This window comes from Coleofasciculus sp. (assembly GCF_046565525.1).
Lineage (GTDB): Bacteria > Cyanobacteriota > Cyanobacteriia > Cyanobacteriales > Coleofasciculaceae > Coleofasciculus.
Map to the genome: position 1 here is coordinate 1 of NZ_JBKHUP010000029.1, position 57,671 is coordinate 57,671.

Genomic DNA, 57,671 nt, shown 5'->3' on the forward strand with positions numbered 1-57,671 from the left:
CGATTACAGATAGTGGCGCTTTGAGTGTAGCTGGTGGCACCACCTTAAATGCCAATGGCAACAATATCACCTTAGATGATGCCAATAACTTCAGCACAGTAGCCGTCACCAGTGGCGCAAATGTTACCCTAAACGACAGCAATGCTATTGATTTAGGCGCTTCTACTATTACCGGCACATTAGGTGTTACTGCTGTGGGTGCGATTACAGATAGTGGCGCTTTGAGTGTAGCTGGTGGCACCACCTTAAATGCCAATGGCAACAATATCACCTTAGATAATGCCAATAATTTTAACACCGTAGCTGTAAGTAGTGGCAGAGATGTTACCTTAAACGACATCAATGGGATTGATTTAGGAACTTCGACTATTACTGGCACTTTAGGCGTGAGTGCTAATGGCGCGATTACGGATAGTGGTAATTTGAGTGTAGCCAATGGCACGGCAACATTAAATGCTAATAACAATGACATTACACTCAACAATGCCAATAACTTCAATACAGTAGCCATTAGCAGTGCCAGAAACGTTATCCTCAACGATACCAATGCAATCCGATTGTCACCTTTGACGATTAACGGCGGATTAGAGGTAAATTCAAGTAACACTAACGTTATCGGAAACATCACCACAGGAAACAACCTTATCTTTAATAGTCCAGTCACTCTAGACAACGATGTGACCTTGGATGCTGGACTAACTACTCTGTCTTTTGCCTTCGACTTAAATGCTAATGGTCACTCCTTAACCCTAAAAGCCGGTGAAATTAATAGTTTAGGTTCAGTCACGAATGGCAACAGACTCACCCTACAACCCGCCACATCCAACCAAGCCATTACCATTGGTGCAACCGATAACACCAGCGCCGCTTTAGATTTGACAACGAGTGAATTAAATGCATTCCAATCTAACTTTAATACCCTAACCATCGGACAAGGTAACACAAACCCCGTCACCATAAACCCAATTGAATTTAACAAACCTGTCACCATTCAGGGGGGAACCATTGATGTCAACGGAACCATCATCGGCTCAGGGAATGCCTCCATTACCCTCAACAGTGCAACCACAAACCTGAACGCCAATATCGCTACCGCAAACCAGACCATTACAATTACAGGTAACACCAATCTGGGGAATTCCGTCGTCCTTAATACCAACAGTGGCGCAGGTGATATCAATCTTAACGGTGCAATTAATGGAACTCAGAGACTTACCCTCGATGCAGGGACGGGTAATATTAACGTTAGGGGAAATATTGGTAACATCACTTCCTTAAATAGCCTAACAATCAACCGTGCCAACAACGTTAACACCCAAAATATTACAGCAACCAACGTTACTATTACCGCAAATCAAACCATTAATACCGCCAACATCAATACTAATTCAACCATCAATCCGGGTGGAGACATTACCCTAACCAGCAATAATGGAGTTATCACCACCAACAACCTGACAAGTTCCGGAACCAGTGGCGGTGATATTCTCATCCAAGCCTTAAACTCGATGACTCTGGGTGAAATTAATAGCAGCGGTAGTTCTGGCGATGGCGGTGATGTCACCCTTGACCCCATTGGTGATATTCAAGTCAGTTTTATTAACGCTGAAGGGGGTAACAATGGCAAAGGCGGTAACGTAGATATCACCGCAGGTCAATTTTTCCGCGCCACGGATACCTTTACAGACGCTAACGGTGAAGCCGTAAGCATATCCAGCGCTGGCGGGGATGATAATGGTAATATTACTATCCGCCATGGTGGTAACGGCGAGACTCCTTTTATTATTGGTGATGCCACAACCAATGGCACAGTGAGTGCAATTACCGATGGTGATATTACCATCCGTCCAACACAATCCTTGCTCTTTACCAAGATAGACGGCGACATCGAAATTATTAGTGTTGATGCACCGACGATTCCTGAAGAAGAACCTGTCGATGATTCACCTGTGACCCCTGTGGATGAACCCTTAATTAATCCCGTTGATGTTATCCAACCAAATGAAGTTAGTAAACTTCCGGAAAAAGATAATAATCAATTAGCCGAAGAAGAAGACACCACCGAATCCTCCGAGTCAGCATCCGTCCCCACCACAACTCAAGCTGCTGAAACGGAAGTGGCTCAACAAGAAGGCAACTTTACTAATGCTTATGAAAATTATCTAGGGGTTAGAAATACCCGCGCCGTTACACCTCAAGAAACCAAAGTCACACTCAATCAAATTGAACAAATTACTGGCATAAAACCTGCCCTAATTTACGCCTTCTTTAAACCCCAAACCCCCACTCCCGAAAAACCCAATCCCAAAGACCAAAACGAAATCCTCTGGCAGTTTAATGCTTCCACACCTCAACAGCAACAACTTTCAACTAACCCCAATCCTCAACCCACTGACCAACTGGAACTCATCCTAGTTACCGCCTCTGGAGACGTAATTCGTCGTCCCGTACCGGGCGCAACACGAGAGAAAGTTCTGCAACAAGTGCAACAATTACGTCGCGCTGTCACCGATGTTCGTATTCCTCGTCCTTATAAACAGTCTGCACAACAACTTTATGATTGGTTAATTTCCCCCATCGCAGAAGAATTACAAGCCCAACAAATTAATAATCTTAGCTTCGTTATGGATAGTGGCTTGCGTTCCCTCCCCATCGCTACACTCTATGACGGAAACCAATTTATTATCGAGAACTACAGCGTGGGGTTAATGCCCAGTTTTAGCCTCACCGATACCCGGTATGTGGATATCCGCGACGCTAATATCTTAGCCATGGGTGCTTCGGAATTTACCGAACAAGACCCTTTACCTGCTGTCCCCAAAGAGTTATCCCTGATTACCAATCAGTTGTGGTCAGGTACGTCCTTTCTTAACCAAACCTTTACCCTAGAAAATCTCAAACAAGCCCGCGCTAATCAACCGTTTGGTATTCTCCATCTCGCCACCCATGGAGAATTTAAACCGGGAAAACCTAGTAACTCCTATATTCAGTTTTGGAATACTCGATTAACCCTAGATAAGTTGCGAGAGTTGCAATTAGATAATCCCCCAGTCGAACTGATGGTATTAAGTGCTTGTCGTTCAGCCTTAGGGGATGAACAAGCGGAGTTAGGATTTACCGGATTAGCGGTACAAGCTGGGGTAAAATCGGCATTGGGTAGTCTCTGGTATGTCAGTGATACTGGGACATTAGGACTGATGACCACATTTTATCAACAGTTAAAACAAGCCCCCATTAAAGCTGAAGCCTTGCGACAAGCACAACTGGCAATGATGCGGGGGGAAGTTAAATTAGACGGAGATGAATTAGTGACACCATCGGCTAGGATTTCTTTACCAGAGGAATTACTCAACCAGGGGAATATTAATCTGACTCATCCTTATTATTGGAGTGCGTTTACCCTGGTGGGAAATCCTTGGTAGTAGCTACCAGCCCTGTTGAAAAGAAAATCGCAGCTACACAAACTTTCGTCCGCCTGCGCGAACTAACAGAGCTACATCAAACCCACGTAGAGCGACTGAAAAATTGCGTGTAGAGACGTTGCATGCAACGTCTCTACCACTGTTCAGAAAGTCCTAATCGATGTGTCTACTGCTATATCAACAGGCTTCTTGGGCTTCCGGTTCACAAATTGGCACTGAATTGTCCCCTGTGGGTTTAGGTGAGGGTTGAACGGGTTGTTGTGTGTCCGGTTTAGGGTTTTGGGGATTGGACTGTTCTGATGACGGCGGGGTTTGCTGATTCGTATCCCCTTGATTTTTACGCTGGGTAGCTTGGCGAACTAATCCATTTAACTTTTCTCGCCAATAGCGTTGTTCCGGAAAATCGCTGTCTGCGGCATAAATGATCACATCAACATAGCGACCTTCATTGTAGGCTTGCTCAATCTTATCGAATTTGGTTTTCGCTTCCCCCCATTCCTTTTGCCAAGTCTCGATGTTCTTTTGAGCATCCTCAAACGCCGGACTACTGGGGAGAACCGATTGAGCCGCCGCGATCGCTCGATCTAAGTTACCTTTTTGATACTCTTGGGCTGCTTCTGTCAAGACCTTTGCCCCATTATCGGGTTTGGGTTGATTGGGGGATTTTTGCGGGGTTGGAGTTGGTTCTGGACTGGGACTAGGTTTTGCCTCAACTGGAGTCGGACTCGGTTGAGTTTCTTCTGGGGTAGGGCTAGCAGGTTGTTCAGCAATGGTATCCACAGAGGCACAATCGATATACTGCCCAAAAACCCACCCAGCTTGCGGTGAACGAATTTCCACCCAATCCCCTTGCTTGGTGCCAGTTAGGGATAAGTTTGTGCCTTTATTAACCGTGCCAACAACCGCTGCGTTGGGGTTTGACCGCACGTTCAAGCTTTGAGCGGTCACCGTACAATTCCCTCGTGCCACTCCTTGACCGGATAAACCCTGACGAATGCCATACGCCATGCCTGCGGCTGCCATAGCCACGACTAAACCAATACCAATGACTAATGGGGCGCGGTTCGGTTCAGATGGGGGTGTGGGTTCAGGAGGGCGAGGAGGGGGAGGAGGGGCAGGTTGTCGAGGTGGTGCTGCTGGGGAAACTGCCAGAGTGCCTTGTTCCGATAGGGGTGTGGGTTGTGGGGTTGGTCTAGGAGGCGGAATCTGCTGACTGTAAGGAGTAGAAGGGGAAGCTGTGAGCGATCGCACCGCTTGTAAGGCTTCTGTGGCTGACTGGTAGCGGTCTTTGAAATGATAGCGCACCATCCGGGTCAGGATATTCTTCAACCCTGGACTCACGGGTGCAAGATGCTGCCAGATCAGTTCGCCCGTATTTAAATCTTCCTGCAATTCGGCAGGCATACGACCCGTAATTGCCTGGATACCAATAATTCCCAAGGCGTAAATATCGCTGGTGGGACGCGGTTGACCCAAAGCCTGTTCGCTGGACATATAACCCGGAGTCCCCACAGCAACCGTATTGCTCATCTGCATCTGAGAAGTCGCCAGTTGAGTCCGGATTTGCTTAACCGCCCCAAAGTCCAATAAGACTAACTTTTTATCTAAATTACGCCGAATTAAGTTATCTGGCTTAAGATCCCGGTGAATCACGCCACGATTATGAACAAACTCTAAAACCTCTGAGAGTTCTTGCAGCAGGGCAATAACTCGCGTCTCGTCCCACGGTTGACCCGGTATCAACTCTTTGCTGAGGGGATGCCCTTCAATATATTCCTGAACCAGATAAAATTCTTGGTCTTCTTCAAAGTAGGCAAGCAGACGCGGGATCTGGTCGTGATTGCCCAGCACTTCTAGGGTTTCCGCTTCGCTGTTGAACAGGCGTCGGGCGGTTTCTAAGAAATTGGGGTCACGATTAGCCGGCTGAAGGTGTTTGACCACACAAATCGGGCTACCGGGACGCCGGGTATCTTGTGCCAGGTACGTGCGACCAAATCCTCCTGCACCGAGGACTTGGTTGACTTGGTAACGACCATCCAATAACTTGCCTAACATAGGAGTGATGCGCCTCAACGTTCACATGTTAATAGTTACATACACCGACAGGATAGGTGTGCCAGGATTGTGCCAATTTAGTTTTTGTTCTGCTCTATGCATTGAATACATAATCCTTAGCTTCCGATGAGTTGAAGATACCTATCATAGAACAATAGCCGCTTATCGATGGGGGAGAGGGAATTATATTGGCAGTTTTCGCCCCTGGAGTCTTGTACGATAACTAGAAAATATAATGAACACTGTCGATTATCTCCGGATTAGCCTCATTGACCGCTGTAACTTCCGCTGTCACTACTGTATGCCGGACGGGTCAGAACTTGACTATATCCTGCAACAGGAACTCCTCACCCATGAGGAGCTGCTGACGCTATTGAAAGAGGTGTTTATCCCGGTGGGGTTTAGAAAGTTTCGCCTGACGGGTGGAGAACCGCTACTGCGTCCAGGGGTGGTAGAGTTGGTCAGAGAAATTGCTGCACTGGATCAAACCGAAGATTTAGCGATGACGACGAATGCCTTTTTACTCGCAGGCATGGCACAAGACTTGTATGATGCGGGATTGCGGCGGATTAATATTAGCTTGGACTCTCTCAATCCTGATACCTTTGACAAAATTATCGGGAATCGGGGGCGATCGCGCTGGCGGCAAACTTGGGACGGAATTCAGGCGGCACATCGGGTTGGGTTTGATCCGCTGAAATTGAATATCGTCGTTATTCCAGGGGTGAATGACTCAGAAGTCCTGGATTTAGCCGCACTTACCCTTGAGCGCCATTGGCACATTCGGTTTATTGAGTTTATGCCGATTGGCAATCCTGAATTATTTAACGATCGCGCCTGGATTCCCTCTGAGGAACTACGCCAGCAAATCCGCGATCGCTGGGGCTTAGTTGAGTCGAATGTGCGCGGGAATGGACCGGCTGATGTATTCCAGATTCCTAATGCCTTGGGGACTCTCGGCTTTATCAGTCAGATGTCCGAATGTTTTTGCGATCGCTGTAACCGGATGCGCCTCTCCGCTGATGGGTGGTTGCGCCCCTGTTTACTCAATGAAACGGGTCAGATTGACTTAAAAACCGCTCTGCGTAGCGGCGTTGATCTCGCCCAATTAAGAGCGCGAGTGCAGCAGTTACTAGCGATTAAACCAGATATCAACTTTAAACAGCGAGACTCTGGCACTGATGGTTACTACACTCGCACCATGTCACAAATTGGTGGATAGTCATCGTCATTCGTCATTTGTCCTTTGTTTTTTCCTGGTACCAATGACCAATGACCAATGACCAATCTACGCTTTCCGTGAATAGAACTCAACCACCAGCAGTTCGTTAATTTGCAGAGCGACCCACTCACGCTCAATCACACCATTGACCTTACCCGTGAATGTTTTCTTGTCAAACTCTAAATGGCTCGGTAGATTTGCCAATCCGGGGTATTCCAGATTTTTTTCCACCAAACCCCGAGATCGCTCATTATCTTTAACCATAATCACATCACCGGGACGGCATTGGTAGCTAGCGATATTCACTTCCCTACCATTGACCATCACATGACCGTGATTCACAAGCTGACGCGCACCTGGAATAGTACCTGCCATTCCTAAACGAAATACGGTGTTATCCAGTCGCATTTCTAGCAGTTCTAGCAACGCTTGACCCGTGGAACCCGTTGCCCTACGTGCTTTACGAACATAGCGAAGCAATTGCTTTTCCGTGACTCCGTAGTTGTAGCGGAGTTTCTGTTTTTCTTCCAATCGAATCGCATATTCTGACCGCTTCCGGCGAGCTTGACCATGTTGACCGGGTGGGTATGAACGACGGGGGGATTTGCGAGTCAAACCGGGCAGATCGCCCAGACGACGGACAATCCGCAGGCGCGGACCTCGATATCGCGACATAGAACTTCCTTGTGTACCTGACTAATTTTTACCCAAATACTTTATATTACAACATTAAGGGAGTAAGTTTTGAGTTTTGAGTTTTGAGTTTTGAGTTTTGAAGACCCTCGATGGCATGGCGCGTGACCCTTGAAGACCGTTACATAAGACCGAATCAAAGCTAATCAACCGTAGTCAAACTTAGCTTGATGCTTACTTCCTGCTTCACTCTGGCGGTGTCGGCACTCAACCAGTCCGCAGGCTCTCCCCCACCTAACTGGCGGCTTGCTCTAAATTGAGCGATGCGTTCAAGTCTCTGTCGCACTCAAACCCGCAGTTGTCACACTGGAAAACTCGCTCAGATAAGGGCATTGAGTCTTTGACAGTATGGCACTGGGAACAGGTCTTGGTTGAAGGATACCACTGGTCTACTGCAACCAAGGTTGACCCATACAACTGGCACTTGTACTCTAACTGGCGCTTGAACTCATGGAAGCCCATATCCTGAATAGCTTTAGCTAGTTTGTGGTTAGCCATCATCCCGGATACATTCAGGTTTTCTATTCCTATCCGGCTGTGGTTTTGGGCTAAATAGGAGGTGAGTTTATGCAGCGTGTCTTTACGGATATTGGCTATTTTCCGGTGTAAACGGGCTATTTTGATTTGGGCTTTTTTCCAATTAGATGAACCGATTTGTTTATGACGGTTTAACCATTGCATACGCGAGAGCTTTTTCTCGTACTAAGGAAAAACTAAAAGCAATCCCTGACTGGCAAGAGCGACTCAGGGAGTTTGTTGATCAACTTACATCATCCCTACTTAAAGATGGGTAGGGATGAGTAGAGCTGAGTAGGAATTAGGTTACAGTTGCTGACCCTCGATGGCAGAGTAAGGACAAATGACAAATGACAAAAGACGAAGGACAAAGGACTATCCCCATACTCGATGCCTTACAAGCCTGTGCTGGACGCCCTCACGCGCCGTTTTACGCCCCAGGTCATAAGCGGGGAAAAGGTATATCTGATCGGCTGGTGAACATCTGGGGAAAATCAGTCTTTGAGAGTGATCTACCTGAATTGCCCGATTTTGATAACTTATTTGCCCCTTCAGGAGTGATTCAGGAGGCGCAAGAGTTAGCGGCGGCGGCGTTTGGTGCAGATAAAACGTGGTTTCTGGTTAATGGCTCAACCTGTGGGGTAATTGCGGCAATTTTAGCCACTTGCGGTACAGGAGATAAGCTAATTTTACCTCGCAATAGTCATCAATCCGCGATCGCAGGTTTGGTTTTGTCTGGTGCGAGTCCGATTTTTATTACCCCAGAGTATGATCCTTCAGGGGATTTGGCACACAGTATTACTCCAGACGCCGTTACCCAAGCCCTAAAGCACCATCCGGATGCCAAAGCGGTGATGCTGCTTTATCCGACCTATCATGGCGTGTGCGGGGATATCCACGCGATCGCACAACGGGTGCATCACTACAATATTCCTTTGCTGGTTGATGAGGCGCACGGGGCGCACCTGACTTTTCACCCTGATTTGCCTCCGAGTGCAATCTCAGCCGGGGCTGATTTAACCATACAATCCACCCATAAGGTTTTGGCAGCTATGACCCAAGCCTCAATGCTGCACATTAAAGGTGATCGCATTGATCCTGAACGATTGAGTCAAGCCCTACAGCTTGTCCAGTCTACCAGTCCCAGCGCCCTCCTCTTAGCCTCTCTAGACGCCGCACGACAACAAATGGTGCTGTATGGGGAAAAGCTGCTTAGCCGCACTCTAGGGCTGGCTGAGGTGGCGAGAGAACAGATTCAACAAATTCCTGGATTATCGGTTTTAGACGCCACAAACACTCCGGGTTGTTTTACCCTAGATCCTACCCGGCTGACGGTGAAGGTTACAGCGTTGGGGCTCAGTGGGTTTGAAGCCGATGAAATTTTTTGTGAGCAGTTGGGTGTAACCGCCGAGTTACCGACATTCCAACATCTGACGTTTATCATGAGTTTAGGAAACACCACTGATGATATTCAGCAGTTAGTCCAAGCCTTTGCCCACTTAAGCCAGCGCTATTGTCGTCCCGATTCTCGCCCTAGGCAGAACTTATACCAACCGGGAATGGTTTCAGGGTTAATCCTGGAACCGTCGATGTCCCCTCGCGACGCCTTTTTTGCCCCGAAAGAACGGTTACCTCTAGAACAAAGCGTAGGTAAAATTAGTGCTGAATGGGTTTGTCCCTATCCCCCTGGTATTCCCGTTTTAATTCCAGGATTTGCGATCGCGTCAGCTACGGTGGACTATCTGCGACAGGTTCAGCATTTTGGCGGCTATATTACTGGGTGTAGTGACCCTAGCTTAAACAGCGTCAACGTTGTTATACAGTAAGGACTAATGACCAAGGATCAACAGAATGTCTTCTCCCCTGTGGAACTATACCACTCCTGGTATTCCCGATGATTTATTCGAGCGCTTGCCCGGTATTCCCCTGACTAAGCGAGAAGCACGCTTACTGATTATTTCCGCATTGCGCCTAGAATCCCATTCCTTGCTCTGGGATATCGGTGCAGGTACAGGTACGATTGCTGTGGAAACCGGATTACTTTGTCCTCACGGTAAAATTGTGGCGGTAGAACGGGATGAAGATGTGGCGAACCTGATTCGACGCAACTGTTCCCGCTTCGGCATTGAGAATGTTGACGTTATCGAAGGATCGGCGCCGGAATGTCTCCCCAATCTACCGGGAAAACCCCATAGAGCCTGCATTGAGGGAGGACGCCCGATTAAAGAAATTCTTAAGGAAGTCTGGTATTACTTAGAACCCCAAGGTCGGATTGTTGCCACAGCTAGTAATCTAGAGAGTCTTTATACCCTCTCAGAAGGTTTGGCTGAGTTACAAGCTCGTAATATCGAGGTCGTACAATCCTCAATCAATCGCTTGGAAACTCGAGGCACTCATCAAATCTTTGCCGCTGTTAATCCCATGTTTATCCTCAGTGGGGAGAAGTTGGATTCGTAACCTTCCACACGCTGATGTGCATCTAAATAAACAAGAGTGAAGTCCTTGTCAGGGGTATGGGGTGTAAGGGTATGCACAATAAATGTGTAACAGCTTACCATAAACATTTCCAAGTTGATAACTCGCACCTACCCATCCTCAAATTGACTAACTGCGAGTGCTGCCAGATTGTTAATCTTAATGTAATAGTTTCATCTAGACAGTTAATTGGGACTGTCTTGTGTCAACCAAAGTTCTATGCCCTGGTCTCGAATTTTTAGTGGAATTGTAGCGATTACCCTAGCGATGGGGATGATTGTAGCGGGAGGATGGTATTTTACCCTCGGCCTGTGTGTCATCGTCTATTTGGGTCAATTGGAATATTTTCAACTGGTTCAGGCAAAAGGAATTGCGCCTGCGGCTAAAACGACGTTAGTTGTGAGTCAGCTTTTATTGGTGACAGCCGCCCTTAACTCTAATCTTACGGATGCCGCCTTTCCCATCGCCGGAACCTTGATTTGTTTTTACCTGCTCTTTCAACCCAAAATGGCGACGATTGCGGATATTGCCGCTTCGATTTTGGGATTACTCTATGCCGGTTATCTGCCTAGCTACTGGATACGATTGCGTGTTGGCTTAGATGGAGGGGTTTCATTGCCACTGAATGCTACAGCTAGCATCAATAGTTTTTCCTTCAATGGCTCTTGGCTTCACCCTTGGACTAACCTAACGGTTCTGTCCCAAGGTTTAACTGTTACTCTACTCGCCTTTGGCTGTATTTGGGCAGCCGATATTGGTGCGTATAGTTTTGGCAAGTTTTTTGGTCGAACTCCCCTTTCGAGTATTAGTCCCAAAAAGACAGTGGAAGGCGCAATTTTCGGGCTTTGCGCTAGTGGAGCAGTGGCTATGGCTGGGGCTTGGTATCTGCAATGGTCGAATTGGCAACTCAGCGGATTTGTTTTCGGCACCTTAATTGGGGTGGCTAGCCTCTTGGGAGACTTAACCGAATCAATGATGAAACGAGATGCAGGTGTCAAGGATTCAGGACAATTAATTCCTGGTCACGGTGGTATTTTAGACCGTACAGACAGCTATGTTTTTACGGCTCCCTTAGTGTACTATTTCATTACCCTCTTGCAGCCTCTGTTGCCGCCTTTTAGTTAAGGCGAAAAGCCAAATCTGTGATTTGACCTGGAGCCTGGTTTTGACGCTTGGGCGGGTTTTCTTGCTCAGTGATCACTGAACAACTGTGCCAGAGTGTCTCCCGCCCACCTCTACCATAAGACAAATGAACCCGGTAATTAATGATCCTCAGGAGGGTTGTCCAGTTGCGTGAGAGTATAATGGGCAATAGCTAAACTTAAGCGCACCTGCTCAATGGGCGATAATTCAGACCATTTGACTGAGCCAACAGTGCCAAAGTCTTGATTGCCTCGCATGGCGTAAGCCCACGGACGGGCAAAAATTAATAGATCATCTTCACTCCAGTTCGGCAATAACGGTTTAACGCATAAAACAAGCTTATCTGCGAATGACTGGTTCATGGACAACGCCTGTTGAGCTTGGTCGGCGATCGCGTCCAACCAAGACGCCGGAACGCCGGAAAACCGTTGAGCCAATGACCGCTTCACAGATGCTGAACCTGAAGAATCTGAGGGCGTCAGAGATGTCCAGCACTGGTGCAAGCGATTGAATAGGGTTTGTGAGCCTGAGGTAATTTCCGCCGCTGTTTGACAAGCATCCAGAGAAAATCCCGCTTCCAGATCTGCCAAATAGTCTTGGGCTTCAGGTTCAGCGGGATTCCAGGGATAACAATTGTCGTCGGGTTGCCAAAGTACTTCTATGAGTTCTCCTTGGGCTTGACTCAAAGCATCTTGATAATTTCGGTATGGTTTATTTTGACTGGTCATAATACCCCTTCTGTGATCTTTGGTGTAGATGAAAATTGATAGGAATAGCTACATCAGCACTCTCGAATGTTCCGTAATCATTCAGAAAATTAAGGTTGGTGCCGATAATTGGCGCAATTGTGGGAACGGTTGAATTTACCGATGTGACCCTCGGCTTGAATCCCTGTGATTCTAAGATTTGTTAAGTTTTTGGATTAAATGTTTTCAATAATAAACTCCAGGGTTTGACTTTGAGTACTGCCAAATTTTAGCTGGCTACCCGACTCCAATGGCACTTCCTGATGGTGGATTCTCTGCCACCCATCTGCTCGTAAAATATGAGTGCCGTTGCGAGAAAAATCACGCAGGAAGTAAGTCGGGATTTGTTCTGGATGGGTGAAGGTATCGCGACAGAGAATTTCTGCATGTTTATAGCTAACCCACATTTCCTCATCCAAAACCAAATCATTCTCCTGTCCGCGTCCCACACGCATCAGCCCACCGCGAATTCGCCAAACTTTACCCGTTGAGTTCAAGGCACGTAAGCAAGCTGTGGGGGTTTGTACGCCATTCCAGTGGCTGGGCATAGGGGGAAGCTCAGTAATCCCTTCTTCTAAGGAAGCAATCAACTGTCCTGGGAACTCCGGATGCATGTAAAGCACAGGTAACGTCCAAGCCGGTTGGTTGAACTTGTAGAGCGTGAGTAATTGTTGTCTAGCAACAGCGACAGCTTGATCAATAGGCATCCGGGCAGCTAGGGCTTGGGCAAGACTTTGGATAAAACTCAAGGCTTCGTGATCGGCAATGGAGTCGCGCATACCCAAAACGGCGGGTACACCATGGTGAATTAACACCTCAGCTAAGCTACTCCGGGGAATCGTTTGACCTCCCACCTGATCCGGTTGAGCGCCCCAACAGGTATTGAATACCGCCAAGGTCACTTGATTACGAACCAAGACTTGAGCCAATTCTGTGCCATTGATGGTGGCGTCTGGACTTAAAAATAATAAACCCCCATCGGGAGCCGGTTCACCATGACCGGCATAAAAAAGAATATTATAACCTCCTGTGTCCAAGGCAGCAATTAAATCAGCAGGTGTTGGCTGTATGAGCTTTTCGACAAAGCAGGGAACGGCTGTGGGGTTGAACTTTTGACAGGATTGGAAAACATTCTCTAAAACCCCTGCCTCTTGTTCAAGCTGGAGGCTGGCAGCTGAATGGTTACCACTGGAGCGGTGGACATCTTGTCCAAAGACGAGCAGGATATTCAGAGCTTGATCGTGGCGGATTAGTGGTTTGAGAGAGTCAACATTACTCGTCGTGCGGCTAAAGAGCAGTTGAGTAGACAGAGAAATAGCGGGTTTACCTGCCATTTCCTGCATAATTTCCCAGGGGAGGGGAATAAGCTCAGGATGTCGAATTTCCAAACGCACGCGCAGGGATGTATTTTGTCCCCGAGCAATCCCGCGACTTTCAGCCAATGTTGTTTGAATTGAACCCGCAAATAGCCAATTCCACAAATCTATTCCCAACTGCTGCATCAGCCGTCCGCCGTAGCTAATCGTCTGCATCGGGGCGTTTTCGCTCTGGGGCGATAATGTTGGTGTAGGTGTCAAGGGATGAGGCAGGGGCAATAGGGGAGGCAAATTCCCTGTAGAAAACATTTGTTGCCACGCCAACCACGTTTGAGTCAGAGTGGGAGACCAAATTGAGTCATGATGAACATAACCCCCAGGATAAGGAGCTTCAATCACCCACACAGCAAAGTTATCTGCCCCAGCCGTAGACAGACGTGCGATCGCTAAACTGAGGCAAGGAATTTCGATATCAGACATTCAACGCCCAAATGTAGAGCAACATTTTTCTTATTAGTCTACCCAGTCTTGGCTAGGGTTTGTGTATCCAGTCTACTTCTTCAAGAGTGCTAAGTGTCGTTACTAGACCGACGCTCTAAGGGGATTTAGGAGAACTTAGGGCAGGAGTTGAAGCCTCAGAGGGAGGTTCACTTGTACACACACCCAATTGTTCGGATGTTGGGTTAAAATTTAATTCAAAATTTGAGCGAATATTGACAACTTTTATCCAACCTCTATCCCCTGGCTGAACCTGGGGATAAATATTGCCGCGCTCTTTTGCATCCGATAGAGTCGGGGATTCTGGGGTAGAGTTGGCAGACTGTTCAATTGCTGTCTGTACCGATTGTGTGTCGGCGCTTCGCGTCCCCGCCGAACAAACTCTCAATTTGAGCCAATCATCTTCCCCAGAATCGGACGATTGCCGAATAACTTGCAAGACACTCCCTCTAGGAACTAACCGAATCGGTGAGAGATTTTCCTCCGGAGGCTTTAGTCGCAGTAGTAACGGAACATCTTGTCCTTCTGAATTGATAATAGTTGAGCGAGTCACTTGCATCAGTGTCAAGTTCTCCAAGGACGAAACCGTTTCAGGCGTTGGCGTTGAACGAGCCGTTGGAGATGGAGTCACTGACACGGATACTGGAGGATCAGAATTAGAACTCTGGCTGACAAACCCTTGTATCCAACGCCGAGGTAATAATAGGTAAGCCATTCCTGCACCCACCACTAACAGTACAACAATTGCTAATAGCAGTCCCCAAGGACGCCGCTTCGGTCTGATCAATTGTTGAGTTTTCTGCTGGGACGGTACAATGGCAGCTACCGTGGGCATTTGTGATGTTATCGGCAAAGGCAACGATTCCGGCTGAGGCGGCGCCAGTTCTGTTGGTTTTGTGTCCCCTGATGCCGTTACCTGACAGTAGATCAATGCCAGGGTAACATTATCATGACCATTTTGCCGATTAGCAATCTCGATGAGATGCTCGGCGGCGGTTGGTACATCAACCTGTCCGTCCAGAATGGGCAGAATTTCGGTTTGCCAATATTGTTCCACTCGGTCATGGTCACTCAGACCATCGGAACAGAGGAGAAATACACTATCTTCATCGAGGATAAACCGCTGGGTGGTTGGATGTAATGTGGTAGACGATGCCATGCCCAAAGCCTGGATCAATGAACCGGAGCTGGGCTGTCGCACAGCATAGCGGTAAAAGGTGTAACCCAATCGCACTTCACGGGAGGCTAGATCATCATCTTGGGTAATTTGATGACAACCTTGGCGCGTCACCCAGTAGACGCGACTGTCTCCGACATGAGTGATGTATATTTCATGGGCGCTGGTTTGAGCCATGACCAAGGTTGTACCCATCCGCTGTCGCTCAGAGCGATATTCGCTATCATTTTGCTGGCTAATGGCGTCATTAGCGGCGCAGGCAGCTTGTTCGAGTTGCAGGGTCAGGTGGGTTGGGTTCCAGTGGTCACGATCAAAATTGAGGCGTTCCACTTGCTCTCGCAAAATGTTAATCGCTAACCCCGAAGCAATTTCACCGCCCTCATGTCCGCCAATCCCGTCACAGACGATGGCTAAGGCATTTTCATCCGTTGAGGGACTCTGTAGTTGTCCAATCGGTGGGTAACAAGCATCTTCATTGTGGTGGCGAACTGGACCCGAATCTGTACTGGTAAAAATCTGATAACGACGAGATTGCCATTGTCCACAGTCTTTGATTGCCTGATCAAGTAGTCCCACCAGTTGTTCGGCGGTGCGAATTTTTCCTTGGATCAGTTGATCACAGAGTTGGTCTAAAAACTGCGTCGCGGGCGAGGATGCTTCTGGAATGAATTGAGACCAGCACTGACCGAGTTGTTTGAGCGTCGGTGCCGCATCCCGCCTTAGTTCCAATAGATGCAGGATAGAGCCTTCTGGACGCAGCCAATTGGGATTGAGCAAACTTGTCGCCACCCCTTCATGGCTTAAGGGTTGCCACAGATTGGCGATTTGCCACAACCAGTTGAGTTGACGTATGGCTGGTGCCTCTTTCCAGACTCGACTCAGGGGAGGAAATAGTTGTCCTTGAGATCCAGCCGCATCGGTTTCCTGAATTGGCGCCTCTTCCAATAGCCAGATCTGTGAACCTGGGTGTTCTCCACTGCCTGTCAGCCGCCCGTATACTTGGGGAATATGTAAGCCATAGGGAGATAGTCTCAAATAGGGCAACAACTCCGGCGGAATTTCTTGAGGGGTATCCGGTGGCGTTGCTGGTTTGGTATCGAGTAAAATCCGCTCATTGACCAACACATAACGGTTGGCGATTACTGATTCGAGCTGATATGCTTCTAAGCCCGATCCCAGCGCCCACAGATAACGCCGTTTCAGGGGCGTGCGACAGTTCTGACAGAACTTGTTGACAGGGGGATTGGCAGCCTGACAGCGGTAGTTAGGGCAGTGAAGGGTTGCTGCAGGATTGTCCATGGAAACACTCTTGGCTACGTCTAGCTAGTAATAAGTTGGCGATTGAAGTCACACTGCCGCGATCGCGATGCATCTCTATTCTAGGATTACCGAAATAAGCCTACTGATTACAAATTCTAGCGTCTGATTCAAGAAGCCGTTTACTTATCTGAGGTATAAATGGTTTCAGAAGGCTCTGACTCTTGATCGGGTTGGCGATTCATCAACTCTAGGCTACTGAGTCGCAATAGACGGGGCCACAGCCATAAAAAGTAAAACCACCAAACCAAAATGGGGGTAGTCACGATCAGAGTTATCCAGAGCGTTTTGGCTAGAACCCAACTCCCCGTGATGATTACGACTCCGGTCAGGAGAATTGACCAAGGCTGACACCACCACGGTTTATAATTCCAAGGATTCAGGGGATCTTTGACAGACAACAGTTGCCTCTATTGGAAAAAATAACTTTATTTATAATACTTTTTTGCGACTTAGAGGAGTCGGTTCGGAAAATTCCCACTCCAGGAAGCGGTTGACTTCAGTTTCTGAGTATTGCTGATCAGCTTAACACAGTGCCAACAGACATGCCCAAGCCCGATGATGACACCTCCGATGACCACTCCTTTGAGGAGCTCAACTCCCCTGCGAGTGTTGAAATTAAACAGCTTATGGAGCAAATTGAGAACTCCCATGACCTGTTGTACAAAATGATTAACCTGGAAATGTGGGCATTAGCCGAAACGATGGATGAGTTTATTCCAGGTTTTTGGAGTCGTTTTTTGGAAAATCGGCGTTTAACCCTCAAACAATTTCTACAGAACAATTCTCACTCTAGAAAGAGGTAAATCTCCCCCTAGAGTTTTTATGATCACACTAGACAGGCAAAGTACGAGGATCTTATGAATAAGCCAGAACGCCCAGATACCAATGATACGCTCAATCCTGGCGATAAAGTCTCGCCAGAGGAGCAAACCCTAGAGCAAAAAGCACAGAAAGTCGCTGTTGATGCTCCTGATATTACCGGTGATCACATTGAAGTCCCCACTTACTTCACCGTAAAAGACGAAGACGGGGAAGAAAAAGCTCTACACCATATTCAGGATGCAGAAGAAATTTCTGATGTGATTCGCCAAGCACGCACCGATGAACAAGGCAATCGCACTTGGCGTTAGGGTTGAATTTACGACTCCTGAGACACAACCTGCGGCAATCCCATGCTATAGTTCATTGCCCGACACTCCAGGTTGTAGCTAATCTCACCCTTTTGCAGGAGCGATCGCATGTAATGCTCTAAATCGGAGCCGATACGGCGAAGATTGTATTCGGTCAAATCTTCTCCGCTATAGGCTTCGACAAATTCATCAAACTTACGATAGATTTTTTGCAGGGCATCTTCACTCCAATTAAATTCATTATCGGGGTCAACGTCTAGTGTTAAAACGTTGTTACTCTCGACTAATTGGCTGTTTTGCACCTCGGCAGTGTAGATGCGAATGTGACGAGTTGTCGATTTGAGCAGCATGAAAACCCTCCGAGCTTAGATAATATTTTCCTTTACTAATTGTAAACCTTTGTAAATACACTACCCAAATTATCTTCCGGCGAGAAAGAACCAAGCTAAGCTACCCCAGATCGGCTTAGTCCCTTGGTCTGAGTCCCGCCCCATTCCCAATGACGCGGTTAAGTCAGTGGGATATCTTGTTTCTGAGGAAGTCGGAGTTTGACATCCTCACCGCCCTATAAGGACGGTGATTCCCTACCAGTCAAACAGCTAATCGCTGAATGTACTTTCGTTGGGTTGACGGCTCATCACACACGGCCTCATTGGAGGTCTTACACGCGCTCCCCGTCCGTTTATAGTCGTGGGTATGCCCTACCCCGACTCGCTCTATATTTGCTGATGCGTTATCATCGCGATCGTGTTCTACGCCGCAACTAATACAGACAATCGTCCTCACCGACAGGTCTATTTTGCCCCATCGATAGCCGCATTCAGAACAGACTTGACTGGTGGGTTCCCATCGGCTGATAATCCGAAAATCCCGGTTGTGATTGCAGGCTTTCCCCTCACACAATGACCGGAACTCATACCAGCCAGCCTGAGATATTGCCCGTGATAGCTTGCGGTTCTTCAGCATCCCGCTAACGTTTAAATCTTCCAAAGCGATGATTTGATTTTCATCTACCACTTTGGTGGACAGTTTATGCAAAAAATCCTTTCGCTTATCCCGTATCTGGGCGTTGAGTTTAGCAACCCGAAGCCGCATCCGCTCACGCCGTTTACTTCCTCGTTCCCGTTTAGCCAGCCGCCGCCCTTCACGTTTCAGCTTACGGTAAAGGCGAGAATAATCAGGACTATCGATCTTTTCCCCATTGCTACAACAGGCAAACGTCTTTAACCCCAAATCAATCCCAATGGATGGGTTGAATGGCGGTTTAATTTCCGGCTCTACCTCAACCACAAAGCTGAGGAAATATCTCCCCGCGCAATCCTTAATCACCGTGACCGAACTGGGTTCAGACGGCAGGGGGCGCGACCACTTAATCTTGATTTCCCCAATCTTGGCTAGATAGACCTTCTGGGATTTGACCTTAAACCCACCCCTAGTAAACTTTGCGGTTTGGCGATTGGTTTTTCGCTTAAACCGTGGCGGGTTCACTTTTTTGCCCAAGCGCATGCCAGAGCGGGATTGGAAGAAATTCTTGAAGGCTACCCCTAAATCGGCAACCGATTGTTGGAGGGGAATAGCGGATACCTGCCCTAACCATTCCCTGGCTTCAGTTTTCTTAGGCTGAGTAATGCACAGCTTCTGGAGTTCACTATTTTTAGGTAGTTTGTCCAACTGTTTGCATGTATGCAAGGCATCATTCCAGACTACCCGAACACACCCGAACAGCCGCGCCAATGATTGACGCTGACCCGGGGTGGGATAGATTCGGAATTGATATCGACTTTTCATGATAATATGATATCATAATGATATCGTTTTTAGCAAGATGAGACAAGTATTGATTCGATGCTCCGATGCTGAGGCTCAAAGGCTTAAGCAGTATTGCGCTCAAACTGAAAGGTCGCAAAATGATGTATTAAGGGAACTGATCCGAAAACTGAAGATTAAAAACAAAAAGTCGCCCTTTTAGGGCGAGGCTTTAGACCCTATTTTCCGGTAAATTATCTAGTTGTGGGGGAAAGGGGGAGCAATAAGACCCACGCCATAATTTTTAATTTGGCGCTGGCATACACTGGACTTCCCCAACCTCATTGTTGTAAATTGACATGGACTTCGATATAGATGCTCACAAAGCTAGTTGAAATTGCTGCACCATGAGTTGATTCTCGAATTCGATCATCAACAACCAACGCAAATCAAACGAACTAGTACCGCGGGGCTCGCGGGAATGGAAACTGCCTGTGCAGACGGTCTACCGGGGACTCAAATGTACTCGTCTGAGTCTAGGTAAGTGTCGAAATCCCGCCAGGGAAAAACCAGGAAATCCAAGTTGTGAAGCTTGGAAGCCCACACCAGAATCTTGGATTTGGTGTGGGAGGATGTCACAACAGTCAGCCATAGCTACCAATCCATAGCTTAACCAAATATGCACGATTCGATGGATGATATCGCCAAACAAGCTCATCAGGGCAGCGTGGCGGCGATAATTCAAATTCTGAATCAACAGTTAGCCGACGCTCGCGTCAGAACTCGAGCGGTTTTTGCAGATGGCGTGTTACACCTGTTGTGTGAAGCACCTGTAGTCGAACCCCTTGAGCGCTCCGTACTCGTTAAGAAAATTCAACAACTCCTGGAAGACATTGCACCGCGTAGCATTCGTCGGGTAAACATTAACAGCCGCATTGTGCAGGAGCAACAATTGCTATGGTTAGAAGAAATTAGCCGTAACCCCGACCATCTGTTGTGGTCTCAAGACATCGTGCTGAGTAAGCCTAACTTGCTTCAGCAAGGGCTAAAGGCACTTCGCACTCCTAAAGCTGAACCGAGGAAGAAAACTCAGCTTCCCAAGGTGTCCTCCCGCAAACCGAAGGAAAACCATCGTTTCCGGGGCCGTCTTGTTGGTGGTATTAGCGTCAGCCTATTCTTACTCTTAGCCGGTTGGTTGGTTTATGATCGCCTAATTCCCACACTAAACGCCAGTACCACTACTAAAGAACCAACCCCTCCCCCCCAACCTGCCTCAACTTCAGCAGCAGCGACACCCTCTGATCCATTTACTGAAGCTGTGCGACTAGCCATCCAAGCCGATGCGGCGGGGACAACGGCGAATACAGCGGCTCAGTGGTTAGATATAGCAGCAGCGTGGGAAAAAGCATCGACTCTGATGAGTACCGTTAAGCCCGATCATCCCCGTTATCAAATAGCTCAAGATCGGGTTATCCTTTATCGCCAAAACAGCCAACTGGCTCAACAGCAAGCAAAACAAAGACAATCTGAGTAAGTTGTCATTTGTCATTTGTCCTTCGCTCCTTGGCGTGAATGAAGATAGTCATAAACCTGTCAAATCAGGGGACAACATTTTGAGGAAAGTAGAGATACGGTTGGGTCTTAACCCGATGAAGTAGGGTATGTAGGTAAGTCGTAAGCATAACGCAGCTCATTTTGCCATAAAACCTTACAGTATTAAGGAGGAGAACGATCGTTTCTCGCTCCTGTTTCCTCATTCATTACATGCAAAAGGCAGAATGCTGACCCAGGCTACGCCCAAGCCACCCCGTTGGCAACGACGCAATTATTCGCCCCTCGCTCGCCAGATTGACATTTTTCAGTCGGCGGCGAAGTTTATGTTCTATTTGTGGTGGGACAAAACCATTGCCAATGATACGCCCAATCACCGAAATCGCCGCGCCCAATGGCTGGTGGGGGCGTTGCTAGATTTAGGTCCAACGTTTATTAAAATTGGGCAAGCCCTCTCGACTCGTGCTGATTTACTGCCCTTAGAATACATAGAGGCATTGGGGCATTTACAGGATCGGGTTCCGGCATTTAGTGGGGCGGAAGCGATCGCGGTGATTGAAGCCGAACTGGGTCAGTCTATTCATGCATTATATCGGGAGTTTGACCCTTTTCCCCTGGCAGCGGCTAGTTTGGGTCAAGTTCACAAAGCACGGCTGCATACTGGGGAAGATGTGGTGGTTAAGGTGCAGCGTCCGGGGATTGAACGACTTTTTAATTTAGATTTTAAAATAATACACGAATTGGTGCGATTTGCTAATCGGTATTTACCTTGGGTAAGAAAGTATAAACTTGAAGCCATTTATCGTGAATTTTTTGATTTACTCTATCAAGAAGTAGACTATATCCAAGAAGGTAAAAATGCCGATCGGTTTCGGGAAAATTTTAATAATTATCCGGGAATTCTGGTGCCGACGGTTTATTGGCGCTACACGACGAGGAAGATACTCACATTAGAATATATGCCCGGTATCAAGATTGATGATCGCCAAACCCTAGAAGCCTGCGAAATCAATACTAATGAGATTATTCAACGGGGAATTAGTTGTTATCTAAAACAGTTATTAGAAGACGGTTTTTTCCAGACTGATCCGCATCCAGGGAATATGGCAGTGTCTCAGGACGGCAGTATTATTTTCTATGATTTTGGCACGATGGCAGAGGTAAAATCGATTGCCAGAGACCAAATGATTAAGACCTTTTTTGCTGTTCTCCGGAAAGATACGGATGAGGTGGTGGATACTCTGACATATATGGGGTTAATTGAACGACAACCGGATATGACCCCGGTTAAACGCTTAGTCGCCTTTATTTTAGAACGGTTTCGGGAAAAGCCAATCGATGTGCGAGAATTTGAGGCATTGGGTAATGAATTGTATTTGATGTTTGAGCAGCAACCCTTTCGCTTGCCCGCACAAATGACGTTTATTTTAAAATCGTTAACCACACTGGATGGGATTGCTCGTGCCTTAAATCCCGAATATAATTTATTAGCCGCTAGTCAACCTTTTGTGAAAAACCTAACGGTTGCTAAAGGGCGGGGAGACGTGGTTAAAGAACTGGCAAGACAAGCCAGGGATTTTATTAAATATCGGTTAAATAAGCCCAGTTCTACGGAACTGTTAATTCGCCGCCTAGAAGCCCGAATCGAGCAAGGGGAACTACAAGTGAGGGTGCGTTCCCTGGAGAGCGATCGCGCCTTACAACGAATTCATTTGGCGATTAAGAGTTTGATTTATGCCTGTTTGACTGGGTTTGCATTATTGGCGGGGACGGTTTTGTTATTGGTGCCGCATACGGGTTGGGCAATTGCCGCGTTTACATTGTCGGGGTTTTGGTTGATCATTTTGTTGTATTCTTTAGTTCAGTTAGCGGTGACGGAAAAATTAGAGAAAATGACCCGCAGGTAGGTAATATATTCTCCAGTTTTTGTTTGATGATTTATACTAAAATATTTGTAGGGTTATAATTGCTGCTTGAGCAATTGGTTTCCTCATGGGTAAACTCAAACTTTTAACCCATTTTCCTGAATCGTTGACGGATAAGATTGAGTTTGTAGTAAGGGCTTTAGCCTAAATTCCGTTGGGTTTCCTTGCGTTTTCCCAACCTACAACCTATTCCACCATTTTAGCCGTGTCATGCCACCAAGTCGGGGCGGGTTTAGTCGCATCTGGGTAAACCCGAAATGATAATAGTGAAAAGAACCCCTACAGACGAACCATTATAATATTCCATTTAGTCAATCTGTTCTGGTTGGGTATAGTTAAACTCTAAAATGGACTTAAATCCTATCCAGTCGTCTTTAGGCGACTTAAGCTTTCAGCCTTGGGTTTAAACCCAAGGCTGAGTAATGCGACAAGTGTCAGATCTGAGTCAAAATTCTTTCTAGTTCGATTGTTGGAGAACCTCACTAGCCGATATTCCCTCACCCTGAGAACCAAAATACCAAAGGGTGGCGGCGGCTTCCGCTTGCGTGACTGGCTTTTTCGGTTGCAAAAGAGTAGTGTACCCAAAAACGCGACGGATAATCGATTGTTCCCCATTTTGAAAATCTGCCAAAACTGCCCGCAACGCCTTCGGGTCAATCTTGCTAGCATCTTGGAATCCCCAGGTTTGCTGCACTGCATCCAGAGATGCTGACGGTAACCCCTGACGAATATCTAACGGGACTTTCCATAAAATTAGATTTTCTCGCGTTAAGGGTGCATCAGGGCGGAAAAGAACTTCTGTAGAATTACCACTCAAAGGACTAGGAATTAACCCCGCTTCCGCTAATCCCTGAATGGCGCCAAAATCAGGGTCACTGGCTGGCACATCTTGGAATGCAGGTTGAGTTGTTTCTGATGCTAAACGGATTTGTTTTCCCGGACTATTCGCATAAATCCGATTATTGGTATTAATGAGCCAACGGGCATACTGACGGCGGGTAATGATTTTGTTGGCTGCAAATGATGTACCACTATCCTCTGATTTATTGTTAGCACTAGAAGGGTCAGACGTGAGAACACCTAAGGCGGCTAAGTCTTCTACATACTGACGCAATCCTGAGGGAACGTTATCGAAATCAGTGAAGTTCTGGTTTTCACCAGATACCGAGTCAACGGATTGAGGCGTCTCTGTTACTTTCTCTGAAGATTCTGAAGCCTCTGAGGATGCTGCGGCTGTCTCGGTACTGCGGCGGATGTACTGAATCTCAAATTCTGTGGTATTTTGGTCAGTCTCTGCCTCGGTTGGGGTTTCTTGCGTATCGTTAATGGCAGTATCCGGAGGAATAGAAATCCTGACTTGTAAATCATTCCGACGCACAACAAAGGAATTCGTCCCTTCCTGATTCGGTTCAGAAATGACCTGCCAACTGTCTGATTCAAATGCCCTGCGGTAAAATGCCTGAATCTCATTACTAGGGTCAGTGGATGACCAGATGGTAAGTTGACCTTGGGCATCTGAACGAGTTAGGGGTTCAACGTTCTGTAATTGTGCATCGGGATAGCGGGGAATTACGGTAGGGAAATCTTCTGGCAGTTGCGCCGAAGAGGTTTGCCCATTAGTCTGACTGCCCAAAATTGAGGCATTATCCTCTAGGTTGGGGTCTACGGCTAAGGAACGTTCTAAGGATTGACCTGTGGGACTATTGGCGCAGGCGGTCAAGACACCCACTAGGCAAGCTACGAAACCTGTAAATAGAATAGGACGTTTATCTAGCAGCACAGGGAACAGAACCAATAGATGTTTCTCTTCTCACGCTAGCGCAAAAATTTATTCTTATGTTATTTGTCCTTTCTGGATTCCCCTACCGTCCCACTTCAGATTCCCCTACCGTCCCCTTTTTAGATCCCCCTCTTCCTTTAAAAAGGGGGAATCCATTAGTCGGTTTTAACCGACTTAAGCTATTAGCTGAGAACTTGAGTTCTTGGCTGGTTGCTACCAATGATGCAATTACGACAATGGCAGCTATTATCGTAATTGGCGAGTTTTTTTATTAAATAAAAATTTTGATAAATACAAAAGCACAAAATTATCCTGATTTACTAGTAAATTTTCAGATTACAATGTAGAGTTAGTTGAAATTCAAATAAACTATAAAGTCCAGTTTAAACCAGCGAATGGTTTTGAGGAAAGACGGCACGAGAGGGGAGTGTTTTGTTCCTTGGAAGCCAAGGAAGCAGGTAGAATGTCTGGACTACACTATCATTAAAAAAATGAGAGGCTTCTGCACGAGAGTGTCCATTAGGGTAGCTGACGAGGTTCAAGAACGCGATCGCCTCGTGAAGGCTACCCGAATCAGTACCCCCATCGCTCAAAGACCTAGAGAGCGTGTTATCTTGACTGAAAGCCAAAAGTTTTGTGGCGGCTGGTAAGAAGTGACAGCCAGCGATTTTGAGTACAAACCTGTATGACTTTAAACAAAACGGTAAAAAATCAGTCTGCTAAGGGAGGGATTTCAAAACCTGTGGATAAACCAAATCAGTCAACGGTAGCAGCGCAATCAACCCAATCTATATCGCCGAGATCAAAGTTTTGGCAACAAGTCCGGGAAAATCTACAAATTATTGCGATCGCACTCGCCCTAGCGCTGTTGATTCGAGTATTTATTGCCGAACCGCGCTACATTCCCTCAGACTCGATGATACCGACATTGACCATCGGCGATCGCGTGGTTGTGGAAAAAATCTCCTACCACTTCAAACCCCCAGTAAGCGGAGACATCATTGTCTTTGATCCACCACCTCAACTGCAAATGCAGGGGTATACAAAAGACCAAGCCTTTATTAAACGGATCGTTGCTACACCTGGTCAAATCGTACAAATTCAAGATGGCAAGGTCTATATTAATAGGAAGCCACTAGAAGAAGTTTACATTGCCGAACCACCGAACTATCAGATGGCACCCGTGCGAGTTCCGGAAGGTCAGTTATTTGTCATGGGAGATAATCGCAATAATAGCAACGATTCTCACGTTTGGGGATTCTTGCCTCAACCTAATATTATTGGTCACGCTTGCTTCCGTTTCTGGCCCCTCAGCCGATTCGGTTTAATTTGATGTCTGTAACTCCAGTTGGAGCAAATGGCTCAGAAAATAGATGACAATCGAAATCTACGTCAGCACAGATATTGAATCCGATGGTCCCATTCCCGGACTTCATTCTATGCTCAGCATTGCCTCGGCAGCTTACAGCGCAGACAAACAATTGATCGCAACTTTTACAGCCAACCTGGAAACCTTGCCAGGGGCAAAAGGTCATCCCAAAACCATGAAATGGTGGTCACAACAACCAACCGCTTGGGAAGCCAGCAGAGTTAACCCACAACCCCCCGAACAGGTGATGCAGAACTATCACGCTTGGCTAGAAGCATTACCGGGTGAACCGATCTTTGTTGGCTATCCTGCTGCCTTCGACTTTATGTTTGTCTACTGGTATTTGATTAAGTTTGTCGGCGATAGTCCTTTTAACTATTCGGCACTCGACATCCGATCCTATGCGATGGCATTCCTCAAACAAGATTATCGTGAGTCAGGGAAGAAAAACCTACCCCCTGAGTGGTTGGAGGAAATGCCCCTGACTCATGTTGCTCTCGATGATGCAATACAACAGGGAAAATTATTTTGCAATCTTCTGCAAAACAACTTACAACGATAGGCGGTCGTTCAAATTAAGCGTGGAGACCGTCGATGTAGGATTTAATTGTCGGTAGTGCCATCATCTTTTCGTAGAAGAAATTATTGACAATTTGCATCACCTCTGCTCGTGCTGCCTCAACTTGGGGACTAAGTGGAACACCTTCTTGCTGACGACTAATGCAGCGGGATAAACGCAGGAGATGACGGGTAATTTCTAATTCCTCTTCCCCTTCCAAAACCTTAATCACTGACAGAATCAGTTCATCCGTCTGATCAAGAATATGATCAATATCAAACACAGTGCCTTGATCGATGGCGTCTTGAACCGTTCGCACCAAGGCGTGAACTTGATACAGTAATGCGGCAGGTTCATCAAACAGTTCACGTAGGAAGGCAGCTTCCTCATATTTTCCATTCAGCCGGAAGATGTTGTACAGCCGTTTAGCCGCTTTGCCATAGTTGGGATTATCCGGCTTAAAATATTTTTTAACTTCTTTTTCCAACTGCGTCACATAATCATCCATGACATCAGTCGAAACCTGTTTCACCAGTTTAGAAAAGATGGGAGCCGATTCAGCATCGAGGTAAATCTCTTGGAAATAGCCGTCTAGATAGCCGTCTAAGGGCGTGATTGTACCATCGGGAGCTTCCCAGGTTACATCCAACATATTGCTGGCGTTAGCCAATTGGCGGCGCACCGGATCAGCAATCACCCAGTCCAGCTTACACCAACCGGGATCGTCGGCGACCGAATCCCAAGTGATGGTCATCGGATTTCCTTGCAAGTCGCTGACTTCAATTTGCCCAGCTACAACGTCATCAGGGGACCAAGAGATAGGTGAGCCTTTGTGATAGGAATGTTCATCGCGGATCACATCTTGGGGATAGCTACCAAATTTCAGTTCAACTAATTGAAAATTATCACCTGAGCGGCTGTTGATGGTTTTCTCACGCATAATTCGGGAGAGAATCTGGCAGGCTTCAGCCCGGGTCGGGGCAATAATATTCACCCGCTCAAAATAGTCACAGTCCCCTGGGTGAGTTTGAACCTTAGATTGAGCCGCTGAACCTGATAGCGCCAAAGCGGTTTCTACAACACCAGGAATATCGTCAAATTCTACAATTCTGCCGATGGTGCGAAAACGCTCTAGATCTTTGGGGTCAAAATCCAACATACTGACCTTGTGACCAAAAACCCCCGTATTTTGATCAACGGTAATATCGCTGTCTCCTGTGGCTTCGGTGATGGAGTTCATCCATCTTTTCAATTCTTGTTCATTGAGTTCAACCCCTAATCGACGGGCAGATTCAATCACGCGGTTGCGTGCCTCTGCCGTTTGATCTGGTGTTGTAGTCATGTCGGATCTCCTCCAAATAAATAATTGATCAAGGATTTGATGGGTCAAGAAACCTCAAGCTCTTTGATGCCTTCTGCTTTTTGCTGTAGTCTATCAACCCAAAAATGCGGATTATATCATTTTGTCATAGTTTAACCCCAATGTCTCACACGTTTGACAATTTTATTCCTCAAAACCTTTGCCTACATCGGGTTTCTACCATTTTTAGACTACCCCAGAATTTTGACAGAGTGTTGCCAGCCTTTTTCTACGGTCAATCCAGGTTGTATAAACCTTTGGGCAATTGGGGTGAGAGATCCGGGGTTATTGCCAAGTTAGGAAAAACAACAAATATTAATCCCTAAAACTGCTCCTATGAAAACCTATTTTTCTTACTTAATATGAAAAAAGTCTTTTTTATTGCCCTGCTTCCTCCTCAAACCATTCAAGACTCGATTATGGAGATTAAGCAACATTGTGCTGACGTTTACCAGAGTAAAGCCGCCCTCAAATCGCCACCCCATATTACGCTGCAACCCCCTTTTGCATGGGAAACCGATGCCGTACCTGTTCTCGAAGAATCTCTAAAAACCTTTGCTAAAACTAGGATACCTGTCTCCATTATCCTGCAAGGGTTTGGGGCGTTTAAACCTCGTGTTATTTACGTCAACGTTCTGAAAACGCCAGAACTGATCGCGATTCAAAAGGATTTAATGGAATATCTAGAAGAATCCCTCGGTATCGTTCATGAGCGTTCTAAAAATCGTCCCTTCTCGCCTCATGTCACTGTTGCTTTTCGTGATTTGAAGCGGCAGAATTTCCGCAAGGCGTGGATTGAATTTGAGAACCAACCGTTACAATTTGAGTTTTTGGCATCTCATCTTACGTTATTACTTCACGATGGTCGGCGATGGAATGTAAGTGTAGAGTTTCCCTTTTTAATATAAGCATATTACATCTTTTGACTGATGAAAAAAGTAGAGACATTGCCAGCAACGTCCCTACTGGCGTGGCACACCTAAACAAGATGGATTAGCATTGTAGGGATACCATCCTTGCGCCCGAAACACCTGTAATATCATGTCCGCTAGTATCGGACTTGTATGAGCCTGTTCATCGTCAGGTAAATCAAGCATTTTAAGGCGAATGGTACTGAAAATTTGCATTTTTGGAGCGCCGAACCTTTGATAGATCGTAGGGTGGGCAATGCCCACCAGCCTCATCTGAGAGTGCTATTCATTTTAAGGCACTAAAGTGCTTACTACAAACAAATGACGATCAAGGATTCAAATAACGGGATGCCATTTGCATCGCATCAGCAATATCCACATCGCCATCACCATCTGTATCGAGGAATGAGTTCAGCACAGGGTTCGATCCTTCTGGATTTTGAGTGCTTGTGCCAGTTTTGAGTAAATTCAGCACCAAGGGAACTAGCATGGGTAACAGGGATTGAATGGTTGCAGCATTGAGTCCTGTCCGTTGTTCGGCTTCCTTTACTAACTGTTGGATTTGCGGTGTACTAAAGAGTAAATTGACCGCTTGATTGCTAGCACCTGTACCACTGAATTGGTTGATAAAAGATTGCGTCCCCTGTTCTCCTTCAGCTTCTCGCTTTTGTTGCAACGCTGGACGGGCATATTTGCCAACTATGGATAAAACTGATTGAATTGTGGAGGGGTCAGCATTGGCACTTTGGCTGAGGTTTTGCACGGTACTGAGAATGCCCGCTAATTGACCGGAACTGGCTTCCTGAGAGGGGTTATTAATCGCACCGAGAATTTGATTGAATAAACTCATCGTTTTTTGGCTGTAAAGAATGTCTCTATAGATAATAGTTTTACACCATCTGTAGGGGGACGACATGTCATGCCTCTACTCTAGGCTTGAGTTCTTCGTCGTAGATAACTGAGGCTTACTTACATTTTCCGGCGCAAGACGAGGCGCCCCTACAGTTTCTGGGTGTAAGCATCATCCATTAAGTATAGTTCGTTGCTCTTGCTCAGCACAGGGTAATTTGAGATTTATGATCAAGTACTGCCAGATCTCACTTATCTTGCACTTTTATAAGTAAGCCCTGACACCCACCAAGAACTCAAGTCCTTCGCTAAAAGCTTAAGTCGAATAGAACTGACTTAAGGCTGGTGGGCATTGCCCACCCTACGATATATCTTTTGTAAGTAAGCCCACACCCACAAAGAACTCAAGTCCTTCGCTAAAAGCTTAAGTCTATTAAAATGGACTAAAACTAGGGATGCAGTCCTATGTGAGAAGAATGCAAGCTTTTGGTTCCTTGGGTTGCAACCCAAGGCGGTTTAACTTCTCCTTGGCATCCTAGCTATTTTTATTCTGCCATCTGCCTTCTGACAAACCCTCTGCCTTCCTAAAACATTATGCCCCTACCCCGCCTACTGACGCTCATTATCGGTCTCAGTATTATTCTGGGGCTAATCCTGTGGTTGATTGATTCGATTAATCGACTCTATTGGTCGTTAAATTCGCCTCTACTGGCAAATTTGCTGGTTTTATTGCTGATTATTCTACTTGTTCTGTTAATTGCCACGTTTGTCTACTACGTCTGGACATTCAGCCGCCCCAAATCGTCATCCCGCAGGCGTCGCCCTACGCCAAAAGTACCGCAGGAGAAAACGGAAGCGGCTTCTGAAACGCTAAAAGCAGTGCGACAGCAGGTGCAGAAAATTCAAGATGAGGTAGCCCAGCAAGCCCTGTTGAGTCGATCTCGTGAGATTGAAGCGACGTTAGCCCGTGGGGAACTGTTGGTTGTTATCTTTGGCACGGGTTCATCGGGGAAAACGTCCCTGGTTAATGCTCTCATTGGGCAGATGGTGGGTCAAGTGGGGGCACCGATGGGAACCACGGATCAGGGGCAGACTTATACTCTAGAGTTGAAGGGATTAGAACGGCAGATTTTGATTACCGATACACCGGGTATTTTAGAAGCGGGTGTGGTGGGTACCCAACGGGAACAACTGGCGCGACAGCTTGCCACGGAAGCCGATTTATTATTATTTGTGGTGGATAATGATTTGCGACAGTCGGAATATGAACCGTTACGTCGTCTAGCTGATATTGGTAAGCGATCGCTGTTGGTTCTGAATAAAGTGGATCTCTATACTGATACTGATAAAGAAACGATTCTGGCACGGTTACGCCATCAGGTGCGCGGGTTTATTGCCGCTTCAGATGTGGTAGCCATTGCTGCCAATCCCCAACCTGTACGATTAGAAAATGGGGAAGACTTCCAACCTGACCCTGATATCATACCCTTAATCCGCCGTCTGGCTGCGGTACTAAGGGCTGAAGGACAAGATTTGATTGCGGATAATATTTTACTCCAGTCTCAGCGTTTAGGCGAAGACGCCCGTCGTCTAATCGATCACCAACGGCGGCGACAGGCGGAGAAAGTGGTGGAACGGTTTCAGTGGATTGGCGCTGGAGTGATTGCGGTTACGCCGTTACCTGTGGTTGATTTATTAGCAACGGCGGCGGTTAACGCTCAGATGGTGGTCGAAATTGGTAGAATTTACGGCTGTGATTTGAATATGGAACGGGGGAGAGAATTGGCGCTGTCTCTGGGGAAAACCTTAGCCAGTTTGGGAATTGTTCAAGGGGCAATACAAATTTTGTCAAGGGCGCTACAATTTCACATCGCTACTTATTTAGTTGGGAAAGCCATTCAAGGGGTAACGGCGGCGTATTTAATCCGAATTGCTGGGAAGAGTTTTATTGAATACTTTCGTCATGATCAAGACTGGGGTGATGGGGGGATGACAGAAGTTGTGCAGCAGCAATTTCAGCTTAACCGTCGGGATGAATTTATTAAAGCATTTATTCAAGACGCGATCGCACGAGTGGTTATCCCCCTGAAAGATACCTCAAAAGTGGACTCTAATCCCGATGATTGGGGTTCGTAGGGACACTGTCTTCGCCATAAAATATACCCGAAGGCACATCTTACATTAGAGTCGTCATTTGTCATTTGTCATTTGTCATTCGTCATTTGTCAGAGAACATGAAATTGGAAACAGAAAATTCATAATTTTTAATTCATAATTCATCACCTGAACGCCCTGTGGTAACTGACTTACCGGGGCGGGAATCATTTCGCCGCGAAAGTCCAAAAGCTGAACCAAAAGAAGGTATGCCAGTGCCAGAAGTATGGAAATGGCTCCAGTAATAATTGCCACAATTTTTGAACGATTCATTGATAAATGGGGAAGAGGTGATTGGGGAAGAGGGAAAAACAGGAAGCCGGAAACGTTGTGGGTGACACCATCTGGCATTTACTCTAAGAGAATATGCCGTCGCTATTCTAGTTCAATTGTTCCACCAAATGCTTTATTCTACAGCATAAGAGTTGGTCAAGTCGAACCGTTGCTGAATGCAATTTTCAAGTGCCGCCAACGCCCATTGTCTTATAGTTGCCCCATCCGTTCGGAGGTTATAATGGCTCAGGACTACTCCGGTCAAAACCTGCAAGGTCGCTCGTTTCGAGGTAGAACTGACTTAGCCGGTGCTAACTTCAGCCATGCCGACATCCGAGGCACAGACTTTACCAATGCTATCCTGACGGGGGCAAATTTTAGCTATTGCCAAGCGGGATTGCAGCAACATTGGGCAACAATTCTCTTGCTGGTGGCTTTATTTCTATCGACGCTATCTGGTTTTATTTCCGCCTTGGCGGGTGTGATCACTGGCGCTGCGCTGATTAGTCAGAACCTAATCGAAATCTTAGCCGGTGTGTTTATTCTCATCGCTTTGGGTGTTTTTGTGAGCATGACGATTCGCCAAGGGTTGATTATGGCGTTAGGGGTTTGGGTTGTGGCAATTGTGGTGGCGGCAATGGTGGCAGTTCTAACCGGAGCTACAGCGGTTGCCGTAACCGTAGTAGCTGCCAGTGCTGGAGCAGTCGCGGCGGCTATGGCGATGGCAGTCGTGGCAGCAGGAGCAGCAGCCGGTGCTGTCGCCGCTGCTAGCGCTGTGGCAGTCGTCGCGGCTGGAGCGGGTGTTGTCGCCGCCGCCGGTTCTGTAGTCGTGGTTACGGCTGGGGCACCTGTGGCAGCAGCAACCAGCGCCGCAACGGTGGCGGTGATTGTGGCGGTAGGCGTGGCTGGACTTTCTGCCTATGTAAGCTGGCGAGCCTTAATTGGGGATAAAAACTATGCTTTCATTCGTCGGATTGCAGTTGCCTTTGCCGCGATTGGGGGGACAAATTTTCAGGGTGCCGATTTAACGGAAGCGGATTTCACCCAAGCGCTGCTCAAAAGCACAAATTTTAGACAAGCGAAGGTGACGCGCACCTGCTGGTTTCAAGCCAAAAAACTCGAACTCTCCCGCGTGGGAACAACCTATTTGGAACACCCGAAAATCCGGCAATTAGTCGTTACAGGTGAAGGACAGGAAAAAAACTTCGACAATCTTTGCTTGCCCGAAACGAATCTGCGGGGGGCTAATTTAGTGGCGGCGAGTTTCGTCAATAGCGATCTCAGCTATGCCAATTTGCAGTCGGCTAACTTAAAGGGGGCGAAGCTGAAAAACACAAATTTAGATGGGACGGATTTAATTGGGGCTTGTCTGGTGGGCGCTTATATTGAAGAATGGAAGATCACAAGGAAAACCAAATTTGATCGGGTGCAGCGTCAGTATATCGTTCGACGATTGGGTCTGAAAAAACGACCAAAACGCTAACCCCCATCCAGAAACGGTTCGGGAAAATTTCCCACGGGATCAATCCATCCAACTAACAGTCAAACCGGGCAATGCCATCGTGTTCTGTGATCTTCACCCAGATCTAAGATAGATGTGCGTCAGCAGGAGGTTCTATGAGAAAAAGACGCGAGATTTTCGCCCCCCACAGCCGTTCAAGGCAAAAACAACGAAGACGACAAATCGCTCTAGTCGCTGGAGTCGGACTCGTTGCTCTCATCTGGGGAGGAACGCTTATAGGAGGTGAGTATACCAGGGGTCTTGGTCAATTGACCATCTGGCTGCCTTTTGTGGAGCATAACTCCTTTAGCCCAGAAAAACAGAGTAACACAGCGGTTTTGCGACTCGCGTCCTGGAGTGCGAACCAGCGCCGAGGTAAACTCGAAGCGATCGCACAAGGAAATCGTTCCATCGATAGGTCTCGTGCGCGTTATCTTTTGGCAGGGGATTTAATTGAGCAAGGCAAGGGCAAGGAGGCGCTGCGTTGGTTAGAGGGCTTGGAGTTGGACTATCCTGTACTCGGCGGCTATATTGCAGTTAAACGCGCCCAAGCTTACGAACTGATGGGCGAGAAAATCAAAGCCTTAACCGAATGGCAAAACCTGCTGCAACGCTATGCGGATCAGCCCGTTGCGGCTTATGCTCTTTATGCTCTTTTCTCCCAAGATTCAACCTATCAGGACGACGAGATTAAATCTTTGTCCGCCAATCTGGGTTGGCTGGAGAAAATCCAGCAGATTTATGAACCACCCGCCGACGATCCCAAATACTGGGACAAGGCAATCGCTAACTATCCGTCTCATCCGCTGATTCTAGAATTAGCACAGCAGCGTCTCCAAGACAATCCAGATCAGCCTGAGTTGATGCTGCTTTTGGCTCGCTATGCCTTTGACACCCCAGAGGTCACTTCAGATATCACGCCTATCCTAGACCAATTGGTGGGAAACTACAGTAGAGCAGTTGACTCCGATGATCAACCCCTAATTAAACCCGATGACTGGCAAATGATCGCGGTGGGCTACTGGCGAGACCGGAAATATGGGCAAGCCAGTGCGGCTTATGCCAAAGCTGCCAAGACTTCCCAAAATGCCTATTTAGTAGCCAGAGCCCTCAAATTCGCCCAGAAGTACGCGGAAGCGAAACAGGCATACAAACAGATGGTGCGTGATTTTCCCGACGCCAAGGAAACACCCGCCGCCCTGATTGAACTGGCGCAACTGGAACCGGATATTGAGGCAGTTCCCTATCTGGACGAAGTCGTTGAGCGCTTCCCCGAACGCGCAGGTGAAGCCCTTTTGGTTAAAGCTGAAACCCTGGAACGCCTAGGTAGTTATAAAGCCGCCGAGCAAGCCCGAAAACAATTGATCGATGACCATGGCGATTCCGACGCCGCCGCCGCCTACCGCTGGCAAGTCGCGCGGTTGCACGCTAAATCTGGCAATGTAGAGGCAGCTTGGGAATGGGCAAAACCAATTACCACGGAAAATCCTCATCGCTTCCTGGCACGTCAGGCTGGCTTTTGGGTGGGCAAATGGGCAAGGGAATTGGGACGCCGACAGGATGCCCAAACCGCATTCGAGCAGGTGATTACCAATCACCCCCAGTCTTACTATGCGTGGCGCTCTGCTGTACAGCTAGGTTGGGATGTGGGCGACTTTAAAACAGTCCGTCAACTTGATCCGAAACTGGTTCTGCCGAAAACCCGACCCTTACTACCTGGGGGTTCACCCGCTCTCAAGGAACTCTATTTACTCGGGTCTGACCAAGATGCTTGGATGCTTTGGAGAGCCGAATTCCAAAATCGCCTAGAACCCACCGTCGCCGAGCAGTTTACCGATGGCTTGGTGCAGTTGGGGATAGGAGATTACCTGAGCGGCATTGCTACCATTGCCAGCTTAGAAGATCGGGATACCCCCGAAGAACAAGCTCAGTACCAAGACTTGCGGGAAAAATTCACCTACTGGCAAGCGCTCTACCCATTTCCTTTCTCAGACGAGATTGCCACCTATTCCCAAAAGCGTGAACTCAATCCTCTATTAGTGACTGCCCTGATTCGCCAAGAATCTCGCTTTGAACCCGATATTCGTTCGGGCGCTGGTGCTGTGGGTTTAATGCAGATGATGCCCAGTACCGGGGCGTGGGCGGCAGAAAATATTGATATGGAGGATTATTCTCTGGAAAATCCAGACGATAACATTAAACTGGGAACCTGGTTTCTGCGACAAGTTCACCAATCTTACAACGACAACTCCTTACTTGCGATCGCAAGTTACAACGCCGGTCAAGGGAATTTGGCAAAATGGCTGCGACAAGAAAGCGCTGGCGATCCTGATGAGTTTGTCGAATCCATTCCCTTTGATGAAACCAGAGACTATGTAAAGCAGGTGTTTGGTAACTATTGGAATTATTTACGCCTGTATGATCCCAAAGTTGCCGAGCAAGTCGCCCAACATTCTCAGAGTCAGTCAACGGCAATGCGTCGGTAAGGGAGTAGGGGGGAGCAGGGGGAGCTGGGGGAGCAGGGGGAGCTGGGGGAGCAAACATTCAATTAATGCTTACGCTGTGTACCAGAAACAGCAATATACTGATAGTGTTATAAATTGTAGAACTGTCAATTATTTAATTAACAGCGAATGGATTCGACTGCTGATTTGCCAGGGGCATTGACTACCCTTGACCAGAGTCCAGTCGTCGCGACTTCTGAGCTAAGGAAAGTTTATCGCACTGGCTTTTGGCTGAATCAAAAAATTGAATCACTTAAAAGTTGCTCTCTCTCAGTTGAGCCGGGAGAGACATTTGGCTTGCTCGGTCCTAATGGGGCAGGGAAAACGACGCTATTGAAAATTTTACTCGGCATTGTCCGTCCCACCTCTGGACGGGGTTGGCTGATGGGAAAACCGATTGGCGATCGCCAGGTGAAGCAGCGAATCGGTTATTTGCCGGAAAACCCCTATTTCTACGACTATCTGACAGGCTGGGAATTCTTGCAACTGACCGCCGGATTGTTTCAAATCCCCAAAAGTCGTCAACGTCAACGCATTCCCCAATTGCTGGAATTAGTCGGATTATCGAAGTCGGCGGCGAAAAAAAAGCAGTTGCGACAGTATTCTAAGGGAATGCTCCAGCGCGTCGGCATGGCACAAGCCCTGATTAATGACCCTGATGTGGTATTTCTGGATGAGCCGATGTCGGGACTTGATCCCATGGGACGCTATCAGATCCGGGAAATTATTCTCTCACTTAAGGAGCAAGGTAAAACCATTTTCTTCAATAGCCATGTTTTATCCGATGTCGAGAAGATTTGCGATCGCGTGGCGATTCTGGCGGAGGGAGAGTTAATTTGTATGGGCACTCTGGATGAACTCTTGGGTGTGGCGACTCATTACCAGGTTCGCGGCAAAGGCGGTAACATCGACATTCTCCAACGCTGGGTTAAAGAACTGGCATTCGAGGAAGATAGCTGGTACGGTGAACTCAAAGGTGAACCCCAAGAATTTATTGCCAGTCTGCGCCTGATGGGGGCGCAATTAATTGAGATCACCCTAGCACGTTCCTCTCTAGAGGAATTTTTCATGCAGCAGTTACATCAGAGGGGGATTGAATCGAGTCATTAGCTGGGGGAGCAGGGGGAGCAGATGCATTCGTAGGGGCGAAGCATTCGCGCCCGAATCTATCGGTTTTCTATTCAAATTTCAACGCGAATGCTTCGCCCAATGACCAATGACTAGACAGTGATCCTAAATTTGTTTTACACTCATAGGTTACTTCCTCGATTAAGATCTACCATAGGTCGGGTGAACCTATTGTCAGGATATACAAAACTCATAGAAAAAGCGTTAATCATTATAGTGAGGGTATCTGGTGCGTTACCAAAGTATCTCTAAAAAAGAAGTCAAACAAAAAACCGTTACTCGTCGCACAGGTGCTTACGCCCTGATGGACAGTCTGAAGCGTCATGGGGTTGACCATATTTTTGGCTATCCCGGTGGTGCGATCCTACCGATTTACGATGAATTGTATCAGTGGGAAGAACGAGGGGAAATTCAGCATATCCTAGTTCGCCATGAACAAGGTGCTGCCCACGCGGCTGATGGGTATGCTCGGGCGACAGGAAAAGTGGGTGTCTGTTTTGGCACATCGGGTCCTGGGGCGACAAACCTGGTGACGGGGATTGCTACCGCCCACATGGACTCGATTCCCTTGGTGGTGATTACCGGACAGGTGGCACGGGCGGCGATTGGTTCGGATGCGTTCCAAGAAACAGATATTTTTGGCATTACACTGCCGATTGTGAAGCATTCTTATGTGGTGCGTGACCCCCGTGATATGGCATGGATTGTAGCCGAAGCGTTCCATATTGCCAATACTGGTCGTCCAGGTCCGGTTTTAATTGATATACCCAAGGATGTAGGCTTAGAAGAATTTGACTATACCCCGGTTGACCCAGGTATGGTTAAGTTGACGGGGTATCGTCCTACGGTTAAGGGAAATCCCCGGCAAATTAATCAGGCATTGCATCTGATCCGAGAGTCCCAGCAACCTTTACTTTATATCGGGGGTGGTGCGATTACTGCCAATGCCCATGATCAAGTTAAGCAATTGGCAGAAACATTCCAAATTCCCGTCACGACGACGCTGATGGGGAAAGGGGCATTTGATGAATCCCATCCGTTGTCTGTGGGGATGTTGGGTATGCATGGCACGGCTTATGCTAACTTTGCCGTGAGTGAATGTGATTTATTGATTGCCGTCGGTGCGCGGTTCGATGATCGCGTCACCGGTAAGCTGGATCAGTTTGCTTGCCATGCTAAGGTGATTCATATCGATATTGACCCGGCGGAAGTGGGCAAAAACCGCGCCCCTCAAGTCCCGATTGTGGGCGATGTGCAGCAGGTTTTGGCTGAGTTATTACGGCGCTATCAGGAACAGGGAATTTCGGCTGAACCTAACCAGACTCAGCCATGGCTTAACCGGATTCAGCGTTGGCGTCAAGATTATCCTTTGGAAGCGCCGCAGTATCCAGATAGTATTTCGCCTCAAGCGGTGATTGTGGAGTTGGATCGCCAAGCCCCTGATGCCTATTACACCACGGATGTGGGTCAACATCAGATGTGGGCAGCACAATTTCTGAAGACGGGACCACGCCGTTGGATTTCCAGTGCGGGTTTAGGCACGATGGGCTATGGTGTCCCCGCTGCTATGGGAGTGAAGGTTGCTCTACCCGATCAGCAAGTGGTTTGTGTGGCGGGCGATGCTTCGGTACAAATGAATATTCAGGAGCTTGGGACGATAGCACAGTATGGCATTAATGTCAAGACTGTGATCATTAACAACGGCTGGCAAGGAATGGTGCGCCAGTGGCAAGAGGCGTTTTATGGACAGCGGTATTCGTCCTCGAATATGGAAATAGGAATGCCGGATTTTGCTGTCCTGGCTCAAGCTTATGGGATCAAGGGCATGGTGGTGAAGCATCGAGACGAACTCAAGGACGCGATCGCTCAAATGTTAGCATACGATGGTCCGGTTTTGCTGGATGTCCACGTCACCAAGAATGAGAATTGTTATCCGATGGTTGCACCGGGTAAGAGTAATGCACAAATGATTGGATTGCCAGAACGCAGTCAGCCGGAACAGATAGCCGAGGTAGTCGATTGCAGTAACTGTGGTACTCAGAATCAGACTACGAATCATTTCTGCCCAGTTTGTGGGACGAAACTGTAATCAACAATTATTGGAAAATTGGATAGTGAAAAAGTCTCCTGCGGTTGTAGGGGGCTTTTTTAGTGCTGTTTTCTCGATTGTGGGGATGATTTCAGGATTCTACAATCCACAATTTGCTTCTCTAATATAAGGTGGTATAATTATAATAATAAATTAATATTATGGTGATAGGAAAGCCTTCCAAGGTGACTTGGAAGGCTATGTCGTTCATTATCGAAAGGAATCTCAACTCCTCTATATCAGCATAATCCCTACCTGTGACAGGCTTGTCACAACCCTGTGACAAGCTTGCGATCGCGTGATGTTGCTGAATATCTCTAATTCCCTTGTAGTCAAGGCTTCAACGCTTCTGACCGGAATTAGTGGGATCAGGCTCCCCGTCTTTATCGGGCGGGGAGTGTCAAGCTAATATTCCTCAAATTCAATAGAATCGAGCAGGCTAATAGTGATTGGGGAGACTTTCTGAGTCATTTCCGGGGAATTTGAGAATGTATAATTCTCGATATAGGGATAGTCGCACTGGGGAGAAGGTGGATGGGTTGGTGTAGGCGTACACCCGCCGCACACAATTCACACCGCCCAGTGATTAATTCTATTGGGTCGCCCCCCGCCAGGTATTGGTTATTATCTAACACTTAACGAATAATAATATCCACCTCAGATACTCCCGATCGCTCAGCTTGCTGACAACGCTCCTGATAAAATTGAACCACGCGATCGCGATCATCCCATTGCCACAGTTGAGTAAAAACCTGCTGCGCCTGGGCAAACTGTTTCTCCACATACAGATGCACACCCCGTTCAAACTCCCTCCGAGTTTGTCGCTTCAGTTCAATCAGCGGCGGCGAGTTACTATCAAACACTTCAAAGATAGCGATAGGTTGGCGTTTTCCTTTCACCGTCACTCGACCCAAGAAACGATAACTATAATGGTGAGCATTTGTCAAACTATTTAACGTTTCTTCGCTAATTAAAATATCCACCCCAAAAACCTTAGTTAACCCCTCCAAACGCGATGCCAAATTTACCGCATCCGCAATCACTGTCGTATCCATTCGCTGAGACTCTCCCACCGTTCCCAACATTAAACTCCCTGTATGCAAACCAATTCCAATCGCAATCGGTTCATACCCACAGGTTTGACGATGAACATTATACAAACCCACTTGTTTTTGCATCTCAATTGCTGCCTGTAGTGCATCATCAGGTATCTGCGGAAATAATGCCATCACCGCATCGCCAATATATTTATCAATAAACCCACGATAATGGCGAATCACAGGACCCACACGACCCAAATACGAATTCAGAAAGTCAAAATTTGCTTTCGGTGATAATTGTTCCGACAAACTGGTAAACGAACGAATATCGGCAAATAAAATAGACATTTCTTTTTGCACCTGATCCCCTAATTGCACATCCACAATACTTTCTCGTTCCAAAAATTGCAGAAATTCATAAGGGACAAACCTTCCGTAAGCCGCATTGATTTTGGCTAAACGAAGATGGGTTTTAATTCGGGCTAAAAGTTCATTCTTTAACACAGGCTTAGTTAAATAGTCATTCGCGCCAACCGCAAACCCCTCTACTAAATCAGAAATCTGATTTTTCGCCGTTAACAAGACAATCGGCAGTTCATTGGGAAGAAATTGTTCCCGCAGTTTTTTACACAGTTCATACCCCGTCATTTGCGGCATCATTATATCTAGCAAAATCAGATCCGGTTTGAAGCCTAAGCGAATCAACTCTAAAGCTTCTAAGGCACTAGAAGCTTGAGTAATCGCATAATTTTCCAACGACAGATGATTGACAATTACCTGGAGATTCGTTGGTTCATCATCCACAATTAAAATGTGGAATGTCCCCTCTGGGGTAACAACCGCATCTTGAGCGATAAGAATACGATCAGGGCTAACTGTTCGCGGCGTATAATCTTGAACCTTAGACAGTTCTAAGGAAGGTTCATCCTCAACTTTCCCCTGAGATAAAGGCAGAGTAAATGTAAATCGTGACCCCACTCCCACCGTAGACTCAACCTTTATTATACCGCCGTGAAGTTCAACCAATTGTTTCGTAATTGCCAAACCCAATCCCGTTCCCCCATAGTGACGAGCAATTGAGCCATCGGCTTGTTCAAAGGATTCAAAAATGCGATCAATTTTGTCTGGTGGAATACCAATTCCCGCATCAATCACATGAATTTCCAGCATGTCATTGACTGGCGCTGCTGAGACTTCAATTGTTCCCTGTTCCGTAAACTTAATCGCATTACTCACCAAGTTGTATAAAATCTGCTGCACACGGTTTTCATCAGCATCAACAGGGAGAATCTCTGGATTAATGCTATTGACTAACTCGACCGGTTTATTACCCACCAAAGGTTGAGAAATGGTTAAGACAACAAGGGTAACTTCTCGAATTCCGATGGGTTTTATATTCAGGTGCAGGTTATGGTGTTTGAGTTGGGATAAATCGAGTAAATCATTAACAAGCTGGTGCAATCGCCTACCGCTTGACACAATGAGAGACAAGTTAAACTGAGTCGCATCAGATAGGGTTCCCGTCGCTCCATCAATCAACGATTCTGCAATGCCAATAATCCCATTGAGTGGGGTTTTTAGCTCATGAGACGTATTGGCTAAAAATTCATCTTTAAGCTGATCCAGTTGTCGTAATGCAGTATTTTTAGCTTCTAACTCTATGGCATAGTTTTGTAGCAGGTTACGCGCTTGGATAAATTGACGCTCTAACATAACCCCTAAGGTGAGAATGAAAATTAACGTTCCCCAAGGATAAAGTTTTTGATACCAGTTCACCCACTCTAGGCGATAAATCAAAATATCATTAATGGCAGATAGGGTAAGCATACTAAACCCCAATGTAAAGAGTTTAGCTTCAACGTTACCCGTCAAAGAAATTTGCACCGCCTTGGTTAAAATAATTATCGCACTGGCTAAAAAGAAAAATTGAGCCAAAGTGACTGTTTGAGTCCAAGAAAAGCTGTGAGTGATGACTAAAGTAAACGCCGCCACGGCATAAGCAAGATGAAGTTTCCAAAGATGACGAATAATAGACTGGCATCTCATCTTAAACATTTCTTGAAAGAAGAGGCAACCACTCACAGGAATCAGATAAAATGATGTATATTCCCAGAAACGCAGTACTTCTAGATAAGTGATAAAAACAGGAATAAAAAAAGACCGCGATAGGGTGTAAATACCTATCATTGCCGTCAAGATTCCAAAGTAAAAGTATGATTTTCTTTCGGGGCGACTCAAGGACAATCCGAGGATAATTACTCCTAACATAAAAAATATAATACCGAGTAGTGAGTCCGTTTGCTGCTGGAAAAAGCGTTTAATTACAGCATTATGATCACCCAGAAAAACGCGCTCAAATAAGCCGATATAAATTGAAGCATTTTCTCCGACATACACCCGAAACAAGAGAGTTTGATTCTGGAATTCTGACTCAAGTTTAACGAGGGGTAATTTATAGTCTGTCAGTATAGCTTGATTAGCAGCATTGAGTGACCATTGACTATAGAGATTTTGATCCTCTAAGTATACATCTAATATATAAGGTACAGCGCCCAAATAGAGAGTCGGAGAGTGCCATTCTCCAGCGGGTAAAGGAACACGCAACCACAGAATCTGGACATTTTCATGGCTTGGTTTTTGGATTTTTCCGGGAAACTGAAATGACTGCCATTGTTCAGGAGATGTCTGGTTTTGATTCCATTCTGAAATGCTTGTCTGATGTTGATAAAAATCACCCCAATGATATTGCCATCCCTGAGTGATTTCTACCAGTGACGATGAAACTGGCGCGACTGGAGATTGAGCTGAACCAGATACCGTGTAGACGACTAGGCAACTGAATAGTGTTAAAATACATGCACCCAGATACGAGATTCGAGGTTTTTGAGGTAGCAGATGTGAGCGCCATTGCTCCCACCGTTGCTTTATGTGTTCACCCCTAGTCATAGTAGAGTCCCTGTCGTGATTGCTGCTATCCTATTCCTATTGTGAGGCAAGCCGACAGACTTTGGCAGCATCTATACATCTGTGAATCTACTCTTGCGGAGTTGATTGGCTAACCCGACAAGACAATGGTCTTTATGCCACAATGGACGGATAAGTAGGTGGGAAAAATTACAGTTAACCCTGGGGATTGTCTTATGTCTTATGTAAGGGTTTGAAATATATTTACAGAACTTAATATAGTTGGATTGATTTTCACTAATCTCCTTACTCCAGGTTCTAGTCAACTAACCAATTTTTAGGAATTGACAAAATGTCTCATTGATGATTTTTACATAAACTTTACAAAGCTCCTCAACTTTTATGATTTTTTACCTATCAGCCATTGTCATTTCATCTGTCTCCTCAATTGAGTTACTAATGGTACTGACTGGCATGCTGGTGGGCAATGCCCACCCTACGGAATATCAAAGGTTTGGGTGATCTAAAATTGCTTATTTCAGTGCTATTCGTCTTAGTGCTTCTATGGTTAATTTTAATCTTTTCCTTCCAATCCTTCAGATTAAGGTATAGGTCGAGACGGAGGTACTTGCAGCTTGGGTGAAGCACTCAACGTTTGGTATAAGCTCTCAGATATGACTCGGTTGGCTTCCTCGGTCAAATGAATGGCATCCCAAAACGCCCGATCTGAAAAATTGCGATAAACTTCGTAGAAGTTTAGGGTTTTCACATTTTGGGGATACCAGTTCTGAAGCTGCTGTAGCGATTGGGCTAAAGCGGCATAGCCCTCTTGGATGCGTTGTTGGTAGACGACTCCTAATTCAAGCAAAATTTCCTTCTCTGTGAGTGAGATTTGTTGGTTACCGCGACCGGTAATTTCTGGTTGTATGGCGATAATTAAGGGAACGGATGCCCCAGTTGCTAAGCGAATCATTTGCTTGTGGCGATCGCGATAACGGGTAACTCGTTCTTGTAGTTCCTCTGAGTCAGCGGGAAGATAGTTGGCTAGGTGGGTTGTACCATTCAACGCCGCTAAACTCAGCCGACTCACCGAGGGTTGGGGACGTACTAGCCAGTATTGGATGGCTCTGACAAGATAGGTGTTGGTTACCACAGAGGTTAACTCTTGGCTGAGGTGCGTCCAAAAATGCCCAGAGGCATTACTAAGAAAGGATTCAATATGGGGAATATCCGTTGCCATGCGATCGCTCGGTAGGAGCAAGTCCATGTATCCATCCAAAACAATGATCGCGTCAGGTTGATAGGGCAAAATCTGCAACGCTAACTGAGCCAATTCATTCCCCGATGCATACCCCGGTACAGCCGCATTAATCACCCGATATTGACCGCCTTTAATCTTAGGAGGTAATGCCAACGCCTTTTCTAAATCTGGTTTATAGAAGGGCAAGTCTGTTGGTCGATATTTCTCCGGAGAACGCTGCTGTTGGGCAACCCGTTCATTGAGACGCGCTTCCAGTTGAGCAGCGATGGTGGCTTGATTACTGGGATTCCATTGACCAAACGCCGTCGATCCTCCCAGCAAAAAAATCCGAAATTCAGTGTTGGGTTTGGCTAAGGGAACAGGTTCAGTGTCGCGGAATCCTTGGGGATTAATCTGCCAAAAATTGCTGGTTTGGTCGCCAACAAGCTGATAGCCTACACCAAGACTACGGTGGGCGGCAAGTCGCCCTTGTTCGGATAAACCATCATAAGGCTTGTTCGTGTCATTCAAAAACTTGAGGCGGTAAACATTCACAATCGCTGGTTCACCCTCATAGGCAGCTAACTCAGCGCTTTTGCCCATGACACCAACCAACAGCCGAGTGGACAATTCTAAGAGAATCAAGGCGATCGGAATCGCCAAAACGATCGCGAGCAACGGCAAGGGACTGCGGCGCTTACGGTAGGTGCGACGGCGGCGCGACTTGAACATCAAATAATTTTCCTCAAATCATCACAGAATCGGGCGGCTGCGTTGCTAAACTTAACACGGATGCGGCTATATGACCGACATTAAAACGTGATAGTCACTGCTGATCGCGGGTTAAACATCCAATTTTGTACAGAACTATCCATTATACCTATGCCCTGCAAACTACTCTTTGTCTGCCTTGGTAATATTTGCCGTTCTCCCTCCGCCGAGAACATTATGAATCACTTAATTGAACAAGCGGAACTTCAGGAGAGCATTGTCTGCGATTCGGCGGGGACAGGTGATTATCATATTGGTTCTCCTCCCGATGAACGCATGACTCTAGCCGCCAGCGAACGGGGAATCATCCTCAAGGGCAAAGCCCGACAGTTTCAAGTCTCTGACTTTGAAGCGTTTGACCTGATTTTGGCGATGGATCGGGAGAATTTACGCGATATTCTGTTCCTGGATGCTACGGGGAAGTATCGGGATAAGGTGCGATTAATGTGTGATTTTGCCACTCGTCATCGGATACGAGACGTTCCTGATCCATACTACGGGGGTCCAGAGGGATTTAACCAAGTGATTGATTTACTCCTTGATGCTTGTGAGGGGTTGTTGGAGTATGTAATTAAGACCTATTCCTTACCTGCCAAAGGCAAAGCCCAATGAGCTTTTTCTTGAAACTTAATGCCGCGATCGCACAACATCAAAGTTTACTGGTAGTCGGACTCGATCCCAACCCAGAAATGATGCCCAGACGTTACTCCACCGGAGGACACTCAGGTGATCCCATTGATGGGTTAAGGGATTGGCTCCACTTCATTATCGAGCAAACGGCGGATTTAGTCTGTGCGTATAAGCCCACATTTGGCTTTTACAAGGCGTTGGGCGCATCGGGACTAAACTTATTAGAACAGACACTCGCGGCGGTTCCTGACTCCATCCCGATTATTTTAGATGCTAAACATGGTGACCTAAACACTAGCACTGTTTTTGCAAAGACCATTTTTACTCGATGGCGGGTTGATGCCGTTACTCTGAGTCCTTATTCTGGACAAGACCTCGTTGCACCCTTTTTAATTTATCCCGGTAAAGCTGTCTTTATTCTCTGCTGCACCTCCAATCCGGCGGCTGTTGCCATACAGCAGTATCCCCAACCCCAAACACCGCTTTATCTGCAAGTGGTGAAGGAAGCCAAAACCTGGGGCGCACCCGAAGATTTAGCCCTAGAAGTTGGCACAACCTCTCCAGAACTATTGGCAAAAATTCGGACAATTGCCCCAGAACGCTTAATTTTAGCCCGGAGTATCTGGGCGGAGGGAGGTGCTGAACTTAACCAAATTTTAGCCGCTGGGTTAAATGCCAATGGCGAGGGGTTATTAATTCCCGTTCCCCAGGATATGTTAGCCACAGAGGAACCCGCCGCCGCGATACAACCTCTGCGAGAGGAGATTAATCAGGAAAGAGAGAAAAAGATTCAACAGGGTTCTGCTTGTGACCTATGGATGCCGGATGTCTGTTTTCTAGAACAACATCCGCATCAGGATTTAATTCTCCAACTTTATGACATTGGCTGCATTTTATTTGGTGAATTTGTCCAATCATCTGGAGCCGTTTTTCCCTACTATATTGATTTGCGGAACGTTATATCCAATCCCCAAGTTTTCCATCAAATGCTGAGTGCTTATTCAGAGATTCTGCAAAATTTAACCTTTGACCGGATTGCCGGGATTCCTTATGGTTCATTACCCACGGCAACCGGCTTATCCCTGCGCCTGCATCACCCAATGATTTTTCCCCGCAAAGAAGTGAAAGCCCATGGGACGCGACGGGTAATAGAGGGTCACTTTGAACCAGGGGAAACAGTGGTTGTGGTAGATGATATTTTGATTAGTGGGAAGAGTGTGATGGAAGGGGCGGCGAAGTTGGAGTCAGGGGGATTAAACGTGCAGGATATTGTCGTATTTATTGATCACGAAGGTGGGGTGAAAGATAGATTGAGGGACAATGGTTATCAGGCGCATTCCGTGTTAACGATTTCAGAAATTACTCAAACACTGTATCAAGCGGGGCGGATTAATCAAGAGCAATTTCAGACATTTAATCATAGTGTTCAATAAGCGAACGCCCCTCTAAATTGAATGTCCTGATAATTTCAGATATTCAATGATTCTAAGTCTCGATACCCATTAATGATACGAGCAATATCTATCCCGTCAGGTCGGGGAAAGTAAAATATGATGTAATTTTCCACAATAAAACCTCGGAGATTTGCTTTGATTGAACTGTACGTTTTGCCCATGTTGGGGAATTGAGCAAACTGACGGCACTTATCTCGGACTTTTTCAAAAAATCGAATCGCCAAGTTTGGGTTTATTTCCGACATGGATGCACAAATTTCGTCTAAGTCAGCTAGAGCAGCATCAGAGAATGAATAAGTCCCCATTAGGAATCCTCAGTCTGTTGCTGTAAACGGTTCAGCAGGCGATTAAATACAAGTTCTCCATCTGTAACCTTTCCTTGTTGAATTTGGCTTTCCCCGATTTCGATTTTCTGGCGGAGTTCGGCTAAATATTGTTCTCTTTTATCTAATAGTTCCAAGGCGGCTAATATCACTTCATCCGCCGACTGGTAGCGTCCCCGATTTAATTGATGGGCAATCCGTTGTTCAATTTCTGGCGTAAGGGATAAACTCATGGCGAGAACTCCATACAGATTAACTTGATTATCGTGCGATGTTCGGGGGGCTTCTAGGACAATCTTTGTCTCCTTACCCAAATTTAGCGCAGAAACCCGGTTTCTCAAAACTTCCCACCCCAACCTATCTACATGACCCTGACTGGGTAAGCACGAACTGCCGAGTCCACTGTTAACCACAAAAAGTCCAGAGGGGATTAAACCCTACTTGGATGCAATTCTTAAGCGCTTAGTCCAACTCCAACAGGTGCAGCTTCCTTTATATGAAACAGCAAGTCCAGAAGAATTGGCACAAGCCTTTTATTTGTGGGCTGTAAGTCATGAGTACCATTCACCCCTGTTATCAGATTATGCTGTGAGCCGGGAAAGTATGTACTCAGACAAGGAATTGTAGCATCCTAAACGAAATTAAGTTGAGACGGAACAAAGTAATAGGATAATAGGGTAAAAGGATAAGAGTAAAAAAACTACTCCTCATTTAGAGGCAAAATAGAGATAAACGCTGAATTGCCAACTACCCCCATGAGTTACTGTCTCAATCCTAACTGTACCAACCCCAAAAATCCCGCCGGAACAAAATTTTGCCTTACCTGTGGGTCAAAAGTACGCCTCAAGGAACGTTATCGAACGGTTAAACCCTTGGGACAAGGAGGTTTTGGGCGCACGTTTTTAGCTGTGGATGAAGATAAACCATCCCATCCCCCTTGTGTAATTAAGCAGTTTTTTCCCCAAGCCCAGGGAACCAGTACGGTACAAAAAGCGGCACAGTTATTTACTCAAGAAGCAGTACGATTAGATGAGTTGGGTAAACATCCCCAGATTCCCGAACTGTTGGCGTATTTTTCCCAAGATAGCCATCAATATTTGGTGCAAGAGTTTATTGAGGGCGAAGATTTAGCCCATGAGTTGGCAAGGAAAGGCGCATTTACAGAAGCCCAAATTTGTGAGCTGTTGAATAATTTGTTACCTGTTTTACAATTTGTTCACCAGCATCATGTGATTCACCGCGATATTAAACCGGAAAATATTATTCGTCGAAATCGGGATAAGCAACTATTTCTGGTAGATTTTGGTGCATCGAAAGTGGCGACAGGTACAGCGTTAGCGAGAACCGGGACGGTTATCGGTTCGGTGGGATATGTCGCACCAGAACAAAGTATCGGTAAAGCGGTGTTTGCTAGTGATATTTATAGTCTAGGTGTGACGTGTATCCATCTGCTGACGGGAATCCATCCCTTCGACTTATTTGATGTCAATCAGGGGGTTTGGGTATGGCGACAAGGGTTGAAAAATCCAGTGAGCGATCGCGTGGCTAAAATTTTAGATAAGATGTTAGTCAATGCGACGAATCAGCGCTATCAATCTGTGGCGGAGATACTTAAAGATTTACAGTCTCAAACTCCTGTAGCTAAGATTAAATCGGCAAAACCTGCACCTCCTCCGGCTTCAGCACCAATTAAGTCACAACCCAATCCGCCTCAATATGGGAAAGGTTTAGATAAAGAATTAGCGGATTTAAAATCTGAATTTTTGCAACCACCAACACCTAAAAGTACGCCGCAAAAATCGACACCGCCGACTAAAGGTTCTGCCAATACTCAAAAAACCCAAAGTCAAATGGACAGAGAATTGGAGGATATAAAGTCTCAGTTTTTGGGAGACTAGGTTGTCGTGGTATGGCACACCTTACGCCCAGAAACCGTAGGGGCGCAAGCCCTGTGCGCCCGATTCAATGGTCAAATCTATTCCCCTATTTTTGCTGTGTTATACCAAATCTGGGTTAGCTACCCCCGTTATAACCTAGTCCGCGCAGGCGGACGAAAGTTTGTGTAGCAGCGATTTCAATCGCCTCCTCAAAAGGAGATGATAAAGGCGGACTTTGGTATTACCCACCATCGTGGGAAAAGGCAAGGAAATTTAACAGAATCAAGGGCTTTAGCCCTTAGTACGAACAGGAATCAGGGCGGTTTTTCTTGTTCAGTTATCAGTAACTAGCTTAATTGAGTGCCTAAACCCATCCCTAAAATTTACGTTAGGCGTTGACTTTATCCAACAAATTAGACGCGATAAATTCCCATTCTTGATTCAATTCACCGTTAAATTCTAACTGTCCACTGCGTCTGTACCAATAACGGGCGTTACTTAAGTCGCCTTCTTCGCGGTGAAGATAAGCATGAACCCATGAACTATCACTATCGCTAGCATTCTGCACGATATCATGCGCCCTGTGCCAATCCCCCTTTTTGTCATACCACAACGCTTGCAGCGCTTTTGGTAATTGAGAAGGACATTTTTCCTGTTTTGCCGTTAATTGGGTAAATTCATCCAATACCATAGTTCTAAGCTGTTCGGCGTTTAAACCTTAATATCAAGAATTGCGAAATCGTTGTAGTGCGAGCATCTTGCTCGCTACTAATACCCAATTTAAATGCATGACAGCTTATTGGGCTATACAGTCAGGTTAGTTGGGTTGAGGAATGATATCAAGTCCGAGTTTACTACTCCCTTTATAGTTTAGTCCGCGCAGGCGGACTTTATTTGTGTGGTTCCGCGATTTTAATCGCCAGAGCAAAAAAGGGGAGTACTTATCCACTCAGGATATTTCTACTGGCTATCCAAAAAAGGGAACTTTTAAGGGGTTTATCGTGAGAAAATATAAGAAAAAGACCCACTGGAGGTAGTGGGTCGTCTAGTCTAGTGCAACGCCTTTATACTACCGACTGTAAAATGGGGGAGTATTGGTCTAGCTCACAGTATCCTAGTGATTTAAAAGTGACGGGAGTGCGATCGCGATATCACAGAACTGGCTCCCTCATTCCCCTGACTGCTGCGTTAACATTACGTTTACTGGCATTGGGATACACCGAATTAAGGAGAGCGATCGCCGTAAACCTGTTCAAAGTGAGCATCAATCGGTTCGCAAAAGCTAGGTACACCTTGCTTGAGAGCAGACATCAGGACAGGTGTTGCTAGAATCGCGGGAAGTAGGGGAGTCTGGGCTAGGTATTCAATCACCTGAGTATAAGAGCCATCAAGCAAATCTTGGCGAAATTCCGGCTTACAAATAACCGCACGGCATTTTTTGGCTAAATCATCTAACCATCGAGCATTGTCGCTTTGGGGTTGTTGTCCGGCTCGAATCGCTAGTGCGATCGCGGCGTCTTCTAAATCCCCCTCACAATCCTCAATCGCATCAAGCGCTTGCATCGCTTCGGGGTTATGGGAAAGCTGAGAGCGGAATCGGGCAATTTCTTGAGAGGTCACAATAGTCATAGTTTCTTTTGGGCAAATTACCCAGCCTGGAACACGGTTTGGCAACCATAACCATTTTCGTCTATTGCACCGTTGAACTACCATCTGTAGGGAACCCTTCATCAAGAGTCCCCTACTATGCAGTATCTGCGCTTAAGTCATGAGGGAAAAGGGGGATCAAGGCTGGCGTACTATACCAACTTTGATGAAGTCCCCCCCTTTATTCCTTGGGTACTTTTTCTTTCTATCTCTTCACCCTCTGTCTTGTCCCAACCAAAACGGGGGTAGTTAACCCGAATTGAGTATTACACGCCGAGCAACAGATCACCAATATCTGAACCACTAAGCTGGCGAGCTATTGCCAGTCGAGCTTCCAGTTTGGCAACACTGAACTGATTCCGCAAATATTCTAAATTAGCCAAAGCGTTCGCCTTTTGATTGGTTAGCCGCATTACGGTGTTAAGGGCGTGCTGGTATTCCAAATTCACCTCTAGTAGCTCAAATCGACGCGCCTTGCGTTGTGAGTCATTTTTTAACTCAGAATCGAAGGCAATTTGCTTATCAATACTGGCTTCTAGGCGATGAATGTTAAGTTGCACCGCCTGAATTTGTGAGTCCAAATCATTAACGGTTTGAGCGGCTTGTGCGATCGCGGCTGGGTACTGACTCATGTTCATCGTGAATCTTCCTGTATGAAAGTATCAATCTGGACAATCCTTTATCCGGTTATCCAAGCTAGACAGTTAACCGACTACGCCACCCATTCCGAAGGTTGGGAATTGACTGTCTTGGTGGCTCCATCCATGGAATTCCTCTGAGGCTGAGGATTGGGGGCTTTCTCTAAAAGGTTGACTTCAATATTCACCTCCACCAAATACGATCCAGGTTCGTCCCCCACGGCTTGGGCGATTAAACTGGCAAAATCCGGGCGTTCTGCGGTGATTGGGTGGCGTAGAATGCGTTGTTCCCACTCGTACTCGGCGTTGTGGTTGATGCTGAGGATGTAGTGCTTAATCATGGCGAAAGTCTTGAATGGTTTAGGGGGTCAGGCGTTCACGGTGTAAAATCTTTGATAGTCCCATTATAGTACATTTGTACTTAATTGCCCAGTACTTTTGGGAAGTGGGGTTGTAGGGGCGGGTTTTACCGATAACGTTTCTCCCAAAACCGATAACTTTACTAAACCCGCCCTTATGGGGGTGCAAGGAAAAGATTAAACCTGATTGTTCCTTTTTTTAAAACGAATTTGGTATTGATAAAAAAAATAAAAGACGTAGCATGGCTACGTCTCCATAAGAATTTATGATTGCTTATGACAGCTAACTGGGGTTAGAGAATTGATGCTCTAGTCAATCTCAGCATACTTCGGCTGACTGTCATGGTAACTATTACCATTCGAGTGACCATTCGACAACGATTGCGTCGGTAAGGTGTTATTAAACCAGAGCGCTTGCTGAGGCAATGAAAGCCGGATTCCAGCTTCATCAAATGCCGCTTTTAGACGACGGCGAAACTCTCGCGCCACTTCCCATTGTTTTAGAGGCTGGGTTTTAATCCAAACACGAATAATAAAACCGCGATCGCCAAAGTCATCCACCCCTAAAATATCGGGTTGATCCAGGATACGCTCCCGCCACATTTGGTTCATAACCATCTCATGAGCCACATGCCTAACCAAATCCAATGCTTTATCAACATCGGCTTGATAGGTAACGGGAATATTTAAATCTGCCCGTGACCAATTACTCGAAAGATTCGCCACAATTCTAACTTCACCGTTGGGAATCGTAATTAATCGCCCCTCAGCATCCCGCAACTGAGTAATCCGGAGGTTGATTTTTTCCACAAACCCGCCAACGTCTCCCACGCCAATCACGTCACCAACGGCATACTGATCTTCTAGGAGAATGAAGAAGCCATTGATGGCATCTTTAATCAAGTTTTGCGATGCCAAAGACAAGCCTAAACCAATGATCCCAGCACCAGCTAACAGCGGACCAATGTCAATACCAATTGCCGCTAGCGCCACTAAAAGTCCGATGCCACTAAAACTCAAGGTGATAATATTTTTGGTTACCCCAGAAACCGTTGACACGCGCAACTGCGCTCGCTGAGCGCCTTCGGGCGTCAGTAAATGAGTTCTAGCAATGGCAGAGGAGAAGCGATCCGTTAAGGCATAGGATAGACGGATGATCACGTAAGTTCCTAAGCCGACAATACCCACGCGAATAGGAATTCGGAAACTGGCAAGGATTAAAACCTGTAGGGGTCGTGTGTAAGGAAATAGACTTAAAATGAATAGACTTCCCCCCACCCAGATAACCCCTTGAGTTAGTTGCAGCAGGCGATGTAAAACTTCTTTGACATTTCGCTGTTGATTTTGAGTAAGTTGAGTGGATATTGGTGCGGTGTTCGATTCGGAAGGCTCTAACAGTTGTTTGGAGCGTTTTAAGCGGCGTTCCCAACGAGAAATAAGCAAGCTGGCAACAATCATGGCTACGCCAGTACCCACGGCAATGATCACTCGATTCGTCAAAACGTCGGGTTGTCGTTCCTGTTTTGCCTGGGGAAGTTGTTGATCGAGCTGTTCGATAATTTCGTCTGCTCTAGTCTCTATCGGCACTTCGGTGAGTTGAGCATCTTGATTGGTAACGCTCATTAAGCGAACTTCTTTGAACGGATCACCTTCCTCATCTAGAAGAGAGATGTAAATCTCGGGTAAATTGCTTTCGCCCTCTGCTTCTTCTTGGCGAAACTCTAATTCCGCGTTCTGGTTTTTGAAGTAAGTACGGCTGATATCCTGTAATCGTTGTTCAATTTCTTGAATACGTTGGGGTAACTGCGATGTTGGTGCGGCAATCTCGAATAAACAGCGACCGTCGAGTCGGACACATTTGGAAACGACAGCATTCTCTGATGGCTGCTTGAGGGGACTAGGAGTAGGTATGTTGAGATTGGGTAAACCGGGTAGCTGAGCCTGAACTGGAGAGATAACCCAGCCAGCTAACGCCATTGATCCGGCAATTGTCAAAGCTGAAATTCGCATATTCTTCGTCCTGATGGTTTGCCTGTTACTTTTCTTCACATCCAAGTATATAGACTAAAAAAAAAATTAACAGGAGCGAATTGGGGGCAAAAGGTAGCAAAATGGGCAATATGACTTTGTTTGAGGCGAATATGAATTCTTGTTCAAAAAAAGTTATAGCATTCGAGCCAGTCACAAGCAAATATTAACAATCACGACTTTTGAGTTATCCTCCATCTTAGGAGGTAGTTTGAGGAAAGTCTTTCCGTGCGAACCGAATCCATCAACCACCTATTTCATTGAACTAATGCGACGATATATACTCATGCTCAATCGGCTTTTACCGGAAGCCGTCACTGAAGATGTATTTAAAGAACTTCATCAAGAGTTGTCAATTGATGCGAATTGGACGATTAACTATGTTGTACTGACGATTAGTTCTTGTCTGATTGCCACGTTTGGTCTGATTAGCAATAGTACCGCCGTAATTATTGGCGCGATGATCATTGCCCCGTTAATGCTGCCCTTACGGGGATTAGCGTTTGGGGCTTTGGAAGGAGATTTAAAGTTATTTCGCAAAGCCTTAGGCGCGATCGCAGGTGCGACGATCTTAGCATTAGTTCTCTCGTGGTTAACGGGACGGATTGCTGGGATTCCTGAATATGGTTCAGAAGTGCTTTCTCGCACACAACCGAATTTAGTAGACTTGGGGATCGCGGTGGTAGCAGGCGGGATCAGTAGTTTTGCCAAGATTCGCGCCCGTATCAGCGATGCCTTAGCTGGGGTTGCGATCTCGGTTGCCCTAATGCCACCCTTATGTGTGGTCGGTTTGTCGCTGTCTCAGGGGATTTGGTCGTTTAGCTTAGGCGCATTTTTACTCTATTTCACCAATCTGCTGGGTATCACCTTAGCCTGTATGCTGGTGTTTATCGTCGCCGGTTACACCAAAATCAGTCACGCCTTAGGCTGGACATTTGGCTTCACCGCCCTCCTCTTCCTGCCGTTAGGTGTCAGTTTTTTGGAATTAGCCAGACAAGCTCGACTGCAAGCCACGATTAATAATACCCTGGTACGGCGAACGATTACCATCGGTCAGCCAGACGTGCAACTGGTTGGAACCAAAGTGAATTGGACAGCAACGCCACCCATAGTCTATCTCACAGTTCAGACGGATCAAGACATCACACCGAAGCAGGTACGGTTGGTTCAGGAGTTTATCTCCAAGGAAATCGGACGCCCCTATCAGCTTGTTTTCTTCGTCAGTGAGATCAAACAAGTTACGGCACAAGAACCAGAGGAATCCCCAGAACCCGTCCCACCCTTATTACCCCCCGTCCAAGCCCCTGTTCTCCACCAGCCACCAAGCCGTCTGTAGGGGCGGGTTTCAATACTGTAAGGGATAGGGGAGCCGGGGGAGCAGAGGGAGCTGGGGGAGAGAAAGTTATATCTTGGAATGCAACTTGGTATGAGAGCTTGCTGCGAGCAGTATTGCGGCGAGTAATGGGACTAAAGGTGAGCTAGTCAGCGATAACTGCACAATAAAACCTGCCCTTGTTGAATCAGTTAAGATGGCAATGCAAATTTAAATAAAACCAACCAAATCCATGACAGTAACATCTACTGCGCTCAAACACGAAGTCAAAGACCTATCCCTAGCGCCTTTAGGCAAACAGCGAATCGAATGGGCTGGACGGGAAATGCCCGTTTTGCGGCAAATTCAGGAGCGTTTTGCCCAAAGCAAACCTCTGGCAGGGATTCGTCTAGTCGCCTGCTGCCACGTTACAACAGAAACCGCCCATTTAGCGATCGCGCTGAAAAATGCTGGGGCTGACTCGCTGCTGATTGCCAGCAATCCCCTGTCTACTCAGGATGATGTCGCCGCTAGTTTAGTCGCCGATTACGGGATTCCTGTATTTGCCATCAAAGGCGAAGATAACGCCACCTACAACCGCCATGTTCAAATTGCCCTAGATCACAAACCCAATTTGATCATCGATGATGGGAGCGATGTCACGGCGACTCTGGTTAAGGAACGGCAAAACCAGATTGGTGATATTATCGGTACAACCGAAGAAACCACCACAGGAATTGTCCGGTTGCAGGCAATGTTCAAAGAGGGGGTTCTCACTTTCCCCGCCATGAACGTGAACGACGCCGATACTAAGCACTTCTTTGATAACCGCTACGGTACAGGACAATCCACCCTAGATGGTATTATCCGCGCCACCAACATCTTGCTAGCCGGGAAAACTATTGTAGTTGCGGGTTATGGTTGGTGTGGCAAAGGTGCCGCGATGCGGGCGCGAGGGATGGGTGCGAATGTTATTGTTACTGAAATTGACCCGATTAAAGCGATTGAAGCCGTCATGGATGGCTTCCGGGTAATGCCCATGATTGAAGCTGCATCCCACGGCGATGTATTTATCACCGTTACCGGAAACAAGCATGTCATTCGCCAAGAACATTTTGAGGTGATGAAAGACGGCGCAATGGTTTGTAACTCCGGTCACTTTGATATTGAAATTGACCTGAAAACCTTGGCAGATCTATCAACAGAATATCGCCAAGTCCGCAACTTTACTCAACAGTATTTCCTGAAAAACGGTAAATCTGTCATCGTGTTGGGTGAAGGGCGTTTGATTAACCTGGCTGCAGCCGAAGGACACCCCAGCGCCGTGATGGATATGAGCTTTGCTAACCAAGCCTTGGCGTGCGAATATCTGGTGCAGAATAAGGGTAAACTAGAACCCGGTCTACATTCAATTCCCACTGAGATTGATAAGGAAATTGGACGGCTGAAATTGCAGGCAATGGGGATCTCAATTGATACATTAACCACGGAGCAAGTTGAGTATATGAACTCTTGGACGTCAGGAACCTAGTTCTGAATTTTCAGGGTGTGGTATTATCCCCGACTCGATCCCCATCCCCAACTTGATCTTCCCAACTCGATCCCCGACTTCTTGAAGAAGTTGGGGATCTCCAGAAGTCGGGGAGCTAATTCATTGTTATAGTGTCAAAGGGTTTCAGTAAAATGGCTCGACTTTCGGTTGAATTGCAACGTTATTTTTTTGAAGAAGATCGACAGCCCCAGGTGAAACTAGCGGATATCCTTTCTTTCGCCGGGGAGCGAATTTTTGGGTTTTTGTTTGTTATCCTTTCCCTTCCCTCGGCTTTACCTGTTCCAGCACCAGGTTATTCGATCCCCTTTGGCATTGTCATGTTTATCTTAGCCGTTCAGCTTATCGCTGGCGCAAAACGTCCCTGGTTACCCCAGAAAATCATGAATGGCAGGATGAAGCTGGAAACAATACAGAAACTTGTCAAAAGCGGGATTCCTTGGTTAAGACGGATTGAAGCGATCGCGCGTCCACGTCTACCTTATAT

General features: G+C 46.6%; 47 protein-coding genes and 1 pseudogene (1 of these 48 running past the window's edge). 25 read left to right on the top strand and 23 right to left on the bottom strand.

Features of this window, described 5'->3' with window-relative positions; genetic code table 11:
- A partial coding sequence (locus ACLGGO_RS12505; protein ID WP_446419563.1) for a CHAT domain-containing protein occupies nt 1–3,422 on the top strand: 3,422 nt, incomplete at its 5' end.
- 177 nt (nt 3,423–3,599) lie between these two features.
- Here the strand turns inward: ACLGGO_RS12505 and ACLGGO_RS12510 are convergent.
- Entirely contained in the window at nt 3,600–5,477 is a 1,878-nt protein-coding gene (locus tag ACLGGO_RS12510) for a protein kinase domain-containing protein (RefSeq protein WP_446419564.1), read from the bottom strand.
- Between the two features lie 235 nt (nt 5,478–5,712).
- Here ACLGGO_RS12510 and moaA point away from each other — a divergent pair, with 235 nt between their 5' ends.
- Entirely contained in the window at nt 5,713–6,699 is a 987-nt protein-coding gene (gene moaA, locus ACLGGO_RS12515) for a GTP 3',8-cyclase MoaA (protein ID WP_446419565.1), read from the top strand.
- Nucleotides 6,700–6,765: 66 nt separating this feature from the next.
- Here moaA and rpsD read toward each other — a convergent pair whose 3' ends face one another.
- Both rpsD and ACLGGO_RS12525 read right to left on the bottom strand, forming a co-directional pair.
- The gene (gene rpsD, locus ACLGGO_RS12520; protein WP_446359722.1) at nt 6,766–7,374 is read right to left on the bottom strand and encodes a 30S ribosomal protein S4; all 609 of its coding nucleotides are present in this window, start codon (nt 7,372–7,374) and stop codon (nt 6,766–6,768) included.
- Between the two features lie 252 nt (nt 7,375–7,626).
- Nucleotides 7,627–8,094: pseudogene (locus ACLGGO_RS12525) on the bottom strand (RNA-guided endonuclease InsQ/TnpB family protein); the annotation flags it as partial.
- Nucleotides 8,095–8,258: 164 nt separating this feature from the next.
- Here ACLGGO_RS12525 and ACLGGO_RS12530 point away from each other — a divergent pair.
- The 3 genes from ACLGGO_RS12530 to ACLGGO_RS12540 all read left to right on the top strand — a co-directional run bounded on the left by ACLGGO_RS12530 (nt 8,259) and on the right by ACLGGO_RS12540 (nt 11,508).
- Nucleotides 8,259–9,734: an aminotransferase class I/II-fold pyridoxal phosphate-dependent enzyme gene (locus tag ACLGGO_RS12530; protein WP_446419566.1), complete on the top strand. Its 1,476-nt coding sequence runs from the start codon at nt 8,259–8,261 to the stop codon at nt 9,732–9,734.
- Between the two features lie 25 nt (nt 9,735–9,759).
- On the top strand, nt 9,760–10,365 hold the full coding sequence (cbiT, locus tag ACLGGO_RS12535; protein WP_446419567.1) for a precorrin-6Y C5,15-methyltransferase subunit CbiT: 606 nt from the start codon (nt 9,760–9,762) through the stop codon (nt 10,363–10,365).
- Between the two features lie 237 nt (nt 10,366–10,602).
- The gene (locus tag ACLGGO_RS12540) at nt 10,603–11,508 is read left to right on the top strand and encodes a phosphatidate cytidylyltransferase (RefSeq protein WP_446335716.1); all 906 of its coding nucleotides are present in this window, start codon (nt 10,603–10,605) and stop codon (nt 11,506–11,508) included.
- A 137-nt stretch (nt 11,509–11,645) separates the two neighbouring features.
- Here the strand turns inward: ACLGGO_RS12540 and ACLGGO_RS12545 are convergent, their stop codons facing one another.
- The 4 genes from ACLGGO_RS12545 to ACLGGO_RS12560 form a co-directional block, all read right to left on the bottom strand.
- Nucleotides 11,646–12,254, bottom strand: a complete 609-nt coding sequence (locus ACLGGO_RS12545) for a hypothetical protein (protein WP_446335715.1) — start codon at nt 12,252–12,254, stop codon at nt 11,646–11,648.
- 194 nt (nt 12,255–12,448) lie between these two features.
- Nucleotides 12,449–14,068, bottom strand: a complete 1,620-nt coding sequence (locus ACLGGO_RS12550) for a CHAT domain-containing protein (RefSeq protein ID WP_446419568.1) — start codon at nt 14,066–14,068, stop codon at nt 12,449–12,451.
- 115 nt (nt 14,069–14,183) lie between these two features.
- The gene (locus ACLGGO_RS12555) at nt 14,184–16,562 is read right to left on the bottom strand and encodes a PP2C family serine/threonine-protein phosphatase (protein WP_446419569.1); all 2,379 of its coding nucleotides are present in this window, start codon (nt 16,560–16,562) and stop codon (nt 14,184–14,186) included.
- Nucleotides 16,563–16,702: 140 nt separating this feature from the next.
- Nucleotides 16,703–16,981 (bottom strand): DUF6737 family protein, encoded by a 279-nt coding sequence (locus ACLGGO_RS12560; RefSeq protein ID WP_446419570.1) that lies wholly within the window; start codon nt 16,979–16,981, stop codon nt 16,703–16,705.
- A gap of 144 nt (nt 16,982–17,125) precedes the next feature.
- On the opposite strand from ACLGGO_RS12560, the gene ACLGGO_RS12565 reads away from it, so the two are divergent.
- Both ACLGGO_RS12565 and ACLGGO_RS12570 read left to right on the top strand, forming a co-directional pair.
- On the top strand, nt 17,126–17,386 hold the full coding sequence (locus ACLGGO_RS12565; protein ID WP_446360237.1) for a hypothetical protein: 261 nt from the start codon (nt 17,126–17,128) through the stop codon (nt 17,384–17,386).
- A 54-nt stretch (nt 17,387–17,440) separates the two neighbouring features.
- Complete coding sequence (locus tag ACLGGO_RS12570; protein WP_446335710.1) at nt 17,441–17,713, top strand: hypothetical protein; 273 nt, start codon at nt 17,441–17,443, stop codon at nt 17,711–17,713.
- A gap of 8 nt (nt 17,714–17,721) precedes the next feature.
- On the opposite strand, the gene ndhM is transcribed toward ACLGGO_RS12570, so the two are convergent.
- Nucleotides 17,722–18,063 (bottom strand): NAD(P)H-quinone oxidoreductase subunit M, encoded by a 342-nt coding sequence (gene ndhM / locus ACLGGO_RS12575; protein WP_446419571.1) that lies wholly within the window; start codon nt 18,061–18,063, stop codon nt 17,722–17,724.
- A 241-nt stretch (nt 18,064–18,304) separates the two neighbouring features.
- Entirely contained in the window at nt 18,305–19,501 is a 1,197-nt protein-coding gene (locus ACLGGO_RS12580) for an RNA-guided endonuclease InsQ/TnpB family protein (protein ID WP_446419572.1), read from the bottom strand.
- A gap of 37 nt (nt 19,502–19,538) precedes the next feature.
- On the opposite strand from ACLGGO_RS12580, the gene ACLGGO_RS12585 reads away from it, so the two are divergent.
- The 3 genes from ACLGGO_RS12585 to ACLGGO_RS12595 all read left to right on the top strand — a co-directional run bounded on the left by ACLGGO_RS12585 (nt 19,539) and on the right by ACLGGO_RS12595 (nt 22,917).
- Nucleotides 19,539–19,682 carry a ribbon-helix-helix protein, CopG family gene (locus ACLGGO_RS12585; RefSeq protein WP_446419573.1) on the top strand — a complete coding sequence of 48 codons (144 nt, stop codon included), beginning with the start codon at nt 19,539–19,541 and terminating at the stop codon, nt 19,680–19,682.
- 456 nt (nt 19,683–20,138) lie between these two features.
- Nucleotides 20,139–20,993, top strand: a complete 855-nt coding sequence (locus ACLGGO_RS12590) for a hypothetical protein (RefSeq protein WP_446419574.1) — start codon at nt 20,139–20,141, stop codon at nt 20,991–20,993.
- 244 nt (nt 20,994–21,237) lie between these two features.
- On the top strand, nt 21,238–22,917 hold the full coding sequence (locus ACLGGO_RS12595) for an ABC1 kinase family protein (RefSeq protein ID WP_446335707.1): 1,680 nt from the start codon (nt 21,238–21,240) through the stop codon (nt 22,915–22,917).
- 475 nt (nt 22,918–23,392) lie between these two features.
- Here ACLGGO_RS12595 and ACLGGO_RS12600 read toward each other — a convergent pair whose 3' ends face one another.
- Nucleotides 23,393–24,730 carry an S-layer homology domain-containing protein gene (locus ACLGGO_RS12600; protein WP_446335706.1) on the bottom strand — a complete coding sequence of 446 codons (1,338 nt, stop codon included), beginning with the start codon at nt 24,728–24,730 and terminating at the stop codon, nt 23,393–23,395.
- Between the two features lie 670 nt (nt 24,731–25,400).
- Here ACLGGO_RS12600 and lepB point away from each other — a divergent pair.
- Entirely contained in the window at nt 25,401–26,048 is a 648-nt protein-coding gene (gene lepB / locus ACLGGO_RS12605; protein ID WP_446335705.1) for a signal peptidase I, read from the top strand.
- A gap of 40 nt (nt 26,049–26,088) precedes the next feature.
- Nucleotides 26,089–26,646: a 3'-5' exoribonuclease domain-containing protein gene (locus ACLGGO_RS12610; RefSeq protein ID WP_446335704.1), complete on the top strand. Its 558-nt coding sequence runs from the start codon at nt 26,089–26,091 to the stop codon at nt 26,644–26,646.
- 13 nt (nt 26,647–26,659) lie between these two features.
- On the opposite strand, the gene ACLGGO_RS12615 is transcribed toward ACLGGO_RS12610, so the two are convergent.
- Nucleotides 26,660–27,985 (bottom strand): hypothetical protein, encoded by a 1,326-nt coding sequence (locus tag ACLGGO_RS12615; RefSeq protein WP_446419575.1) that lies wholly within the window; start codon nt 27,983–27,985, stop codon nt 26,660–26,662.
- Nucleotides 27,986–28,365: 380 nt separating this feature from the next.
- Between ACLGGO_RS12615 and ACLGGO_RS12620 the strand changes: the two genes are divergently transcribed.
- Entirely contained in the window at nt 28,366–28,911 is a 546-nt protein-coding gene (locus tag ACLGGO_RS12620) for a 2'-5' RNA ligase family protein (RefSeq protein WP_446419576.1), read from the top strand.
- Between the two features lie 54 nt (nt 28,912–28,965).
- Here the strand turns inward: ACLGGO_RS12620 and ACLGGO_RS12625 are convergent, their stop codons facing one another.
- Nucleotides 28,966–29,130, bottom strand: a complete 165-nt coding sequence (locus ACLGGO_RS12625) for a hypothetical protein (RefSeq protein ID WP_446335701.1) — start codon at nt 29,128–29,130, stop codon at nt 28,966–28,968.
- 112 nt (nt 29,131–29,242) lie between these two features.
- Nucleotides 29,243–29,764 (bottom strand): DUF937 domain-containing protein, encoded by a 522-nt coding sequence (locus tag ACLGGO_RS12630; RefSeq protein WP_446335700.1) that lies wholly within the window; start codon nt 29,762–29,764, stop codon nt 29,243–29,245.
- 593 nt (nt 29,765–30,357) lie between these two features.
- Here ACLGGO_RS12630 and ACLGGO_RS12635 point away from each other — a divergent pair.
- Entirely contained in the window at nt 30,358–31,899 is a 1,542-nt protein-coding gene (locus ACLGGO_RS12635) for a YcjF family protein (protein WP_446419577.1), read from the top strand.
- A gap of 75 nt (nt 31,900–31,974) precedes the next feature.
- Here the strand turns inward: ACLGGO_RS12635 and ACLGGO_RS12640 are convergent, their stop codons facing one another.
- On the bottom strand, nt 31,975–32,190 hold the full coding sequence (locus ACLGGO_RS12640; protein ID WP_446419604.1) for a hypothetical protein: 216 nt from the start codon (nt 32,188–32,190) through the stop codon (nt 31,975–31,977).
- A 241-nt stretch (nt 32,191–32,431) separates the two neighbouring features.
- Between ACLGGO_RS12640 and ACLGGO_RS12645 the strand changes: the two genes are divergently transcribed.
- The 4 genes from ACLGGO_RS12645 to ilvB all read left to right on the top strand — a co-directional run bounded on the left by ACLGGO_RS12645 (nt 32,432) and on the right by ilvB (nt 39,412).
- Nucleotides 32,432–33,673, top strand: a complete 1,242-nt coding sequence (locus ACLGGO_RS12645) for a pentapeptide repeat-containing protein (protein WP_446335697.1) — start codon at nt 32,432–32,434, stop codon at nt 33,671–33,673.
- A gap of 134 nt (nt 33,674–33,807) precedes the next feature.
- Nucleotides 33,808–36,177: a transglycosylase SLT domain-containing protein gene (locus tag ACLGGO_RS12650; protein WP_446335696.1), complete on the top strand. Its 2,370-nt coding sequence runs from the start codon at nt 33,808–33,810 to the stop codon at nt 36,175–36,177.
- A 147-nt stretch (nt 36,178–36,324) separates the two neighbouring features.
- On the top strand, nt 36,325–37,305 hold the full coding sequence (locus ACLGGO_RS12655) for an ABC transporter ATP-binding protein (protein WP_446419578.1): 981 nt from the start codon (nt 36,325–36,327) through the stop codon (nt 37,303–37,305).
- Between the two features lie 247 nt (nt 37,306–37,552).
- Nucleotides 37,553–39,412, top strand: coding sequence for a biosynthetic-type acetolactate synthase large subunit (gene ilvB, locus ACLGGO_RS12660; RefSeq protein WP_446419579.1), 1,860 nt, complete (start codon nt 37,553–37,555; stop codon nt 39,410–39,412).
- 635 nt (nt 39,413–40,047) lie between these two features.
- Here the strand turns inward: ilvB and ACLGGO_RS12665 are convergent.
- A complete protein-coding gene (locus ACLGGO_RS12665; protein WP_446419580.1) occupies nt 40,048–43,398 on the bottom strand; it encodes an ATP-binding protein in 3,351 nt (1,116 codons plus the stop codon).
- Between the two features lie 559 nt (nt 43,399–43,957).
- Nucleotides 43,958–45,328 carry an SGNH/GDSL hydrolase family protein gene (locus ACLGGO_RS12670; protein ID WP_446337787.1) on the bottom strand — a complete coding sequence of 457 codons (1,371 nt, stop codon included), beginning with the start codon at nt 45,326–45,328 and terminating at the stop codon, nt 43,958–43,960.
- A gap of 150 nt (nt 45,329–45,478) precedes the next feature.
- Between ACLGGO_RS12670 and ACLGGO_RS12675 the strand changes: the two genes are divergently transcribed.
- Nucleotides 45,479–45,979: a low molecular weight protein-tyrosine-phosphatase gene (locus ACLGGO_RS12675; RefSeq protein WP_446419581.1), complete on the top strand. Its 501-nt coding sequence runs from the start codon at nt 45,479–45,481 to the stop codon at nt 45,977–45,979.
- Complete coding sequence (locus tag ACLGGO_RS12680; RefSeq protein ID WP_446419582.1) at nt 45,976–47,430, top strand: bifunctional orotidine-5'-phosphate decarboxylase/orotate phosphoribosyltransferase; 1,455 nt, start codon at nt 45,976–45,978, stop codon at nt 47,428–47,430. Before ACLGGO_RS12675 ends, ACLGGO_RS12680 begins: the two co-directional genes overlap by 4 nt.
- 35 nt (nt 47,431–47,465) lie before the next feature.
- On the opposite strand, the gene ACLGGO_RS12685 is transcribed toward ACLGGO_RS12680, so the two are convergent.
- Together ACLGGO_RS12685 and ACLGGO_RS12690 are read right to left on the bottom strand one after the other, a co-directional pair.
- The gene (locus ACLGGO_RS12685; protein WP_446337784.1) at nt 47,466–47,756 is read right to left on the bottom strand and encodes a type II toxin-antitoxin system RelE/ParE family toxin; all 291 of its coding nucleotides are present in this window, start codon (nt 47,754–47,756) and stop codon (nt 47,466–47,468) included.
- Complete coding sequence (locus ACLGGO_RS12690) at nt 47,756–48,187, bottom strand: type II toxin-antitoxin system ParD family antitoxin (protein ID WP_446337783.1); 432 nt, start codon at nt 48,185–48,187, stop codon at nt 47,756–47,758. Before ACLGGO_RS12690 ends, ACLGGO_RS12685 begins: the two co-directional genes overlap by 1 nt.
- A 28-nt stretch (nt 48,188–48,215) precedes the next feature.
- Here ACLGGO_RS12690 and ACLGGO_RS12695 point away from each other — a divergent pair, with 28 nt between their 5' ends.
- Entirely contained in the window at nt 48,216–48,401 is a 186-nt protein-coding gene (locus tag ACLGGO_RS12695; RefSeq protein WP_446419583.1) for a hypothetical protein, read from the top strand.
- Between the two features lie 128 nt (nt 48,402–48,529).
- Nucleotides 48,530–49,672 (top strand): protein kinase domain-containing protein, encoded by a 1,143-nt coding sequence (locus ACLGGO_RS12700; RefSeq protein ID WP_446419584.1) that lies wholly within the window; start codon nt 48,530–48,532, stop codon nt 49,670–49,672.
- A 367-nt stretch (nt 49,673–50,039) separates the two neighbouring features.
- Here the strand turns inward: ACLGGO_RS12700 and ACLGGO_RS12705 are convergent, their stop codons facing one another.
- The 5 genes from ACLGGO_RS12705 to ACLGGO_RS12725 all read right to left on the bottom strand — a co-directional run bounded on the left by ACLGGO_RS12705 (nt 50,040) and on the right by ACLGGO_RS12725 (nt 54,305).
- Nucleotides 50,040–50,342: a hypothetical protein gene (locus ACLGGO_RS12705; RefSeq protein ID WP_446419585.1), complete on the bottom strand. Its 303-nt coding sequence runs from the start codon at nt 50,340–50,342 to the stop codon at nt 50,040–50,042.
- A 533-nt stretch (nt 50,343–50,875) separates the two neighbouring features.
- Nucleotides 50,876–51,280, bottom strand: coding sequence for a hypothetical protein (locus tag ACLGGO_RS12710; RefSeq protein WP_446419586.1), 405 nt, complete (start codon nt 51,278–51,280; stop codon nt 50,876–50,878).
- Nucleotides 51,281–51,564: 284 nt separating this feature from the next.
- Nucleotides 51,565–51,936, bottom strand: coding sequence for a hypothetical protein (locus ACLGGO_RS12715; protein ID WP_446337776.1), 372 nt, complete (start codon nt 51,934–51,936; stop codon nt 51,565–51,567).
- A 74-nt stretch (nt 51,937–52,010) separates the two neighbouring features.
- Nucleotides 52,011–52,277: a hypothetical protein gene (locus tag ACLGGO_RS12720; protein WP_446419587.1), complete on the bottom strand. Its 267-nt coding sequence runs from the start codon at nt 52,275–52,277 to the stop codon at nt 52,011–52,013.
- 327 nt (nt 52,278–52,604) lie between these two features.
- On the bottom strand, nt 52,605–54,305 hold the full coding sequence (locus tag ACLGGO_RS12725; protein WP_446419588.1) for a mechanosensitive ion channel family protein: 1,701 nt from the start codon (nt 54,303–54,305) through the stop codon (nt 52,605–52,607).
- 286 nt (nt 54,306–54,591) lie between these two features.
- Between ACLGGO_RS12725 and ACLGGO_RS12730 the strand changes: the two genes are divergently transcribed.
- The 3 genes from ACLGGO_RS12730 to ACLGGO_RS12740 all read left to right on the top strand — a co-directional run.
- Entirely contained in the window at nt 54,592–55,659 is a 1,068-nt protein-coding gene (locus tag ACLGGO_RS12730) for a TIGR00341 family protein (RefSeq protein ID WP_446419589.1), read from the top strand.
- A 229-nt stretch (nt 55,660–55,888) separates the two neighbouring features.
- On the top strand, nt 55,889–57,166 hold the full coding sequence (gene ahcY, locus ACLGGO_RS12735; RefSeq protein ID WP_446419590.1) for an adenosylhomocysteinase: 1,278 nt from the start codon (nt 55,889–55,891) through the stop codon (nt 57,164–57,166).
- 152 nt (nt 57,167–57,318) lie between these two features.
- A protein-coding gene (locus tag ACLGGO_RS12740; RefSeq protein ID WP_446337771.1) for an exopolysaccharide biosynthesis protein crosses the window boundary here: on the top strand, nt 57,319–57,671 show its 5' portion. It continues 268 nt past the right edge of the window; 353 of the gene's 621 nt are visible here — the first part of the coding sequence; its start codon is at nt 57,319–57,321; its stop codon lies off the right edge, out of view.

What these genes read in the sequence shown, in the direction of transcription:
- ACLGGO_RS12510 (WP_446419564.1), bottom strand. Translation starts at nt 5,477, where the DNA reads ATGTTAGGCAAGTTATTGGATGGTCGTTACCAAGTCAACCAAGTCCTC.
- moaA (WP_446419565.1), top strand. Translation starts at nt 5,713, where the DNA reads ATGAACACTGTCGATTATCTCCGGATTAGCCTCATTGACCGCTGTAAC.
- rpsD (WP_446359722.1), bottom strand. Translation starts at nt 7,374, where the DNA reads ATGTCGCGATATCGAGGTCCGCGCCTGCGGATTGTCCGTCGTCTGGGC.
- ACLGGO_RS12530 (WP_446419566.1), top strand. Translation starts at nt 8,259, where the DNA reads ATGACAAAAGACGAAGGACAAAGGACTATCCCCATACTCGATGCCTTA.
- cbiT (WP_446419567.1), top strand. Translation starts at nt 9,760, where the DNA reads ATGTCTTCTCCCCTGTGGAACTATACCACTCCTGGTATTCCCGATGAT.
- ACLGGO_RS12540 (WP_446335716.1), top strand. Translation starts at nt 10,603, where the DNA reads ATGCCCTGGTCTCGAATTTTTAGTGGAATTGTAGCGATTACCCTAGCG.
- ACLGGO_RS12545 (WP_446335715.1), bottom strand. Translation starts at nt 12,254, where the DNA reads ATGACCAGTCAAAATAAACCATACCGAAATTATCAAGATGCTTTGAGT.
- ACLGGO_RS12550 (WP_446419568.1), bottom strand. Translation starts at nt 14,068, where the DNA reads ATGTCTGATATCGAAATTCCTTGCCTCAGTTTAGCGATCGCACGTCTG.
- ACLGGO_RS12555 (WP_446419569.1), bottom strand. Translation starts at nt 16,562, where the DNA reads ATGGACAATCCTGCAGCAACCCTTCACTGCCCTAACTACCGCTGTCAG.
- ACLGGO_RS12565 (WP_446360237.1), top strand. Translation starts at nt 17,126, where the DNA reads ATGCCCAAGCCCGATGATGACACCTCCGATGACCACTCCTTTGAGGAG.
- ACLGGO_RS12570 (WP_446335710.1), top strand. Translation starts at nt 17,441, where the DNA reads ATGAATAAGCCAGAACGCCCAGATACCAATGATACGCTCAATCCTGGC.
- ndhM (WP_446419571.1), bottom strand. Translation starts at nt 18,063, where the DNA reads ATGCTGCTCAAATCGACAACTCGTCACATTCGCATCTACACTGCCGAG.
- ACLGGO_RS12580 (WP_446419572.1), bottom strand. Translation starts at nt 19,501, where the DNA reads ATGAAAAGTCGATATCAATTCCGAATCTATCCCACCCCGGGTCAGCGT.
- ACLGGO_RS12585 (WP_446419573.1), top strand. Translation starts at nt 19,539, where the DNA reads ATGAGACAAGTATTGATTCGATGCTCCGATGCTGAGGCTCAAAGGCTT.
- ACLGGO_RS12590 (WP_446419574.1), top strand. Translation starts at nt 20,139, where the DNA reads ATGCACGATTCGATGGATGATATCGCCAAACAAGCTCATCAGGGCAGC.
- ACLGGO_RS12595 (WP_446335707.1), top strand. Translation starts at nt 21,238, where the DNA reads ATGCTGACCCAGGCTACGCCCAAGCCACCCCGTTGGCAACGACGCAAT.
- lepB (WP_446335705.1), top strand. Translation starts at nt 25,401, where the DNA reads ATGACTTTAAACAAAACGGTAAAAAATCAGTCTGCTAAGGGAGGGATT.
- ACLGGO_RS12610 (WP_446335704.1), top strand. Translation starts at nt 26,089, where the DNA reads ATGACAATCGAAATCTACGTCAGCACAGATATTGAATCCGATGGTCCC.
- ACLGGO_RS12615 (WP_446419575.1), bottom strand. Translation starts at nt 27,985, where the DNA reads ATGACTACAACACCAGATCAAACGGCAGAGGCACGCAACCGCGTGATT.
- ACLGGO_RS12620 (WP_446419576.1), top strand. Translation starts at nt 28,366, where the DNA reads ATGAAAAAAGTCTTTTTTATTGCCCTGCTTCCTCCTCAAACCATTCAA.
- ACLGGO_RS12625 (WP_446335701.1), bottom strand. Translation starts at nt 29,130, where the DNA reads ATGCAAATTTTCAGTACCATTCGCCTTAAAATGCTTGATTTACCTGAC.
- ACLGGO_RS12630 (WP_446335700.1), bottom strand. Translation starts at nt 29,764, where the DNA reads ATGAGTTTATTCAATCAAATTCTCGGTGCGATTAATAACCCCTCTCAG.
- ACLGGO_RS12635 (WP_446419577.1), top strand. Translation starts at nt 30,358, where the DNA reads ATGCCCCTACCCCGCCTACTGACGCTCATTATCGGTCTCAGTATTATT.
- ACLGGO_RS12640 (WP_446419604.1), bottom strand. Translation starts at nt 32,190, where the DNA reads ATGAATCGTTCAAAAATTGTGGCAATTATTACTGGAGCCATTTCCATA.
- ACLGGO_RS12645 (WP_446335697.1), top strand. Translation starts at nt 32,432, where the DNA reads ATGGCTCAGGACTACTCCGGTCAAAACCTGCAAGGTCGCTCGTTTCGA.
- ACLGGO_RS12650 (WP_446335696.1), top strand. Translation starts at nt 33,808, where the DNA reads ATGAGAAAAAGACGCGAGATTTTCGCCCCCCACAGCCGTTCAAGGCAA.
- ACLGGO_RS12655 (WP_446419578.1), top strand. Translation starts at nt 36,325, where the DNA reads ATGGATTCGACTGCTGATTTGCCAGGGGCATTGACTACCCTTGACCAG.
- ACLGGO_RS12665 (WP_446419580.1), bottom strand. Translation starts at nt 43,398, where the DNA reads ATGACTAGGGGTGAACACATAAAGCAACGGTGGGAGCAATGGCGCTCA.
- ACLGGO_RS12670 (WP_446337787.1), bottom strand. Translation starts at nt 45,328, where the DNA reads ATGTTCAAGTCGCGCCGCCGTCGCACCTACCGTAAGCGCCGCAGTCCC.
- ACLGGO_RS12675 (WP_446419581.1), top strand. Translation starts at nt 45,479, where the DNA reads ATGCCCTGCAAACTACTCTTTGTCTGCCTTGGTAATATTTGCCGTTCT.
- ACLGGO_RS12680 (WP_446419582.1), top strand. Translation starts at nt 45,976, where the DNA reads ATGAGCTTTTTCTTGAAACTTAATGCCGCGATCGCACAACATCAAAGT.
- ACLGGO_RS12685 (WP_446337784.1), bottom strand. Translation starts at nt 47,756, where the DNA reads ATGGGGACTTATTCATTCTCTGATGCTGCTCTAGCTGACTTAGACGAA.
- ACLGGO_RS12700 (WP_446419584.1), top strand. Translation starts at nt 48,530, where the DNA reads ATGAGTTACTGTCTCAATCCTAACTGTACCAACCCCAAAAATCCCGCC.
- ACLGGO_RS12705 (WP_446419585.1), bottom strand. Translation starts at nt 50,342, where the DNA reads ATGGTATTGGATGAATTTACCCAATTAACGGCAAAACAGGAAAAATGT.
- ACLGGO_RS12710 (WP_446419586.1), bottom strand. Translation starts at nt 51,280, where the DNA reads ATGACTATTGTGACCTCTCAAGAAATTGCCCGATTCCGCTCTCAGCTT.
- ACLGGO_RS12715 (WP_446337776.1), bottom strand. Translation starts at nt 51,936, where the DNA reads ATGAACATGAGTCAGTACCCAGCCGCGATCGCACAAGCCGCTCAAACC.
- ACLGGO_RS12720 (WP_446419587.1), bottom strand. Translation starts at nt 52,277, where the DNA reads ATGATTAAGCACTACATCCTCAGCATCAACCACAACGCCGAGTACGAG.
- ACLGGO_RS12725 (WP_446419588.1), bottom strand. Translation starts at nt 54,305, where the DNA reads ATGCGAATTTCAGCTTTGACAATTGCCGGATCAATGGCGTTAGCTGGC.
- ACLGGO_RS12730 (WP_446419589.1), top strand. Translation starts at nt 54,592, where the DNA reads ATGCGACGATATATACTCATGCTCAATCGGCTTTTACCGGAAGCCGTC.
- ahcY (WP_446419590.1), top strand. Translation starts at nt 55,889, where the DNA reads ATGACAGTAACATCTACTGCGCTCAAACACGAAGTCAAAGACCTATCC.